The 50,317-nt window shown below is 73.5% G+C and carries 48 protein-coding genes; 37 read left to right on the top strand and 11 right to left on the bottom strand.

Annotated elements, in window-relative coordinates; genetic code table 11:
* The first annotated feature begins 104 nt into the window (after positions 1-104).
* Positions 105-2,234, top strand: a complete 2,130-nt coding sequence (locus LG632_RS11940) for a primosomal protein N' (protein ID WP_226726973.1) — start codon at positions 105-107, stop codon at positions 2,232-2,234.
* Between the two features lie 394 nt (positions 2,235-2,628).
* Here LG632_RS11940 and LG632_RS11935 read toward each other — a convergent pair whose 3' ends face one another.
* The gene (locus LG632_RS11935; RefSeq protein ID WP_226726972.1) at positions 2,629-3,129 is read right to left on the bottom strand and encodes a hypothetical protein; all 501 of its coding nucleotides are present in this window, start codon (positions 3,127-3,129) and stop codon (positions 2,629-2,631) included.
* Between the two features lie 231 nt (positions 3,130-3,360).
* Between LG632_RS11935 and fmt the strand changes: the two genes are divergently transcribed.
* The 6 genes from fmt to LG632_RS11905 all read left to right on the top strand — a co-directional run bounded on the left by fmt (position 3,361) and on the right by LG632_RS11905 (position 8,738).
* A complete protein-coding gene (gene fmt / locus LG632_RS11930) occupies positions 3,361-4,305 on the top strand; it encodes a methionyl-tRNA formyltransferase (protein ID WP_226726971.1) in 945 nt (314 codons plus the stop codon).
* 65 nt (positions 4,306-4,370) lie between these two features.
* Positions 4,371-5,807: an RsmB/NOP family class I SAM-dependent RNA methyltransferase gene (locus LG632_RS11925; RefSeq protein ID WP_226726970.1), complete on the top strand. Its 1,437-nt coding sequence runs from the start codon at positions 4,371-4,373 to the stop codon at positions 5,805-5,807.
* A gap of 210 nt (positions 5,808-6,017) precedes the next feature.
* Positions 6,018-6,704 carry a ribulose-phosphate 3-epimerase gene (gene rpe, locus LG632_RS11920; protein WP_226726969.1) on the top strand — a complete coding sequence of 229 codons (687 nt, stop codon included), beginning with the start codon at positions 6,018-6,020 and terminating at the stop codon, positions 6,702-6,704.
* 143 nt (positions 6,705-6,847) lie between these two features.
* Positions 6,848-7,861 (top strand): sugar-binding transcriptional regulator, encoded by a 1,014-nt coding sequence (locus LG632_RS11915; protein ID WP_226726974.1) that lies wholly within the window; start codon positions 6,848-6,850, stop codon positions 7,859-7,861.
* A gap of 62 nt (positions 7,862-7,923) precedes the next feature.
* On the top strand, positions 7,924-8,364 hold the full coding sequence (locus LG632_RS11910) for a guanyl-specific ribonuclease (protein ID WP_226726968.1): 441 nt from the start codon (positions 7,924-7,926) through the stop codon (positions 8,362-8,364).
* The gene (locus tag LG632_RS11905; RefSeq protein WP_226726967.1) at positions 8,361-8,738 is read left to right on the top strand and encodes a barstar family protein; all 378 of its coding nucleotides are present in this window, start codon (positions 8,361-8,363) and stop codon (positions 8,736-8,738) included. Before LG632_RS11910 ends, LG632_RS11905 begins: the two co-directional genes overlap by 4 nt.
* A gap of 51 nt (positions 8,739-8,789) precedes the next feature.
* Here LG632_RS11905 and LG632_RS30530 read toward each other — a convergent pair whose 3' ends face one another.
* The 5 genes from LG632_RS30530 to LG632_RS11885 all read right to left on the bottom strand — a co-directional run bounded on the left by LG632_RS30530 (position 8,790) and on the right by LG632_RS11885 (position 12,333).
* Entirely contained in the window at positions 8,790-9,257 is a 468-nt protein-coding gene (locus LG632_RS30530) for a group II truncated hemoglobin (RefSeq protein ID WP_308108273.1), read from the bottom strand.
* A complete protein-coding gene (locus LG632_RS30525; protein WP_308108272.1) occupies positions 9,254-9,583 on the bottom strand; it encodes a putative quinol monooxygenase in 330 nt (109 codons plus the stop codon). Before LG632_RS30525 ends, LG632_RS30530 begins: the two co-directional genes overlap by 4 nt.
* A gap of 72 nt (positions 9,584-9,655) precedes the next feature.
* Positions 9,656-10,198: an ATP-binding transcription factor AbmR gene (gene abmR, locus LG632_RS11895; protein WP_226726966.1), complete on the bottom strand. Its 543-nt coding sequence runs from the start codon at positions 10,196-10,198 to the stop codon at positions 9,656-9,658.
* Between the two features lie 72 nt (positions 10,199-10,270).
* A complete protein-coding gene (locus LG632_RS11890; RefSeq protein ID WP_226726965.1) occupies positions 10,271-12,028 on the bottom strand; it encodes an FAD-dependent oxidoreductase in 1,758 nt (585 codons plus the stop codon).
* The gene (locus tag LG632_RS11885) at positions 12,025-12,333 is read right to left on the bottom strand and encodes a UBP-type zinc finger domain-containing protein (RefSeq protein ID WP_226726963.1); all 309 of its coding nucleotides are present in this window, start codon (positions 12,331-12,333) and stop codon (positions 12,025-12,027) included. The genes LG632_RS11890 and LG632_RS11885 overlap by 4 nt, the downstream gene beginning before the upstream one ends.
* 207 nt (positions 12,334-12,540) lie before the next feature.
* Here LG632_RS11885 and LG632_RS11880 point away from each other — a divergent pair, with 207 nt between their 5' ends.
* The 28 genes from LG632_RS11880 (at position 12,541) to LG632_RS11745 (ending at position 40,840) form a co-directional block, all read left to right on the top strand.
* Positions 12,541-13,365, top strand: a complete 825-nt coding sequence (locus LG632_RS11880; protein ID WP_226726962.1) for a type 1 glutamine amidotransferase domain-containing protein — start codon at positions 12,541-12,543, stop codon at positions 13,363-13,365.
* Positions 13,366-13,411: 46 nt separating this feature from the next.
* Entirely contained in the window at positions 13,412-15,058 is a 1,647-nt protein-coding gene (locus LG632_RS11875; RefSeq protein WP_226726960.1) for a thiamine pyrophosphate-binding protein, read from the top strand.
* A 28-nt stretch (positions 15,059-15,086) separates the two neighbouring features.
* Positions 15,087-15,518 carry a nuclear transport factor 2 family protein gene (locus tag LG632_RS11870; RefSeq protein WP_226726958.1) on the top strand — a complete coding sequence of 144 codons (432 nt, stop codon included), beginning with the start codon at positions 15,087-15,089 and terminating at the stop codon, positions 15,516-15,518.
* Between the two features lie 17 nt (positions 15,519-15,535).
* Positions 15,536-15,991 carry a nuclear transport factor 2 family protein gene (locus LG632_RS11865; protein ID WP_226726957.1) on the top strand — a complete coding sequence of 152 codons (456 nt, stop codon included), beginning with the start codon at positions 15,536-15,538 and terminating at the stop codon, positions 15,989-15,991.
* Between the two features lie 55 nt (positions 15,992-16,046).
* Positions 16,047-16,418, top strand: a complete 372-nt coding sequence (locus tag LG632_RS11860) for a nuclear transport factor 2 family protein (RefSeq protein WP_226726955.1) — start codon at positions 16,047-16,049, stop codon at positions 16,416-16,418.
* Positions 16,419-16,431: 13 nt separating this feature from the next.
* On the top strand, positions 16,432-18,045 hold the full coding sequence (locus LG632_RS30520) for a GMC family oxidoreductase (protein WP_226726953.1): 1,614 nt from the start codon (positions 16,432-16,434) through the stop codon (positions 18,043-18,045).
* Positions 18,038-18,649 carry a DJ-1/PfpI family protein gene (locus tag LG632_RS11850; protein ID WP_226726952.1) on the top strand — a complete coding sequence of 204 codons (612 nt, stop codon included), beginning with the start codon at positions 18,038-18,040 and terminating at the stop codon, positions 18,647-18,649. Before LG632_RS30520 ends, LG632_RS11850 begins: the two co-directional genes overlap by 8 nt.
* Positions 18,649-19,098: a VOC family protein gene (locus LG632_RS11845; RefSeq protein WP_226726951.1), complete on the top strand. Its 450-nt coding sequence runs from the start codon at positions 18,649-18,651 to the stop codon at positions 19,096-19,098. The genes LG632_RS11850 and LG632_RS11845 overlap by 1 nt, the downstream gene beginning before the upstream one ends.
* Positions 19,099-19,101: 3 nt before the next feature.
* The gene (locus LG632_RS11840) at positions 19,102-20,922 is read left to right on the top strand and encodes an AGE family epimerase/isomerase (protein ID WP_226726950.1); all 1,821 of its coding nucleotides are present in this window, start codon (positions 19,102-19,104) and stop codon (positions 20,920-20,922) included.
* 40 nt (positions 20,923-20,962) lie between these two features.
* Complete coding sequence (locus LG632_RS11835) at positions 20,963-21,322, top strand: STAS domain-containing protein (protein WP_226726949.1); 360 nt, start codon at positions 20,963-20,965, stop codon at positions 21,320-21,322.
* Complete coding sequence (gene glgX, locus LG632_RS11830; RefSeq protein WP_226726948.1) at positions 21,319-23,454, top strand: glycogen debranching protein GlgX; 2,136 nt, start codon at positions 21,319-21,321, stop codon at positions 23,452-23,454. Before LG632_RS11835 ends, glgX begins: the two co-directional genes overlap by 4 nt.
* A 1-nt stretch (position 23,455) precedes the next feature.
* On the top strand, positions 23,456-23,764 hold the full coding sequence (locus LG632_RS11825) for an STAS domain-containing protein (protein WP_226726947.1): 309 nt from the start codon (positions 23,456-23,458) through the stop codon (positions 23,762-23,764).
* Complete coding sequence (locus tag LG632_RS11820; RefSeq protein ID WP_226726946.1) at positions 23,757-24,239, top strand: ATP-binding protein; 483 nt, start codon at positions 23,757-23,759, stop codon at positions 24,237-24,239. Before LG632_RS11825 ends, LG632_RS11820 begins: the two co-directional genes overlap by 8 nt.
* Entirely contained in the window at positions 24,221-25,483 is a 1,263-nt protein-coding gene (locus tag LG632_RS11815) for a PP2C family protein-serine/threonine phosphatase (RefSeq protein ID WP_226726945.1), read from the top strand. Before LG632_RS11820 ends, LG632_RS11815 begins: the two co-directional genes overlap by 19 nt.
* Positions 25,483-26,226: a MinD/ParA family ATP-binding protein gene (locus tag LG632_RS11810; protein ID WP_226726944.1), complete on the top strand. Its 744-nt coding sequence runs from the start codon at positions 25,483-25,485 to the stop codon at positions 26,224-26,226. Before LG632_RS11815 ends, LG632_RS11810 begins: the two co-directional genes overlap by 1 nt.
* Before the next feature lie 70 nt (positions 26,227-26,296).
* Entirely contained in the window at positions 26,297-27,037 is a 741-nt protein-coding gene (locus tag LG632_RS11805) for a type 1 glutamine amidotransferase domain-containing protein (protein WP_226726942.1), read from the top strand.
* A gap of 32 nt (positions 27,038-27,069) precedes the next feature.
* Complete coding sequence (locus LG632_RS11800; RefSeq protein ID WP_226726940.1) at positions 27,070-28,554, top strand: aldehyde dehydrogenase family protein; 1,485 nt, start codon at positions 27,070-27,072, stop codon at positions 28,552-28,554.
* Between the two features lie 40 nt (positions 28,555-28,594).
* On the top strand, positions 28,595-29,209 hold the full coding sequence (locus LG632_RS11795; protein ID WP_226726939.1) for an NADPH-dependent F420 reductase: 615 nt from the start codon (positions 28,595-28,597) through the stop codon (positions 29,207-29,209).
* A complete protein-coding gene (locus tag LG632_RS11790) occupies positions 29,194-29,688 on the top strand; it encodes a (2Fe-2S)-binding protein (protein ID WP_226726938.1) in 495 nt (164 codons plus the stop codon). Before LG632_RS11795 ends, LG632_RS11790 begins: the two co-directional genes overlap by 16 nt.
* 5 nt (positions 29,689-29,693) lie before the next feature.
* Positions 29,694-32,087: a xanthine dehydrogenase family protein molybdopterin-binding subunit gene (locus LG632_RS11785; protein ID WP_226726937.1), complete on the top strand. Its 2,394-nt coding sequence runs from the start codon at positions 29,694-29,696 to the stop codon at positions 32,085-32,087.
* The gene (locus LG632_RS11780) at positions 32,084-32,911 is read left to right on the top strand and encodes an FAD binding domain-containing protein (protein ID WP_226726936.1); all 828 of its coding nucleotides are present in this window, start codon (positions 32,084-32,086) and stop codon (positions 32,909-32,911) included. Before LG632_RS11785 ends, LG632_RS11780 begins: the two co-directional genes overlap by 4 nt.
* Before the next feature lie 23 nt (positions 32,912-32,934).
* Entirely contained in the window at positions 32,935-34,185 is a 1,251-nt protein-coding gene (locus tag LG632_RS11775) for an MFS transporter (RefSeq protein ID WP_226726935.1), read from the top strand.
* The gene (locus tag LG632_RS11770; RefSeq protein ID WP_226726933.1) at positions 34,182-35,669 is read left to right on the top strand and encodes an ATP-binding protein; all 1,488 of its coding nucleotides are present in this window, start codon (positions 34,182-34,184) and stop codon (positions 35,667-35,669) included. The genes LG632_RS11775 and LG632_RS11770 overlap by 4 nt, the downstream gene beginning before the upstream one ends.
* A gap of 30 nt (positions 35,670-35,699) precedes the next feature.
* Positions 35,700-36,041, top strand: coding sequence for a nuclear transport factor 2 family protein (locus LG632_RS11765; RefSeq protein WP_226726931.1), 342 nt, complete (start codon positions 35,700-35,702; stop codon positions 36,039-36,041).
* 79 nt (positions 36,042-36,120) lie between these two features.
* Positions 36,121-36,765, top strand: coding sequence for a TMEM175 family protein (locus LG632_RS11760; RefSeq protein ID WP_226726930.1), 645 nt, complete (start codon positions 36,121-36,123; stop codon positions 36,763-36,765).
* Between the two features lie 73 nt (positions 36,766-36,838).
* The gene (locus LG632_RS11755; protein WP_308108266.1) at positions 36,839-38,101 is read left to right on the top strand and encodes an IS701 family transposase; all 1,263 of its coding nucleotides are present in this window, start codon (positions 36,839-36,841) and stop codon (positions 38,099-38,101) included.
* Positions 38,101-39,255, top strand: a complete 1,155-nt coding sequence (locus LG632_RS11750; protein ID WP_226726927.1) for an XdhC family protein — start codon at positions 38,101-38,103, stop codon at positions 39,253-39,255. The genes LG632_RS11755 and LG632_RS11750 overlap by 1 nt, the downstream gene beginning before the upstream one ends.
* A gap of 136 nt (positions 39,256-39,391) precedes the next feature.
* Positions 39,392-40,840: a GuaB1 family IMP dehydrogenase-related protein gene (locus LG632_RS11745; RefSeq protein WP_264201696.1), complete on the top strand. Its 1,449-nt coding sequence runs from the start codon at positions 39,392-39,394 to the stop codon at positions 40,838-40,840.
* Between the two features lie 85 nt (positions 40,841-40,925).
* Here the strand turns inward: LG632_RS11745 and LG632_RS11740 are convergent, their stop codons facing one another.
* The 5 genes from LG632_RS11740 to LG632_RS11720 form a co-directional block, all read right to left on the bottom strand.
* Positions 40,926-42,155 carry a sensor histidine kinase gene (locus LG632_RS11740; protein ID WP_226726924.1) on the bottom strand — a complete coding sequence of 410 codons (1,230 nt, stop codon included), beginning with the start codon at positions 42,153-42,155 and terminating at the stop codon, positions 40,926-40,928.
* Positions 42,152-43,891, bottom strand: coding sequence for a sodium/solute symporter (locus tag LG632_RS11735; protein WP_226726923.1), 1,740 nt, complete (start codon positions 43,889-43,891; stop codon positions 42,152-42,154). Before LG632_RS11735 ends, LG632_RS11740 begins: the two co-directional genes overlap by 4 nt.
* A gap of 110 nt (positions 43,892-44,001) precedes the next feature.
* On the bottom strand, positions 44,002-44,820 hold the full coding sequence (locus tag LG632_RS11730; protein WP_226726922.1) for a LytR/AlgR family response regulator transcription factor: 819 nt from the start codon (positions 44,818-44,820) through the stop codon (positions 44,002-44,004).
* A 76-nt stretch (positions 44,821-44,896) separates the two neighbouring features.
* Complete coding sequence (locus tag LG632_RS11725; protein ID WP_226726921.1) at positions 44,897-45,886, bottom strand: SCO0930 family lipoprotein; 990 nt, start codon at positions 45,884-45,886, stop codon at positions 44,897-44,899.
* Positions 45,887-46,001: 115 nt separating this feature from the next.
* The gene (locus LG632_RS11720; RefSeq protein WP_374203460.1) at positions 46,002-46,988 is read right to left on the bottom strand and encodes a GDSL-type esterase/lipase family protein; all 987 of its coding nucleotides are present in this window, start codon (positions 46,986-46,988) and stop codon (positions 46,002-46,004) included.
* A 626-nt stretch (positions 46,989-47,614) separates the two neighbouring features.
* Here LG632_RS11720 and LG632_RS11715 point away from each other — a divergent pair.
* Entirely contained in the window at positions 47,615-49,078 is a 1,464-nt protein-coding gene (locus LG632_RS11715) for an amino acid permease (RefSeq protein WP_226726918.1), read from the top strand.
* Between the two features lie 10 nt (positions 49,079-49,088).
* Entirely contained in the window at positions 49,089-49,544 is a 456-nt protein-coding gene (locus LG632_RS11710) for an Lrp/AsnC family transcriptional regulator (RefSeq protein ID WP_226726916.1), read from the top strand.
* Positions 49,545-50,317 lie beyond the last annotated feature (773 nt).

Raw genomic sequence — 50,317 nt, 5'->3', positions numbered from 1 at the left:
AGCACCGGCTTTCGCCCCGAGGGCCCGGACCGTTCGTCGGTCCGGGCCCTCGGGCCGTCCCGGGCCGGCTCGTGATGTCGGTGCCGTTTGGTATGAATGCTGCTGTGAGCAGCGACGACGAACCGGCGGAGCGGGACGGGGGCGGCCCGCCGGAGCAGCTCGCGCTCATCCGGGACTCGGTGGCCGAGGCCCGCGCGAAGGCCGCGGCCGAGGAGAAGGCCCGGCCCCGCACCTGGCGAGGCGTCCCGCAGGCCGCGCACCTGCCGGTCGCCCGCGTCGTGGTCAACAAGGGCGTCCTCCACCTGGACCGGCCCTTCGACTACGCCGTCCCCGAGCACCTCGACCAGGAGGCCCGCCCCGGTGTCCGCGTCCGGGTCCGCTTCGGCGCCGGCAAGGGACGCGTCCGCGAGGGCCGCCGCGAGGGCGGCGGCCTCGTCGACGGCTACATCGTCGACCGGGTCGCCGAGAGCGACTACTCCGGTCCGCTGGCCGCGCTCGCCCAGGTGGTCTCCCCGGAGCAGGTGCTCACCCCGCAGGTGTTCGCCCTGACCCGGGCCGTCGCCCGCCGCTACGCCGGCAGCCTCGCCGACGTCCTCCAGCTGGCCATCCCGCCCCGGCACGCACGCGCCGAGGGCCGGCCGTCGCCCGACCCGCTGCCCCCGCCGCCGGCCCCCGAGCCCGGCGGATGGTCCCGCTACCCGGCCGGTCCCGGCTTCCTGCGCGAGCTGGCCGCCGGCTCCGCCCCCCGCGCCGTGTGGACGGCGCTGCCCGGCCCGACCTGGCCCGAGGAACTGGCCCGCGCCCTCGCGGCGGCCCTGGCGTCCGGCCGGGGCGCCCTGGCCGTGCTCCCCGACGGCCGGGCCGCGGCCCGGGTGGACGAGGCGCTCACCGCCCTGCTCGGCCCCGGCCGGCACGTCCTGCTGACCGCCGAGTCCGGCCCCGAGAAGCGGTACGCGCAGTGGCTGGCGGTGCTGCGCTGCTCCGTGCGGCTCGTCGTCGGCACCCGCGCCGCCATGTTCGCCCCCGTCAAGGACCTCGGCCTGGTGGCCCTCTGGGACGACGGGGACTCCGCCCACAGCGACGACCACGCGCCGTTCCCGCACGTCCGCGAGGTGCTGGAGCTGCGTGCCGTGACCGAGGGCTGCGGCTTCCTGCTGGGCTCCGTCAGCTGCACCGTCGAGGCCGCCCAGCTGGTGGAGACCGGCTGGGCGCGCCCGCTGGTGGCCGCCCGCGAGACGGTCCGCGAGGCCGCGCCCCGGATCCGTACCGTCGGCGACGAACTGCTGGCCCGCGACGGCGCGGCCCGGGCCGCCCGGTTGCCGAGCCTGGCCTGGGAGACCGCCCGGGACGGGCTGGCCCGCGGCCCGGTGCTGGTGCAGGTCCCGCGCCGCGGCTACGCCCCCCGGTTGGCCTGCCAGGACTGCCGCACCCCGGCCCGCTGCACGGCCTGCGCCGGCCCCCTGGAGGCGCCGGACGAGCGGGAGCTGCGCTGCACCTGGTGCGGCCGGCCGGAGACCGCCTGGCACTGCGAGGCGTGCGGCTCCTTCCGGCTGCGTGCCCAGGTGGTGGGCGCCCGGCGCACCGCCGAGGAGCTGGGCCGGGCCTTCCCCCAGGTCCCGGTGCGCACCTCCGGCCGCGACCACGTGCTGGAGCGGGTGCCGGACGCCCCCGCGCTGGTGGTCTCCACCCCCGGCGCCGAGCCCGTGGCCGAGGGCCCGGGATACGCGGCGGCCCTGCTGCTGGACGGCTGGGCCATGCTCGGCCTGCCGGACCTGCGGGCGGGGGAGGAGGCGCTGCGGCGCTGGACGGCGGCCGCCGCGCTGGTGCGCGGGGACGGCCAGGTGGTGGTGGTCGCCGAGCCGACCCTGCCGCCGGTGCAGGCCCTGGTCCGCTGGGACCCGGTCGGTCACGCCCTGCGGGAGCTGGCGGAGCGGGCCGCACTGCGGTTCCCGCCGGTCTCCCGGATGGCCTCGGTGACCGGCCGCGCGGAGGCGGTGCTCGCCTTCCTGGCGGCCGCCGAGCTGCCGCCCGACGCGGAGGTCCTGGGCCCGGTCCCGCTGCCCGGCCGGCGCGGCGAGCCCTCCCCGGGCGACCGGGCCCTGGTCCGGGTCCCGCCGGGCAGCGGCGCGGCCCTGGCCTCGGCCCTGAAGTCGGCCCAGGCGGCGCGCCTGGCGCGCGGGGTGCCCGCGGCCGAGGCGGTACGGGTCCGGATCGACCCGGTGGACATCGGCTGACCGGCTGCGCCGCGGGTGACTCTCGTGCCTCGGCCGGGCCGAACCGCGCCCCTGCCGGCGCGGCCCCGGCCGCCCCCGCTCCGCCGCGGGGGCGGCCGCCGTCACCGACCGCGGGCCCGGGGTGTGCCGGCCGCGCAGTTCCCCGCGCCCCTGGGGGCACCGGCTCTGCCGGGGTGGGCCCCCGCCGCGGGGGCTGCCGTTCTCGCTGACCGCGGGTGCGGGGTGGCTGGTCGCGCCGTTCCCCGCGCCCCGGAGGGGTGGCTCCGGTCCGGCCGGAGCCCGACGTCCAGGGGCGCGGGGAACTGCGCGACCGGCCCACCCGGGCCCGCCGTCCGCGGACGGTCGGTGTCCCGCGGCGGAGCCGCACGGGGCAGGGCCCCGCAGGGAGGCCTGGTCAGCCGTTGCGCGGGCCGGGGAAGGCGGCCGTGCGGGCGGCCTCCTCGCGCACCGGCTGCGGCGGCACCGCGCGGGCGGCCGGGACCGTGGGCATGCCCAGGGTGCGGGTCGTCGTGCCCTCGGCCAGCGGTTCGGCCGCCTCGGCGGCCTGGGCCCGGCGGGCGCCGTAACGCCGGTGCACGGCCTGCTTGGTGACCCCGAGCGCGGATCCGACCGCGTCCCACGAGAAGCCGAGCGAGCGGTCGAAGTCGACCGCGGCGGTCACCAACGTCTCGACGCTGTCGCGCAGTTCCTGCGCGAGGCGTACGGTGGGGGCGGGCGCGCGGCCGTAGACGACGAACCCCGTGGAGGGACCGGAGCGGCGCGGGCGGTACACGTTGCCGAGCTGGGCGGTGAGCGTACGCAGGGCATCCACCTGTCGGCGGACCCGCTCGATGTCCCGCACCAGCAGGTGCAGGCTGGCCCGCGCTTGGGCGTCGTGGGTGGCGTGGTCGGCCATGAACAAGCCTCTCGAACCGGTGCTGAGGAGCGGACCGGGCCGCATGTGACGGTCGATCGCGGCCCGTTTCGGGTCAATCTCTCTTGACCCAACGCGCCATGGGGCGAGGAGTCACGCTCCAGGGGCGTGTCGGCATATGCGGAAGGCGCGCTGGTCCGCGTACGCCCCCTGGGCGGCCGCCTCATAGACTGGTGCGCTGCTGACCGCCGAGAGAGCGAGGTAGGACCCCCAGTGAAGCTGGTCTTCGCAGGCACCCCCGAGGTCGCCGTCCCCGCCCTGGACGCCCTCATCGCCTCCGGGCGGCACGAGGTCGCCGCCGTCGTGACCCGGCCCGACGCCCCCGCCGGGCGCGGCCGGCGCCTGGTCGCGAGCCCGGTCGCCGAGCGGGCGCTGGAGGCCGGGATCGAGGTGCTCAAGCCGGTCCGGCCGCGCGACGAGGACTTCCAGGCGCGGCTGCGCGAGATCGCCCCGGACTGCTGCCCGGTCGTCGCCTACGGGGCCCTGATCCCGAAGAACGCGCTCGACATCCCCCGGCACGGCTGGGTCAACCTGCACTTCTCGCTGCTGCCGGCCTGGCGCGGCGCCGCGCCCGTGCAGCACGCGATCATGGCCGGCGACACCGTCACCGGCGCCTCGACCTTCCGCATCGACGAAGGCCTCGACTCCGGTCCCGTCTACGGCGTGCTGACCGAGGAGGTGCGCCCCACCGACACCAGCGGGGACCTGCTCACCCGTCTCGCCTTCGCGGGCGCGGGCCTGCTCGCGGCCACCATGGACGGCATCGAGGACGGCAGCCTGCGCGCCGTCGAGCAGCCGGCGGAGGGCGTCTCCCTGGCCCCGAAGATCACCGTCGAGGACGCCCGGGTGGACTGGACGGCGCCCGCGCTGCGCGCCGACCGCGTGGTGCGCGGCTGCACCCCGGCACCGGGCGCCTGGACCGTCTTCCGCGGCGAACGCCTGAAGCTGATCTCGGTGGGCCTGGTGGGCGACCGCACCGACCTCGCGCCCGGCGAGCTGGCCCCCGCCAAGAACCACGTCCACGTCGGCACCGGCTCGCACGCCGTGGAGCTGCTGTGGGTGCAGCCGCAGGGCAAGAAGCCGATGCGGGGCGCGGACTGGGCCCGCGGGGTGCGGATCGCTCCCGGTGAGCGGCTCGGCGGCACCGACGTAGGCTGAGGGGGACGGCGCACGCGCCGTCCGGCCCACCCCGTTCCATCCGATACTCCCGGAGCACCTTTCACGTGAGCGAACAGCCCCGTCGCCGTCCCGCCAAGCCCTACCGGCGTCCGCAGAAGGACCCCGTGCGGATCCTCGCCTTCGAGGTGCTGCGGGCCGTGGACGAGCGCGACGCCTACGCCAACCTCGTCCTGCCCCCGCTGCTGCGCAAGGCGCGGCAGGACGAGAAGTTCCAGGCGCGGGACGCGGCGCTGGCGACCGAGCTGGTGTACGGGACCCTGCGCCGGCAGGGCACGTACGACGCGGTGATCGCGGCTTGCATCGACCGGCCGCTGCGCGAGGTGGACCCGCCGGTGCTGGACGTGCTGTCGCTGGGCGCGCACCAGCTGCTGGGGACCCGGATCCCGAGCCACGCGGCGGTGTCGGCGAGCGTGGAGCTGGCCCGGGTGGTGCTGGGCGACGGCCGGGCCAAGTTCGTCAACGCCGTGCTGCGCAAGGTCGCCGCGCACGACCTGGACGGCTGGCTGGAGCGGGTCGCACCGCCCTACGAGGAGGACGCCGAGGACCACCTCGCCGTGGTCCACTCGCACCCCCGCTGGGTGGTCTCCGCGCTGTGGGACGCCCTCGGTGGTGGCCGCGCCGGCATCGAGGACCTGCTGGAGGCCGACAACGAGCGGCCCGAGGTGACCCTCGTGGCCCGCCCCGGCCGCTCCACCCCGCAGGAACTGCTGGACGCCGTCGGTGAGGACTCGGCCCTGCCCGGGCGCTGGTCGCCGTACGCGGTGCGGCTCGCCGAGGGCGGCGAGCCCGGCGCCCTGGAGGCCGTCCGCGAGGGCCGGGCGGGCGTGCAGGACGAGGGCAGCCAGCTGGTGGCCGTCGCGCTGGCCAACGCTCCGCTGGAGGGCCGCGACGAGCGCTGGCTGGACGGGTGCGCGGGCCCCGGCGGCAAGGCCGCGCTGCTGGGCGCGCTGGCCGCCCAGCGCGGGGCGTTCCTGCTGGCCTCCGAGAAGCAGCCGCACCGGGCCCGGCTGGTGGAGCGGGCGCTGGCCGGCAACCCCGGCCCGTACCAGGTGATCACCGCCGACGGCACCCGGCCGGCCTGGCGGCCCGGCTCCTTCGACCGGATCCTGATGGACGTGCCCTGCTCGGGGCTGGGCGCCCTGCGCCGGCGCCCGGAGGCCCGCTGGCGGCGCCGCCCGGAGGACCTGGACGGCTTCGCCCCGCTCCAGCGCGGCCTGCTGCGCGAGGCCCTGGCGGCCGTCCGGGTCGGCGGCGTGGTCGGCTACGCGACCTGCTCCCCGCACCTGGCCGAGACCCGGGTCGTGGTGGACGACGTCCTGCGCGGCCGGGGCGGCGCGGCCCCGGCGCGGGCCGAGCTGATCGACGCCCGGCCGCTGCTGCCGGGGGTCACGGCCCTCGGCGACGGCCCGGACATCCAGCTCTGGCCCCATCTGCACGGCACGGACGCGATGTACCTGGCCCTGCTCCGCCGCACCGCCTGACGCCCGCCCGGCGGCGGCGCCCGACCCCCACCGGCCCGGCCCGGCGGCGGCGCACGACCCCCACCGGCCCGGCCCGGGGCCGCCGGGCGGCCGGTGCGGTGGGGACGCCGGTGGCGGCAGTGGCGCATGTCACGGTCGAGGGGCCGGTTCCGGCCCGTTCCGCCTTCGGCCGGGGGCGGAAACCGGCCCCCGGCATGGCAGGCTTGGGGCATGGCCGTTCAGATCAATCCCAGCATCCTGTCCGCGGACTTCGCCCGGCTCGCCGACGAGGCGAAGGCCGTCGGGGGCGCCGACTGGCTGCACGTCGACGTCATGGACAACCACTTCGTCCCGAACCTGACCCTCGGGCTGCCCGTCGTGGAGTCGCTCGGCCGGGCCACGGACATCCCGCTGGACCTGCATCTGATGATCGAGGACCCGGACCGCTGGGCCCCGCAGTACGTCGAGGCGGGGGCCGGTTCGGTCACCTTCCACGCCGAGGCCGCGGGGGCGCCCGTACGGCTGGCGCGCGAGATCCGCGCCAAGGGGGCCCGTGCCTCCATGGCGCTCAAGCCCGCGACGCCGATCGAGCAGTACGAGGACATCCTCCCCGAGCTCGACATGGTGCTGATCATGACGGTCGAGCCGGGCTTCGGCGGGCAGCCGTTCCTGGACGTGATGCTGCCCAAGATCCGCCGCACCCGCGAGCTGATCGCCAAGCACGGACTGGAGGTCTGGCTCCAGGTCGACGGTGGGGTCTCGGCCTCCACCATCGAACGCTGTGCCGAGGCCGGCGCCGACGTGTTCGTCGCCGGCAGCGCCGTCTACGGGGCCGTCGATCCGGCCGCGGCGGTGCGCACGCTGCGTGAGCAGGCGGGTGCGGCGATCGCCGCGGCACCCTGGGCCTGCGACCACTGAGGCGCACGGGACGCGCAACGCGAAGCCTCGGTGAACAGCTCGCCAGAAGGCGGCTGTCCGGGCTGATCAACGGCCGCCGGATCTGACAGGATGAACGGCGAGTCGAGAGTGTGAACAGCAGTGAGGAGAGCGCGGTGTCTGCAATGTCGGCGGGACGGTCAGCCCTGCGGATGGGACCCGCGGAGCTGGTGCAGGCGGCGGCCATGGCCCGCCGCTTCTACCTCGAAGGCAAGTCCAAGATCCAGATCGCCGAGGAGTTCGGCGTGAGCCGCTTCAAGGTGGCGCGGGTCCTGGAGACCGCTCTGGAACGCGATCTGGTCCGCATCGAGATCAGGGTGCCGGCCGAGCTGGACGCGGAGCGCTCCGACGCCCTGCGTGCCCGCTACGGACTGCGGCACGCGGTGGTCGTGGAGTCCCCGGCCGACGCGGCGGAGGACGCCCCCGACCCGGAGAACCTCGGCGCGGTCGCCGCCGACCTGCTGGGCGAGCTCGTCAACGAGGGCGACGTCCTGGGCCTGGCCTGGGGGCGCTCGACCATCCACATGGCCGCCGCGCTGCACCGGCTGCCGCCGTGCACCGTCGTCCAGCTGACCGGGGTGTACGACGCGGGGACCGCCGAGCGCGGGTCCGTGGAGGCCGTCCGCCGGGCGGCCCAGGTCTCGGGCGGGGACGCGCACCCGATCTACGCGCCGATGCTGCTGCCCGACCCGGCCACGGCGGCGGCGCTGCGCAGCCAGACCGGCATCGCGCGGGCGTTCGAGTACTTCGACAAGGTCACGGTCGCGGCCGTGTCGATCGGCTCGTGGGAGCCGGGCATCTCCACGGTGCACGACATGCTCAGCGACGAGGAGCGGGCGCACTACGCCTCGCTGGGCGTCGCCGCGGAGATGTCGGCGCACCTGTTCGACGCGGAGGGCCGCCGGGTGGGCCGGGACCTCGGCGAGCGCTGCATCACGGTCGAGGCCGACCGGCTGCGGCGGATCCCGGAGGTCGTGGCGATCGCGGGCGGCCTGCGCAAGGCCGCGGCGATCGGCGCGGTGCTGCGGTCGGGCCTGGTGACCAGCCTGGTCACCGACACGGCGGCGGCGGACTACCTGCTGACCGAGTCGGCGCCCCCGCTGCGGCCGGCGCTGGAGCGGGCCGACCCCGACGACTGAGACCGGCGACCGGGGCCGGGCGCCGGTTCGCCCCGCAACGGTTGGTTTGGCACTATCGGCGCATGATCTACCGGAGTGTGCCGCGCGCTCTGCTGCGGGCGCTGGGGGCCGTGTTCCTCTGCGCCGTGTTCCTGGCCACGGCGGCGTGCGGGAGCGGAGCCGGCGGCGGGCGCCAGGCCGTGGTGCCCTCGGCGCCGGCCGGTACCGCGCCCGACTGGGCCAGGGGGATGGTGACGGTCCGGGCCGCGGACCTGCCGCCGCAGGCGCGGGACACCCTCGCGCTCATCGACCGGGGCGGGCCCTATCCCTACCGGCAGGACGGCACGGTCTTCGGGAACTTCGAGAAGGCGCTGCCCCGTCAGAAACGCGGCTACTACCGCGAGTTCACGGTGCCCACCCCCGGGTCGCGCGACCGCGGGGCGCGCCGGATCGTCACGGGTGAGGGCGGGGAGTCCTACTACACCGACGACCACTACAAGAGCTTCAAGGCGGTGGTGAGATGACCCTGGACCCGCAGCCGATCGCCCCGGCGCTGGCCGCCGCCGAGGAGGCCGGGTGGACCACCGTACGGCTGGACCTGGACGGCGTACGGAGCAAGGCCGAGCTGATGGACCGGTGCGCCCGGGCCCTGCGGCTGCCGCAGTGGTTCGGGCGGAACTGGGACGCGCTGGCGGACTGCCTGGTCGACCTGTCCTGGCTGGGCCCCGCGCCCGGCCGGCTGCTCGCGGTGACCTCGTGGCGCGGCTACGCGCGGGCGCGGCCGGCCGACTGGGAGACCTTCGAGGACATCCTCGGGGAGGCCGAGGAGTTCTGGCGGGAGCAGGGGACCGGGCCGGAACTCCAGGTGCTCCTGGCGGACCGGCCCGGCCGTGGATAGGACGCCGGCGCCGCCCGGCGGCTCCGGCGCCCGGCCCTCGGCTCCTGGGCGTCAGCTCCCGGGGATCCACGGCGGGGTCCGGCCCCAGGACCAGACCGGCACCTCGGCGGCGTCCACCGGCGGAGGGTCCTCCCCCGAGTAGATCAACGCCATCCTGGTGCCCCATTCGATGTAGTACACGAACACGGCACGGAACTCCGGGTCCGTGGGCAGGCCCACCTCGTCGGCCGTGTCGAGCAGCAGGTCCACCCAGCGGCGGCGCTGCTGCTCGGTGATGCCGCGGCCCAGGTGCTGGGTGGCCATGTGCTGGTGGCCGCCGTGGTGGGCCGAGTAGTCGGCGGGGCCGCCGAACACCTCGGACAGCCAGACGGCCACGTGCTGGGGGTGCTCGGCGTCCATGCCCCGGAAGACCGGTTCGAGGACCGGGTCCTGCAGGGCGTGGGCGTAGAAGGCGGCGGTGAGGCGCTTCATCGCCTCTGCGCCACCCATCCACTCGTAGATCGTGGGCGTGGTGCTCATTGCTCCGCTGCGGCCTTTCCCGTGCCGACGACGTCCGTGGGGAGGTAGTGCTGCATCTCTTCGATGGCCGAGACGTACGGCCGGATCGCCTGGAAGAACGCCGGGAAGTGCTCGCCCTTGCGGAACCCCTGGAGGTGGTCCTCGATCGAGGTCCAGCGGATGCGCAGGATGTAGCGCTCGCGCTCCTCCTGGCAGCGGGTCAGCTCGTAGTCGACGCATTGGGGCGAGGCGGCCAGTGACTCCGCGGCGCGACGGTAGGCGTCCTCGAAGGCCTGTTGGTCGTCCAGTGCGATCCGGTAGCGGATGTACTCGACGGTCTGGGTCATGGTCTGTCTCCCTCGGTCAGGTGCTCCGGAGTCACCTTCGCGGCCCGGGAGGCCGCCCGTCAGCCGAATGCGTCATTCGTCCCCGGACTCCTGGGAGTCGGCGGGTTCCGCGTCCGCCCGGGCGGCCGCCGGGCCCTGCGCGGTGACGTCCGGGCCCTGGGCGCGGACCCGCTGGACCTGGTCGAGGGAGTCGCGCAGGTCGGCCAGCCAGGTGTCGGTGTGCTGCGACACCAGGCGGACGCACCAGGCGAGGGCGTCGGCCCGGCTGCGGGCCACCCCGCCGGCGACCAGGGTGTCGAGGACCTGGCGCTCGGACTGGCGCAGCCGGGTCATGACGGGGACGGCCAGATGGGTGAACAGGACCCGGCCCTGGTCGGTCTCGACGCCCCAGGCGACCTTGCGGCGGTAGAGGCCCTCGGCCTCGCGCGCCACCTCCATGCGCTGCTCCCGGGTGCGCTCCCGGAACTCCTTCACCGACTCGGCCGCGGGGACGCGGCCGACGACGGTGATCTCCTCGCGGTCGACCACGACGTCCACGAGGCTCTCGTAGACGTCCACCGGCAGGCGCTCGGCGAACCAGGCCCGCAGCTGCTCACGCTGTTCGGCTGTAATCATGTAATCAACGTTGCATCCGTTCTGCCGGTGATCGCAAGGTCCCGCGGCCGGTTACGCCGACGGGGGAACGCCTCAGCCCATCGACCGGTAGCGGTGGATCAGCGAGACGGCCATCGCGCCCTCGCCCACGCCCGACGCCACCCGCTTGACCGAGTGCGCCCGGACGTCACCGGCCGCGAACACGCCCGGCACGCTGGTCTCCAGCGGGTACGGGGCCCGCTCCAGGCTCCACTCCGAGGGCAGCTCGCCCCCGTTGGAGATCAGGTCCGAGCCGGTCAGCACGAACCCGTACTCGTCCCGCTCCACCACGCCCTGGAGCCACCCCGTGTGCGGCCGGGCGCCGATGAAGGTGAACATGAAGCGGGCCGGGACCTCGGTGTCCTCGCCGGTGTCGGCGTCGTGCAGGGTGATCCGCTCCAGGTGGTCGCCGCCGTCCAGGCGCACCACCGTGGTGCGCACCCTGACCTCGATGTTCGGGGTGCGGTCGATCTCGTCGATCAGGTAGCGGGACATGCTCTCGTCCAGCGACGCCGCCCTGACCAGCACCGTCACCCGGGCGGCGTACTTGGCGAAGTGCACCGCGGCCTGCCCGGCCGAGTTCGCCCCGCCCACGATGAACACGTGCTGCGAGATGCAGGCCGAGCTCTCGGTGGTGGCCGCGCCGTAGTACAGCCCGGCGCCCTCGAACCGCTCCGCGCCCTCGGCGGGCAGCTTGTTGTACGCCACCCCGGTGGCCAGCAGGACGGTCTCGGCGGAGATCTCCGTGCCGTCCGACAGGGTGAGGATCTTCGCCGGGTCGTCCCGGGTGAGCGAGACCACCTCCACCGGGTGCAGGATCTCCGCGCCGAACCGGGACGCCTGGATGGTGGCGCGCCGGGTCAGGTCGCCGCCGGACAGGCCCGACGGGAAGCCCAGGTAGTTCTCGATCAGGCTCGACGTGCCCGCCTGGCCACCGGGCGCCCGGGAGTCCAGCATCAGGGTGGACAGGCCCTCGGAGGCGGCGTACACGCCCGCGGCGAGCCCCGCCGGGCCGGCCCCGACGATCACGCACTCGTAGTGCGGCCGGGAGGCGGTGGTGGCCAGGCCCAGGGCCGCGGCGAGCTCGGCGTCGGTGGGCGCGGCCAGCAGCCGGCCGTCGGGGAACCGGACCAGCGGCAAGGTGGCGTCGGGCCGGTCGGCGAGCAGGGTCAGGGCCTCGGGGTCGCGCTCGACGTTGAGGAAGCGGAACGGCTGGCCGTTGCGGGTGAAGAAGTCCCGTACGGCGTGGGTGCCGGGGGAGACCAGGTGCCCGGCCACGATGATGCCGTCGTACGCCGGCCGGTAGGTGGCCAGCCAGTCCGACAGCAGGTCGTCCAGGACCGGGAAGAGCCGCTCGTGCGGCGGGTCCCACGGCTTGAGCAGGTAGTAGTCCAGCCGCACCCGGTTGATCGCGGTGATCGCCGCGTCCGTCTCGGCGTAGGCCGTCAGCAGCACCCGGCGGGCGTCGGGGAACCTGCTGACGGCCTCCAGCAGGAACTCCACGCCCGTCACGTCCGGCATCCGCTGGTCCACCAGGAACAGCGCCGGGTCGTGGCCGCGCTCGTCGAGGGAGTCCAGGATCTTCAGCGCGTCGGCGGCCGACGAGGCGCCCAGCACGCGGTAGCGGTCGCCGTAGGCGCTGCGCAGGTCGCGGCGGACGGCCCGGAGCACCTGCGGGTCGTCGTCCACGGCCAGGATGACGGGCTTGCGGTTCTCCGCGTGGGCGGTCGCGGTGGCGGGGGCCTGCGCGGGGGCGTTCTGCGGCGCCGGGGAGGGGGTCTCCACCCGGCCGGTGTCCGGTGCCGCGCTCATGCGACGTCCAGCATGATCTTGTCGGCGTAGCACCAGGCCCACGTCTCGCCCGGCTCGTGGGAGGCGGCGACCGGGTGCTCGGTGTGGTGGAAGTGCCCGGTGGCGTGCCGGTTCTTCGAGGAGTCGCAGCAGCCGACGTGCCCGCAGCTCAGGCACATCCGCAGGTGCACCCAGCTGTCGCCGAGGGCGAGGCACTCCTCGCAGCCCTCGGTGCCCGGCTCCACCGGGCGCACCTCATCGAGGTGTGTGCAGATCCTGTCCACCCGCGCGTCCCTTCCCGTGTGTCCGAGATTCCGCCCGACCATAGGGCGGGCACCCCCGGGACGGTTCACCGATTCGGCCGACGTCAGGAAGTCCGGCGGCTACTTCCTGAACTCGGCGGCGACTTCGTCAGGTGCCCCGACGACCTGGCCGACTACCTCACGAAGTCGCACACGGGCGCTTTGACGCGGGCTCCCGGCGGCACCACTGTGGACCACGCCAACGACAACAGGCGGCGCCTGGAGGAATCCGTGAGCAGAAAGATTCTGGTCATTGTCTCCGAACACGGTTACTGGTCCGAGGAACTGATAGGACCTGTCTCGAAGTTCGACGAGCGGGGATACGAAGTCGTCTTCGCGACCCCGACCGGAAAGCGCGCGCACGCACTGCCGCCGAGCCTCGACGCGAACTACGTCGACCCTCCCCTGGGGCGTTCGGTCACCACCGAGGAGAACGCCCGGCTGGGGCGGGAGTTCGAGCGGTCGAGCCGGCTGGACTCGCCCCTCGACATCGAGGCCTGGGTGCCCGAGCGCCCGTACACGAGCGACGAGGGCTACCTGCGCAAGCTGGAGCAGTACCACCGCGACCTGGACCGGCTCGACCAGGACATCGCCGGCTACGACGCGATCCTGATCGTCGGCGGCAGCGGCCCCATCGCCGACCTCGCCAACAACGAGCGGGTGCACGCGCTGATCCTGGCCTTCAAGAAGGCCGGCAAGGTCGTGGCCGCCGAGTGCTACGGCGTCGCCTGCCTGGCCTTCGCCCGGGACTGGGACGACCGCCGCAGCATCATCTGGGGCAAGCACGTCACCGGTCACTGCAAGGAGTACGACTACAAGGACGGCACCGGATTCCTCGGCACCGACTTCAACATGGGCCCGCCGCCGTACCCGCTGGAGTACATCCTGCGCGACGCGACCGGTCCGCGCGGGCAGTACCACGGCAATTTCGGAAAGCCGCTGTCGGTGATCGTCGACTTCCCGTTCGTCACCGGCCGTTCGACCCCCGACTCGTATCTGACGGGGCAGAAGATCGTGGAAGTGCTGGAGGACGGGCTCACCCGGTACGGATGGTGAGCGGGGGAATTCTCGGGGGAATGGAGGGGGAATGGAGGGGGAATTCATGGAAGCCACTCCCGGCCGGGAAAGGCTGATCGAGCAGTTCAAGGCCGACGGCCTGACGGTGATGTTCGGAAATCCGGGCACGGTGGAACAGGGATTCCTCGACGCCGCCGACGCGGCGGAGGACTTCACCTACGTCCTCGCCCTCCAGGAGACGGTGGCCGCGGGCATCGCCGACGGCTATGCCCGGGCCACCGGCGGCGCGGCCCTGCTCCAGCTGCACTCCGGCGTGGGTCTGGGCAACGGCATCGGCATGCTCTACCAGTCGCTGCGCGGCCACACGCCGCTCGTCGTGGTCGCCGGTGACGCCGGGGTCCGCTACGACGCCATGGACGCGCAGATGGCCGCCGACCTGGTGGCCATGGCCCGGCCGGTCACCAAGTACGCGACCCGGGTCACCGACCCGAACTCGCTGCTGCGCACGATCCGGCGCGCCGTGAAGATCGCCCTGACCCCGCCGCGCGGCCCGGTCTTCGTCGCCCTGCCCATGGACGTGCTCGACGAGCTCAACTCCGAGCCGGTGCTGCCCACCACGGTCCCCCTGACCGACGTGGCGCCGTCGCCGGCCTCGGTGGGCCGGGCCGCCGCGTTGCTGGCCGGCGCCGAGCGGCCGGTGATCCTGGTCGGCGACGGGGTGTCGCTGGCCGGGGCCCAGAACGAGCTCGCCGCGGTCGCCGAACTGCTCGGCGCCGACGTGTACGAGGTCGACTCCAGCGAGGTCAACATCGCCGCCTCGCACCCGCTGCGGCGCGGCCAGACCGGGCACATGTTCGGCCCGCACAGCAAGGAACTGGTCCAGGACGCGGACGGGGTGCTGATCGTGGGCACCTACGTCTTCCCCGAGGTCTTCCCGGAGCTGGCCAGCCCCTTCCGGGCGGACGCGAAGGTCGTGCACATCGACCTGAACGCCTACGAGATCGCCAAGAACCACCCGGTCGACCTGGGCCTGGCCGCCGACCCCCGGCAGGCGCTGCGCGCCCTGGCCGGCGTACTGGACCGGGAGCTGAGCCCGCAGCGGCGGGCCGCCGCGGCGGCCCGGCTGGACCGGCGCGCCCGGGAGCGGGCGCTCGCCGGGCGGCCGGCCGGGGCCGGGGCGCAGGACGAGTCGCCGATGGCGGTGTTCCTGCGGACGCTGGCGGAGCGGACCGGGGGTGACCTGATCGTCTTCGACGAGGCGCTGACCACCTCCCCGCTGGTCACCCGGTACCTGCCGGCCGAGCGGCCGGGCGACTACCACCTCACCCGGGGCGGCTCGCTCGGCGTGGGCTTCCCCGGCGCGGTCGGGGCCAAGCTCGCCCACCCCGGCCGGCTCGTCGTCGGCTTCTCCGGCGACGGCGGCTCGATGTACACCTACCAGGCGCTGTGGACGGCGGCCCGGCACGGCGTCCACGCCAAGTTCGTGGTCTGCAACAACCGCAAGTACCGGCTGCTGGACGACAACATCGCCGAGTACTGGCGGGAGCGCTCCATCCCCGAGCACGACTTCCCGGGGTCCTTCGACCTCTCCCGCCCCGAGATCGACTTCGCCGGGCTGGCGCGGTCGCTGGGGGTGGCCGGGACGCGGGTGGAGAAGCCCGAGGAGGCGGTGGCCGCCGTCGGCCGGATGCTCTCGCACGCCGGGCCGTTCCTCGTCGACATCCAGATCTGAAGTCCGAAGACCGAGCAAGGGAGGACGCATGGCCGCCCAGGGGTTGACCGAGGACGCGATCCGCGGCTTCGCCGAGAAGTGGTACGTGGCCCTGGACCAGCACGTGCGGCTGGCGCAGGTGCTGGAGTTCGTCACCGAGGACCTGGAGTTCGAGGTCCCCGAGGACACCTTCGTCGGCCACGAGGGCTTCAGCCGCTGGTACGAGGCGGTCACGCACCGCTTCTTCGACGAGGTGCACACCGTCACCAAGGTGGAACCGGTGATCGAGGGCGACCGGGCCGTGGTCCGGGTCCTCGTCAACTGGCAGGCCAGGATCTGGGACGCGCCGGCCGCCCGCAGCGTCTGGCTCGGCTTCGACGCCGACCAGACCTGGGTCGTCGTCCCCGGCCCGAAGGGGCCGCGGATCAGCCGGTACACGGTGAACGAGCTGGCGCCGATGCCCGGTTCGGCGTCGCTGTGAGCGGCGGGGAGCGGACGATGACCGAGGTGACGCCCGAGCGGGTGCGGGCCGCGTACGCGGCCCTGGGCTCCGGGGACCGGGAACGGATCCTGGAGTACTACGCCGAGGACCTGCGCTGGCTGGTCCCCGGAAACCACCCGCTGGCCGGCTGGTACGAGAGCCTGGACGCCTTCCTGGAGCTGATGGGGCAGACCCACAAGCTGACCGGGGGCACCTTCCGGATGGACCTGGAGGCGGTCCTCGTCGGCGAGGACTGCTCCGCGGACGTGTGCCGCAACACCGCCGCGCGGGCGGGAGCGCCCGAGGGCAGCGACTCCCCGTACGAGCGGATGGACTACCAGGTCTTCCACTTCATGCGCTGGCAGGACGGCCGGATCGTCGAGGGCCGCGACGGCCTGTTCGGCGACACGGCCACCGCCTTCAGCCAGTTCTGGGCGCACGTCGGCCCGGACGGAATCCGCAGGGACCGATGAGTCCCCAGGGACCGATGAGACCGCAGGGACCGATGAGGGGGAGGAAGCAGCGGAGATGGATGCGCGGCAGATCCTGACCAAGTACTACGAGTACGCCAACGCCGGCGACTGGGACCGCTGGTGCGACCTGTTCGCCGAGGACCAGGTCATGGACGAACAGCTCGCCGGCCACATCGAGGGCCTGGAGACCCTGCGCTCGATGATGAAGGGCATGGGGACCATGTACCGGGTCTTCCGCAACGAGCCCGTGCACTTCCTGGTCGACGGGGAGAAGGCCGCGGCCGTCTCGCACCTGAGCGCCGTCAGCGCCTCGGGCGAGAGCGTCGAGGCCGAGGTGATGAACTTCTTCCGGATCGTGGACGGGAAGATCGCCTACATGGCGAACTACCACGACACCGTCCCGTTCCAGGTCCTGAGCCAGGACTGAGGGGCGGCCACCCGTGACCGATCGCGAGAACGCCACCTACGACTACGTCGTCATCGGCTCCGGCACCGCCGGCAGCGTCCTGGCCCACCGGCTCAGCGAGGACCCCGACGTCTCGGTCCTGGTCCTGGAGGCCGGCGGCTCCCGGATCCCGCCCGAGGTCGACGACCCGTCCTCCTGGTACAAGCTGCTCGGCGGGCCCGTCGACTGGGGCTACACCAGCGTCCCGCAGCCCGGCCTCGACGGACGCCGGACGTACGAGCCGCGCGGCAAGGCACCCGGCGGCAGCAGCAACCTGTACATCATGATGCACGTCCGGGGCCACGCCTCGGACTTCGACAACTGGGCCTACCAGGGCGCCGCGGGCTGGTCGTACCAGGACGTGCTGCCGTACTTCGCCCTGCTGGAGGCCCAGGAGGACGCCACCGCGCCGACCACCGGCACCCGGGGACCGCAGCGGGTCACCCACGCCGGTCGGCACCGCCCCAACCCGGTCTCCCGGGCCTTCATCGACGCCGCCGTCGAGCTCGGCCACCAGGAGATCGCCGACTTCAACACCGACGGCCCCCGGGGCGGCCTGTTCGGCACCGGCTGGCACCACATCGACGTGGCCGACGGCCGCCGCCAGGGCGCCCTGGCCGCGTACCTGGAGCCGGCCCTCACCCGCCCGAACCTCACCCTGCGCACCGGCGCCCGCACCACCCGGCTGCTGTTCGACGGGGACACCTGCACCGGCGCCGAGTACGTCCAGCTCAGCCCGCCCGCCGACTTCCCGGGCCGGGACGTGCGCGACGCGCACGGCACCGCCGGGGAACCCGGCCTGCACACCGTGCGGGCCCGCCGCGAGGTGATCGTGGCGGCCGGCGCCATCGAGTCGCCCAAGCTGCTGCTGCTCTCCGGCATCGGCCACCCGCAGCAGCTCGCCGAGCACGGCATCGCGGTCACAGCCGCCGTGCCGGGCGTCGGCGAGAACTTCCACAACCACGTCCTGACCGGGCTGATGGCCGAGGTCACCCAGGAACTGCCCGCACCGGCGCAGAACCTCTCCGAGAGCGCGCTGTTCCTGTCCTCGCGGCCGGGTCTGCCCGCCCCCGACCTCCAGATCGCCTTCGTGCACGTCCCGTTCGACGTGATCGTCGGCCGGTCCCACCCGAACACCGTGAGCATCCTGCCCGGTGTGGTCCGCCCGGTCTCTCGCGGCTGGATCCGGCTCGCCGGCGCCGACCCGCTGGCCGACCCGCTGATCCACCCCAACTACCTGGGCGACCGCTGGGACCTGGAGCGGATGGTGCAGGGCGTCAAGCTGGCCCGGGAGCTCTTCGCGACCTCGGCCTTCTCGCCCTGGTACAAGCAGGAGCTCCAGCCCGGTCCGGGCGTCGTCTCCGACGACGAGCTGCGCGCCTTCGTCAGGCAGAAGTCGGAGAGCTACCACCACCAGTCCGGCTCCTGCCGGATGGGCGTCGACGACCTGTCGGTGGTCGACCCAGAGCTGCGGGTGCACGGGGTGCGCAACCTGCGCGTCGTGGACGCCAGCGTGATGCCCGCCGTGCCGTCCGGCAACTGCCACACCGCCATCGCGATGATCGCCGAGCGCGCGGCGGACTTCCTGAAGGGGGTGTCCCGTGTCTGAGGTGGTCCTGCGCGAGGGCGCGCTGACCGGGACGCGGATCGCGGTCCTGGTCGAGAGCGACTTCTACGAGCCGGAGATCTTCTACTACCAGCGCCGGTTCGCCGAGGAGGGCGCCGAGGTCGACTTCCTGACCCGGCTGTGGGGCAACGCATCCCTCACCTTCAGCGGCCACGAGTACCGGGCGCCCTTCACGGCGAACCGGTCCCTGGAGGGGCTGAGCGACGAGGAGCTGCGCCGCTACGCCGCGCTGATCGTGCCCTCGGGCATGGTCGCCGACCGGCTGCGCTACACCGAGGACGTGGACGCGCCGGCGCCCGCGACCGAGCTGCTGCGGCGGGCCTTCGAGGAGCCGACGGTCCTCAAGGGGATCATCTGCCACGGCATGTGGTTGGCCTCCTCGATCCCCGGCACGGTGCGCGGGCGCAAGGTGGTCTGCCACAACAACCTCGTCGGCGACGTGCGCAACATGGGCGCGCAGTACGTGGACGAGGACGTGGTGGTCGACGGCGACCTGGTCACCGGCCGCACCGGCGCCCACCACCACCTGTTCGCCCGCCGGATCATCGACCTGATCGCCGCCCGGCGGGGCCAGGGGGCCGGCTGATGCGCTGGTCGCACGTCGGCCTCAACTGCGCCGACCAGAAGACCACCGAGGACTTCTACACCCGGTACTTCGGCTTCGCCCGGGCCCGGGTGGTGGACCTCGGTGACACGCAGATCGTCTTCCTGCGCAGGGGGGACGCGTACCTGGAGCTCTTCCCGGCCGGTGCCGAGCCGGCCCGGCGGGCGGACGTGGGGGTCCCCCCGGCGGTGGCCGGGGGAGACGGACCCCAGGCCCCCGGCCGGATCCGGCACCTCGCCTTCCAGACCGACAGCGTCGACGCCTTCCTCGCGCGCATGGGGGACGCCGCCGACGTGACGCTCGGCCCGCTCGACTTCGACGACTTCATCTGCGGCTGGCGGACCGTCTGGCTGCGCGACCCCGACGGAGTGATCGTCGAGGTCAGCCAGGGCTACCAGGACGACGCCGACACGACAAAGGACGGTGCGTGACCCATGGCAGACGCCGTGAGCTTCTCCTTCTCCGACACCATCGCCGGCTACATCGACCACTTCGACTCGGAGACCCGGCAGCTGAAGCTGCACACCGCCGACGGCCGTCCGTTCGACGTCTCGCTCGCCTCCGGCCCCAGCGCCGAACTGGTCCGCAACCTCGACGAGCCCTACATCGACGCCTCCGGCCACCTCGACGAGATGCTCTCGCCCGGCCGCTTCGTCTTCGCCTACGGGATCCACTACCCCGAGCACGGCGGCCGGTTCGACGCCAAGCGCCTGGTCTTCCTCGGGCGCGGCGCGGAGGACTACCGGTTCGAGGAGGCCGGCTGGTGGGTCAAGCAGATCGAGTCGCTGGCCTCCTTCTACCGGCGCGCCCAGTTCGGCGACGGCCCGGTCGACTTCGCCGAGTACCGCACCGAGATCCGGCTCGGCGGCGACAAGACCGCCAGCCACGTCCAGGAGACCGACACCATCTCCCGGCTGGTCTACGGGATGGCCTCGGCCTACCTGCTGACCGGCAAGGACGAGTACCTGGAGGTCGCCGAGCGCGGCACCGAGTACCTGCGCAAGCACATGCGGGTCGTGGACACCGAGGAGGACGTGACCTTCTGGTACCACGGCATCAGCGTCGACGGGGACAGCGAGCGCAAGCTCTTCACCTCGGAGTTCTCCGACGACTACGACGCGATCCCGATGTACGAGCAGATCTACGCGCTCGCCGGCCCCGTCCAGACCTACCGCGTCACCGGTGACACCCGGATCAAGGAGGACGCGGACGCCACCATCCGGCTCTTCGACAAGTTCTTCAAGGACGAGGAGCAGGGCGGCTACTACTCGCACATCGACCCGATCCTCTTCAGCCCCGACCACGAGTCCCTCGGCGAGAACGCCGAGCGCAAGAACTGGAACTCCGTCGGCGACCACGCGCCCGCGTACCTGATCAACCTGTACCTGGCGACGGGCGACCGGAAGTACGCCGACTTCCTGGAGTACACCTTCGACACCATCGCCGAGCGCTTCCCGGACTACGCGCACAGCCCGTTCGTCCAGGAACGCTTCTTCCGCGACTGGTCGCACGACACCGCGCACAGCTGGCAGCAGAACCGCGCGGTCGTCGGCCACAACCTCAAGATCGCCTGGAACCTGATGCGCATGAACTCCCTGAAGGCCAAGCCGGCCTACCAGGAACTCGCGCGGAAGATCGGCGAGATCATGCCGGCGGTCGGCAGCGACCTCCAGCGCGGCGGCTGGTACGACGTGGTGGAGCGGATCAAGGAGGGCGACCAGGAGGCGTACCGCTTCGCCTGGCACGACCGCAAGGCGTGGTGGCAGCAGGAGCAGGCGATCCTCGCCTACCTCATCCTGCACGGCACCCTCGGCGGGGAGGACTTCCGCAAGGAGGCCCGCCAGGCGCAGGCGTTCTACAACACCTTCTTCCTCGACCACGACGAGGGAGCCGTCTACTTCAACGTGCTCGCCAGCGGCACGCCGTACCTGCTCGGCACCGAGCGGCTCAAGGGCAGCCACTCGATGTCCATGTACCACTCGGCGGAGCTGTGCTATCTCGCCGCCGTCTACAACAACCTGCTCGTCAACGGCCGGGAGATGGACTTCCACTTCAAACCGGCCCCGACCGACCTGCCCGGCCGCGTGCTGCGCGTCGCGCCCGACCTGCTGCCCGCGGGTTCGGTGCGGATCGCCTCCGTGGAGATCGACGAGAAGCCGTACGAGGAGTTCGACGCGGACGAGCTGACCGTCCACCTCCCGGACGTCCAGGGGCGGGTCAAGGTCAAGGTCCGGCTGCGGCCGGTGACCAAGTAGCGCCAACGGGGGCGCCCCGAAACGAGGGGAACGAACAACCATGACTCTGAACGTCAAGGAACGCCGGACCAAGGCGGGCACCGTGCTCGTCGCCACCGGCGAGATCAACAGCGAGACCTCGGGCCGACTGCTCCAGGCCCTGCTGCCGCTGGTCCGCGAGGGCAAGCCGCTGCGCATCGACCTCACGGCCGTCACCTACGTCTCCAGCGCGGGCCTGCGCACCCTGCTCGTGGTCTACCGCGAGGCCCAGCACGCGGACGTGGCGGTCACCCTCTACGGGGTGAGCGAGGAAGTCCGGTTCGTCATGTCGGCCACCGGCTTCCTGGACTTCTTCGAGACCGGCGAGGCCACCGCCGCGCAGGCCAAGGCCAGGGCGAAGGCGAAGGCGGCCGCGCGATGACCGAGACCGCCGGGTCCGAGCAGGTCCTGCGCATCGACGCGTACCCGACCCACGAAGTGGGCGGGTACCGCGTCCGCGCCGGCAAGCCGTACCCCTTCGGGGCCAACGTGGTCCCCGGCGGGGTCAGTTTCTCCGTCTTCTCCGACCAGGCCACCTCCATGACCCTGGTCCTGTACAAGCGCGGGGAGCCCGAGCCCATGGCCGAGCTGGAGTTCCCCGAGGAATTCCGCACGGGCTCCGTCTTCGCCATGACGGTCTTCGGCCTCGACCACGAGAACATCGAGTACGGCTACCGGGCCGACGGACCCTTCGACCCGGTCGGCGGTCACCGCTTCGACGCCCGCCAGGTCCTCTCCGACCCCTACGCCCGGCTGATCTCCGGCCGCGACGTCTGGGGTGTGGAACCCGACCGCTCGCGCGGCTACCAGTACCGCTCCCGGGTGTGCCTGCAGGACTTCGACTGGGGCGACGACACGCCCCTGCGGATCCCGGCCGAGGACCTCGTCATCTACGAGGCCCACGTCCGCGGCTTCACCCGGCACCCCTCCTCGGGGGTCACCGCCCCCGGCACCTTCGCGGGGCTGCGGGAGAAGATCCCGTACCTCAAGGAGCTGGGCGTCAACTGCATCGAACTGCTGCCCGTGTTCGAGTTCGACGAGAGCGACAACCCGCGCAGCAACCCCGAGACCGGTGAGAAGCTCTACGACTACTGGGGCTACAACACCGTCGCGTTCTTCGCGCCCAAGGCCGGCTACGCGGCCACCGGACGCTACGGCATGCAAGGGGACGAGTTCCGCACCCTGATCAAGGACCTGCACGCCGCCGGCATCGAGGTCATCCTCGACGTCGTCTTCAACCACACCGCCGAGGGCAACGAGCAGGGCCCCACCATCTCGTTCAAGGGCCTGGACAACTCCACGTACTACATGCTCACGCCCGAGGGGTACTACTTCAACTTCAGCGGCACCGGCAACACGGTCAACTGCAACCACCCCGTGGTCCGCAACTACGTCCTGGACTGCCTGCGCCACTGGGTCGCCGACTACCACGTCGACGGCTTCCGCTTCGACCTCGCCGCCATCCTCGGCCGGGCCCTGGACGGCACCCCGCTGCCCAACCCGCCGCTGCTGGAACTGCTCGCCTTCGACCCCGTCCTGCGGCACACCAAGCTGATCGCCGAGGCCTGGGACGCGGCCGGGCTCTACGAGGTCGGCAACTTCCCGGCGTACGGGCGCTGGGCCGAGTGGAACGGCAAGTACCGCGACACGGTACGCCGCTTCGTCAAGGGCGACACGGGGGTGGTCGGCGAGCTCGCCACCCGCATCGCCGGCTCGCCCGACCTGTACGCCGGCCGCGGACCCGCCGCCTCGGTCAACTTCCTGACGGCGCACGACGGGTTCACCCTCGCCGACCTGGTGTCGTACAACGACAAGCACAACGAGGCCAACGGCGAGGACAACCAGGACGGCGCCAACGACAACAACAGCTGGAACTGCGGCGTCGAAGGCCCCACCGACGACCCCGGGATCCGCGCCCTGCGGATGCGCCAGATGAAGAACGCCCTGGCCATCCTCCTCACCAGCCAGGGCATCCCGATGCTGCTGTCCGGCGACGAGGTGGGCCGCACCCAGCAGGGCAACAACAACACCTACTGCCAGGACAACGAACTCTCCTGGTTCGACTGGCAGCAGGTGCAGGACAACGCCGAACTGCTGCGCTTCACCCAGCAGATGATCGCCTTCCGCGGGCGCCACCGCGAACTGCGCTCCACGGTCCACCCCACCGGGCAGATGCGCGAGCAGCTCGGCCTGCCGGACATCAGCTGGCACGGCGAACGGGCCTGGCAGCCCGACTGGTCCCCGGAGTCCCGGCTGCTGGCCGTGGCCCGCTGCGGACACGGCGACGACGACGTCGTGTACGTCGCGATGAACTCCCACTGGGAGTCGCACGACCTGGAACTGCCCGCGCTGCCCGGGGGCCGGACCTGGCACCTGTTCGCCGACACCGGCGCCGAGTCGCCGTACGACATCCGCACGCCCGGCACGGAGCAGGAGCTGGACAACGCCGGCAAGTACCTCATCGGCCCGCGCTCGGTCGTGATCCTGGTGGGCCGTACACCTCAAGGAGACTGACATGCCGCTTTCCGTGTCCCTGAGCATCGAGGGCGACACCACCGTCATCGAGCTGGCGGGCGAGCTGGACGCCGACACGGCGCCCGACTTCCACCAGACCATCGAGAAGGCCGCCGGGCACGGCACCCGCACGATCGAGATCAGGATGGCCGGGGTCGCCTACATGGCCAGCGCCGGGCTGCGGTCCCTGGTCTTCGCCCAGCAGAAGGTGGCCGACCACGTCACCATCAAGGTCGTCGGGGCGATCGAGCCGGTCTCCCGGACCATCCGCACGGCCGGCCTGGACCGCAGCATCGTCCTCGATGGGTGACGTACGCCGCCGCCGCGGGACCGGGACCACGGAGCCCGCCGCGGGCGAACTCCAGGTCCCGGCCTCGCTCGGTTCGCTCGCCGCCATCGCCTCCTTCGTACAGGCGGTGGCGGGGCGCGCCGGGCTGGACCGGCACGCCACGTACCGGCTGCGGCTGGCCGTGGACGAGCTGGCGACGAACATCGTGACGCACGGCTACCGGGGCGGCACCGGACGGATCACCGTCCGGGGCCGTGCCGGGGCCGGGCGGGCGAGGATCGTCGTCGAGGACAGCGCGCCCGCGTTCGACCCGGTGGCCGGGTGCCTGCGGCCGCCCGCCGACGTGCCGCCCGAACGGCGGCGCATCGGCGGCCTCGGGATCCACCTGGCCCTGACGAGCGTGGACGAGTTCAGCTACGTACGCCGCGACGGCCTGAACATCAGCACGCTGACCGTGAAGGCTGAGGGGACGGACCCATGCCCTCCACGACCGTGATGGTCCTCGGCGACCACCCGCCGCCCCCCGGGGCCCTGCTGGACGCCCTGCGTTCCATGGACGCGGAAGTGGTCGGCGCCACCCTCGCCGAACTGCTCTCCTGCCCCGTCGAGCTGCTGCCGGCGGCGGACGTGCTGCTCGCACCGGCCGAGGTGCCGGGCGCGTCGGTACGGGAGGCGGTACGCCGGCTGCGCCGCTGGGCCGGGGCACCCATCGTGGTGGTGTGGACCGTGGCCGACTTCGCCGCCCTGGAGGACCACGTCCGGCTCGGCCACGACTACCTCGTCCCGCCGTTCCTGCCCGCGCTGGTCTCGGCCCGGCTGCTCAGCTGCTCCGAGCGCGCGGAACTCGGCCGCACCCTGCGCGAGGCCGACGCGCGGGCCGCGCTCATGAGCTACGAGAAGGAGCTGGAGATCGGCCGGGAGATCCAGGCCGGGTTCCTGCCCGAGGCCCTGCCGGTGCCCGACGGCTGGGAGATCGACGTCCTGTTCCGGCCCGCCCGGCAGGTCGCCGGCGACTTCTACGACGTCTTCGAACTGGTCCACCGGCGCCGGCTGGCCCTGGTCGTCGCCGACGTCTGCGACAAGGGGGTGGGGTCGGCCCTGTTCATGGCGCTGATCCGGTCCCTGCTGCGGCACACGGCCGAACAGAGCGGCCTGCAGCACCTGGTGGCGGCCGGCCGGGCCGGCAGCAGCCGGCGCATCCCGGTCGTCGGCGCCACCCCGCTGCTCAACGCGGTCACCGCCACCAACGGCTACCTCACCCGCAACCACCTGCGGCAGGGCTACTTCGCCACCTTGTTCTTCGGGGTGCTCGACCCGGCCACCGGAAGCCTCGTCTACATCAACGGCGGCCACAACCCGCCGCTGCTGCTGGACGCCGACGGCGGACTGCCGGTGGCCCTGGACGTCACCGGGCCGGCCGTGGGGGTGCTGCCGGACTGCGTCTACACCCTCGGCTACGCCCAGCTGAACCCGGGCGACACCCTGTTCGTGTTCACCGACGGAGTGCCCGAGGCCCGCTGCCCCGACGGCAGCTTCCTCGGTGACGCCCGCATGCTCGACCTGCTCGCCCTGCCGCCGTCCGCACCCCCGCGGACCGGCAGGGACGTGCTCGACGTGGTGGACACGGCGGTGCGCCGGCACACCGGCAAGGCCGAACAGCACGACGACGTCACCATGCTGGCCCTGCACCGGCCACGTGCGGCGCGGGGGCCGCACGCCGGCCGGCGGGCGGTGGCCTGATGGCCCGGACCGTCGTGGTGCACTCGCACCGGGGCGGCACCGGCAAGTCGACGGTGCTGGCGAACCTGGCGCTGCTGCTCGCGGCCCAGGGGCGCCGGGTGGGCGTCGTCGACACCGACATCCAGTCGCCCACCCAGGACCTGCTGTTCCGGCTCCCGCCCGGGGACGGGTCGCTCACCGACTACCTGCTCGGCCGCTGCGAGATCGAGGCGGCCGCCCAGCGGGCCGCGCCGGGGCTGTACGTGGTCCCGGCCCGGACCGGCACCAAGGCGCTGCGGGAGATCATGGCGGTCGGGTACGACGTGGGGCTGCTGCCGGAGGGCTTCGACCGGCTGGCGCGGACCCACGCCCTGGACGACCTGCTGCTCGACACCCACGCGGGGCTCAACAACGAGACCGTGGCCGCCATGGCGAGCGCCGACACCCTGGTGATCATGGCCCGCGCCGACCGGATCGACCTGTCGGGTGTGGAGGAGAGCATCGCGCTGGCCGGGCGGCTGCCCTGCCGCCGGACCCTGGTGATGTGCATGGCACCGGTCGGGATCGACCGCGAACGGGCCCGCCGGATCGCCGACGAGGTCTACGGCACACCCCTGGCCGGAATCCTTCCCTACGCCCCTGAAATGGCCGCCCTGTACGGCGAACGCATATTCGCGGAAGCCCATCCCGAACACCCCCTGATCGATGAATTCCGCCACATCATCACGGCACTGGACGCACGTGACGAAGTATCGCGTGCCTGATGTCACCCCCCTTACACGCCCCGCGTCGGGCGTGTTGAATCGGCAGCGAATCCACGCAAGGAGAACGGTCATGAAGATTCTCGTCGTCATGACGGCGAAGGCCACCCTCCACCTCCTGGACGGCGAACTGCACCCCTCGGGTTTCTGGGCCGAGGAATTCGTCGTCCCCTACACCCTCTTCAAGGCCGCCGGCCACGCGGTGGACGTGGCGACGATCGGGGGCCAGGTCCCCACCGTCGACCGTACGAGCGTCGACCCCCAGTTCCTGCGGTACGTCCGCCCCGACGGCTCCGAGGACACCGACGCCGTCAGCGCGGCCGACTACGTCCGCGTCATCGAGGAGACGCCCCAGCTCCAGCGCCCCCTCGCCGTGGAGTCCCTGGGCGAGAAGGACGTCGCCGGCTACGACGGCATCTACATCAGCGGCGGTCACGGCGCGATCGGTGACCTGCCCAAGTCCGACGAGCTCGCCCAGGTCCTGCGCTGGGCCCTCGCCCAGGACAAGCCGCTGGCCACCGTCTGCCACGGCCACACCGCGCTGCTGGGCCTGCGCGACGGCGAGGGCAGATGGCCCTTCGAGGGCTACCGGATGACGGCGTTCTCGCACGCCGAGGAACTGGTCACCGACATGGCCGGCCGGCTCCCGTTCGTCCTGGAGGTCGAACTGACCCGCCTCGGCGCCCGCTACGAGAAGGCCGAGGCCATCTGGGACTCGCACGTGGTCGTGGACCGCAAGCTGACCACCGGCCAGAACCCCTATTCCTCCAAGGCCCTCGCCGAGACCTTCTTACGGCAGCTCGCGACGGGCTGAAACCCCCCGCACCCCCGACTCGGAAGGCAGCCATGACCAAGCTCGCGCTCCAGGGCTCGCCCCTGGCCAACCCCGGGAAGCTGTTCATCGACGGTGCGTGGGTCGACGCCCGCGACGGCCGGACCGACCCCGACATCAGCCCGGTGGACGGACAGGAGATCGTCCCCGTGGCCCAGGCCGCCGCGGCCGACGCCGACGCCGCGGTCGCCGCGGCCCGGCGGGCGTACGAGGAAGGCCCCTGGAGCAGACTGTCGGCGCAGGAGCGGGCCCTGCGGCTGAACCGGGTCGGGGAGCTGATCGAGCGCGACCTGGAGGAGATCGCCCTGCTGGAAACGGTGGACATGGGCAAGCCGTTCGCCTTCTCCAGCACGGTCGACGCTCCCATGGCCGCCCAGCTCATGCACTACTACGCCGGCGCGGTGACCCGGGTCGACGGCTCCTCGCGGGCGCCGGCCGGCGGACAGCTGGCGTACACGCTGCGCGAACCCCTGGGCGTGGTGTGCGCGATCACCCCGTTCAACTTCCCGCTGCTGCTGTCGATGACCAAGATCGCGCCGGCGCTGGCCGCGGGCAACACCGTCGTCCACAAGCCCTCCCCGGCCACCCCGCTCACCGCCCTGAAGATCGCCGAGCTGTTCCAGGAGGCGGAGATCCCGGACGGCGTGCTGAACGTGCTGACCGGGCCGGGCGTGGAACTGGGCGAGACCCTCACCGGCCACCCCGGCATCGACAAGATCGCCTTCACCGGCTCCACGGCCGTCGGCCAGTCCATCATCCGCCGGACCGCCGACACCCTGAAGAAGGTCACGATGGAACTCGGCGGCAAGTCCGCCAACATCGTCTTCGCCGACGCCGACCTCGACGCGGCCGAGGAACTGGCCTTCTTCGGCATCTACTACAACAAGGGCGAGATCTGCACGGCCGGCTCCCGGCTGCTGCTGCAGCGGCCGGTCCACGACGAGATGGTCGAACGCCTGGTGGCCCGGGCCGCCGCCCTCAGGCCCGGCGACCCGCGCGACCCGCAGACCCTGTTCGGGCCGCTCGCCCACCGCGGGCAGTTCGAGAAGGTCAGCTCCTACATCGAGATCGGCCAGAAGGAGGGCGCCACCCTCCGGGTCGGCGGCAGCGGCTGGACCCCGGAGGGGGCCTCCGCGGAGGGCCTGTACTTCCTGCCGACGATCTTCACCGGGGTCGACAACGGCATGCGGATCGCCCAGGAGGAGATCTTCGGGCCGGTCCTGTCGATCATCCCCTTCGACACCGAGGAGGACGCCGTACGCATCGCCAACGACAGCGCGTACGGCCTCGCCGCGGGCGTGCACACCAAGGACCTGCGCCGCGCCCACCGGGTCGCGTCGCAGATCAAGGCCGGCACGGTCTGGGTCAACTGCTACAACCAGTACGACCCGGCCGTGCCCTACGGCGGCTACAAGGCCTCCGGCTTCGGCCGCGAGTGCGGTCCCGAATCCCTGGAGAGCTACACCCAGACCAAGTCGGTCTGGATCGGCATGGACTAGGCGCGCCGCCCGCGCGCCGCACCGTCTTCCAAGGAGAGCCATGACGTGGGGCATCATCGGCACCGGACGCATCGGATCGACCCTGGCCAGGATCCTGGTGGCCGCGGGCCGTCCGGTGGTCCTGGCCAACGCGCGCGGCCCGCACACCCTCGGGCCCCTGGTGGCCGAGTTGGGGCCGGCAGCCCGGGCGGTGACGGTCGACGAGGCCGCGCACCGGGCGGACGCCCTGGTGCTGATGGTGCCCTTCGACAGCGCCGAGGGGCTGCTGCCGCGGGACGCCGTGCGCGACAAGGTCGTGGTGGACGCCATGAACGCCTTCGGCGCCGCCGGGGTGCCCCGTGACTTCGGCGGCCGGGCCTCCAGCGAGATCGTCGCCGGATGGTACCCGCAGGCCCGGCTGGTGAAATCCCTGAACACCATGCATTTCCACACGCTCGCCGTCGCCGGAACGGCACCCGGGGACCGGCTCGCCCATTACGTGGCCGGTGACGACACCAAGGCGAAGGAAATCGTCGTGGAAATCCTCACCGCCTTGGGATTCGCCGCGGTGGACACCGGATCCCTTCATTCCGGAGGAATTCTCCAGCAGCCCGGCGGGCCGCTCTTCAACCGTCCGCTCACGGAAGCGCAGGCACTGGCATGGATATCTCGCTGAACGTCAACGGTTCCGATCGGCAGTTCTCCGCCGAGCCGGGCGAACTCCTGGTCGAGCGGCTGCGCGACGGACTGGGACTGACCGGCACCAAGGTCGGCTGCGACACCGGCCAGTGCGGCACCTGCGTGGTCCGCCTCGACGGCCGGTCGGTCAAGAGCTGCCTGGTCCTGACCGCCTCGGCGGCCGGCTCCGAGGTCACCACCGTCGAGGGGCTCACCCCGCCCGGCGGCGAGCTGACCGGCCTGCAGGAGGCCCTGCGCCAGGAGCACGGCACCCAGTGCGGCTTCTGCACCCCCGGCATGGTGATGGCGCTCGGCGAACTCGTCGACAAGGCCGCCCAGGAGGGCACCGCCCCCACCGAGCCCGAGATCCGCGAGTGGCTCACGGGCAACCTGTGCCGCTGCACCGGCTACCACAGCGTCGTCCGCGGGGTGCAGCGCGCCTGCGCCGCGTCCGCCGCCGGCAGACAGGACGGGTGAGCGCCATGACCGCACCGACGGGGGAGCACCGCGTCCTCGGGCAGCCGCTGGACAGCCGTGAGGACCCGCAGCTGCTGCGCGGCGAGGCGACGTACGTGGCGGACATCGACCTGCCCGGCACCGCCCACATGGCCATCCTCGGCAGCACCCACGCCCACGCCCGCATCCTGGACATCGGGACCAAGGCCGCCGAGGCGATGCCCGGCGTCCTGAAGGTGGCCACCGCCCAGGACTTCGCCGACGTGATGCCGCTGCCGTGCATCTGGATCCCCGGCGGCGTCGAGAGCCACTTCCCGCCCCACCCCTACGGACTGCCCGGGGCCCGCCCCGTGCTCACCGGCGACACCGTCCGCCATGTCGGCGACCCCATCGCCGTGGTCGTCGCCGAGACCCCGCGCGAGGCGGCGGCCGCCCTCGCCGCCCTGCACGTGGAGTACGAGCCGCTGCCCGTGGTCACCCGCGCCGACGAGGCCCTCGCCCCCGGCGCGCCCCAGCTGCACGAGGCCGTGCCCGGCAACCTCAACGCGTACTGGACCTGCGGCGACAAGGACCGCACGGACGCGGCGATCGCCGCCGCCGAGGTCACCGTCGAGCTGGACCTCGTCAACCAGCGGACCGTCAACAGCCCCATCGAGCCGCGCGGCGCCGTCGGCCACTACGACCCGGCCACCGGCGACTACACCCTCTACGCCTCCACCCAGGGGCCCCACAACCACCGCTTCCTGCTCTCCGCGCTGGTCCTCGGCATCCCCTTCAACAAGCTCCGGGTGATCGCCCCGACCGTCGGCGGCAGCTTCGGGACCAAGGGCTACCTGTACCCCGACATGGCGCTGGTCCTGCTGCTGTCCAAGGAGCTGGGCCGGCCGGTGAAGTGGGTCGACACCCGCACCGGCCTGATGAACTCCACCGTCCAGGGCCGCGACCACCGCCAGCACGTCACCCTGGCCGGCACCCGCGACGGCCGGATCACCGCCGTCCGCTGCACCAGCTGGGCCAACCTCGGCGCCTACCCCTCCACCATCGGCCCCGGTGTCGCCACCGCCCTCATGGGCCGCTCCATCACCGGCATGTACCAGATCGACGCCGCCTTCTGCGAGGTCCACGCGGCCTTCACCAACACCGTCCCGCTCGGCGCCCAGCGCGGCAGCGGCCGGGCCGAGGCCGCGTTCCTCATGGAACGGCTGGTCGACCGGTACGCCGCCGAGATCGGGATGGACCCGGCCGAGGTCCGCCGGCGCAACCTGGTGCCCGCCGAGAAGTTCCCGTACGCCAACGGACTCGGCTGGACCTACGACTCCGGCAACTACCGGGAGAACTTCGACAAGGCCCTGGAGCTCGCCGGCTACGCCGACATGCCCGCCCGCAAGGCCGAGGCCCGCACCCGCGGCAAACGGCTCGGCGTGGGCCTGGCCACCTACGTCGCCGTCTGCGGGGTCGGGCCCTCCACCCGGATGTCGCAGGAGGGCATGCTCGGCGGCACCTGGGAGAGCGCCAACATCCGCGTCCACCCCACCGGCGAGGTCGCCGTCACCGTCGGCTCCGCCTCCACCGGTCAGAGCCACCACACCGTCTTCGCCCAGGTCGCCGCCGACGAGTTCGGCATCGACCCGGCCCAGGTCCGGGTGTACCAGGGCGACACCCTCAAGGCCCCGTACGGGCAGGGCACCTACGGCTCCCGCTCGTACAGCATGGCCGCCCCCGCCGTGGCGCTGACCGCCCGCAAGATCAAGGCCAAGATGGTACGGGCCGGCGCGGTGTTCCTCGGCGTCCCCGAGGACCGGGTCGTCTACGCCGACGGCCGGATCCACGAGGCGGGCAACCCCGCCAACGCCAAGACCTTCGCCGAACTGGCCATGGCGATGTGGTACGGCTGGGGCCTGCCCCCGCAGATCGAGCCGGCCCTGGACGAGACCACCCACTTCGACCCGCCGGACTTCAACTACCCCTTCGGTACACATGTCGCCGTGGTCGAGGTCGACGAACTCACCGGCGAGACCGAGGTGGTGGCGTACACGGCGGTGGACGACGCGGGGAACATCGGCAACCCCGCCATCGTGCGGGGCCAGATCGAGGGCAGCATCCTGCACGGCCTGGGCCAGGCCCTGATGGAGGCCGCCGTCTACGACGCCGAGGGACGCCTGCTGACCTCGGACCTCACCCGCTACGCCCTGCCGCGCGCCACCGACGCCCCCTTCTTCCTCCTCGACAAGACCGTCACGCCCAGCCCGCACAACCCGCTGGGTGCCAAGGGCGCCGGCGAGATCGCCACCGTGCCGCCCGCCGCCGCCGTGACCAACGCGGTCGTGGACGCCCTGTCCGACCTCGGCGTCCAGCACATCGACATGCCCCTGACCCCGGAGAAGGTCTGGCGCCGCCTGCGAGGAGAAGACGACCAGTGATCCTCACCGAACTCGACTACGTCCGGCCCGCCGGCCTCGACGAGGCCCTCGCCCTCCTCGCCGGCACCCGCGGCGCCCGGGTGCTGGCCGGCGGCCAGAGCCTGCTGCCGGACCTGCGCTCGGGGGCCGACACAGCCCGGCTGCTGATCGACGTACGCCGGCTGGCGGAGCTGCGCGGCATCACCCGCACCGGCACCGGCGAGCTGCGGATCGGCGCGGCCACCCCGCTCGCCGACCTCGCCGCCGACCCGGAGGTCCTGGCGCGCGCACCCGAACTCGCCGCCGCCGCCCGGGCCAACGGCGACCCGCAGGTGCGCAACCTGGGCACCGCGGGCGGCAACCTGCTCGCCGCCGGCCGGCCCACCGACCTGCCCGTCGCCGCGATCGCCGCCGGCGCCCGGGTGGAACTGGCCGGCCCCGGCGGACGGCGTACCGCCACCGCCGAGGAGCTGGCGGCGGCCGGAGCGCCGCCCGGCAGCATCCTCACCGCGCTGCTGGTGCCGGCCACCGGCCCGGCCGCGGCCTTCGAGAAGACCGCCGACCGCGCCACCCGGTACCCGGTCTGCGCCGCCGCCGTGCGGATCACCGCCGACGGCGTCCGCGTCGCCGTCACCGGCGCCACCGCCCGCGCCCTGCGCCTGCGGGACGTCGAGCGGCGGCTCGCCGCCGGCGGGGACCACAGCACCGAGGCCGTGCTCGCGGCCTTCCGCGCCGAGCCCCGGTCGCTGTTCGTCCCGGGCCCCGGCACCTCGGCCGAATACCTGGGGCATCTGGCGGGCGTGCTGACGGCCCGCGCGCTGGCCCGGGCGGCGGCCTCCGCCTGACACCTTCCACGGGAGTGAACGCAGTGGCATCCAGGACGACCGCTCCAGTCACGGCGCACCCGGCCGGCACCCGCGCGGGCGCGACCAGAGGCTCCGGCTTCCGGGTGGTCGCCGCCGTCCTGGTGCTGCTGATGCTCTCCTCCTCCGTACCGTCCGCCCTCTACGTGCTCTACCAGCAGCGCTGGGACCTGTCCTCCGGTCTGGTCACGGTGGTGTTCGCCGTCTACGCGGTGACCGTGCTGGCCGGGCTGCTGCTGTTCGGCTCGCTGTCCGACACCCTCGGCCGGCGGCCGGTGCTCGGCGCGTCCCTGGTCCTCGCGATCGTCTCCATGGCCCTGTTCGCCGGGGCCCAGGGACCGGCGCTGCTGCTGACCGCGCGCGTCGTGCAGGGACTCGCGGTGGGGCTGGCCACCGGCGCGATGGGCGCCGCCCTGCTGGAGCTCGCCCCACCGTCCCGGCCCGCGCTGGGCGCCCAGGTCAACAGCGCGGGCCCGACGGTGGGCATCGGGCTCGGCGGGCTCGGCGCCGGACTGCTGGTGCAGTACGCGCCCGCCCCGACCGCGCTGAGCTATCTGCTGCTGGTGGGGGCGTTCGCCCTCGCCCTGGTCGGGGTGGCGCGGATGCCCGAGAGCGCCCCCGGCGCCGGCGGCCGCCCGAAGGTGGTCCCGCACCGGATCCGGGTCCCCGCCCCGGTGCGCCGCCGGTTCGCCGTGCTGGTCCTGACCGTCGTCGCCGTCTGGTCGGTCGGAGGCTTCTACCTCTCGCTGGGCCCCCACCTGGCCCTCTCGCTGCTCGACAGCACCAACTACCTGGTGGGCGGCGCCACCGTCGCCCTGCTCGCCGGCGCCGCCACCACCGCCCAGCTGCTGCTGGGCCGCACCCCGGCGCTGCGGACGGCGCTGCTGGGGCTGGGCGGGCTGATCGCCGGGCTGGGCCTGGTGCTCGTCTCCCTCGGGATCGGCTCGGCCTGGGTGTTCCTCGCGGCCACCGCCGTGCTCGGGGCCGGCTGGGGCGCGGCGTTCCTCGGGGCCTTCCGGGCCCTGAGCGCGCTCGCCGAACCGGCGCACCGCGGTGAACTGACCGCCGCCGTCTACGTGTTCGCCTACCTCGCGATGAGTGTGCCCGCCGTGCTCGCCGGGGTGCTCACCAACGTCCACGGACTGCACCGGACCTCGGTCGGCTTCATGGCCGCCGTCGCCGCGGTGTGCGTCGTGGCCCTGCTGGTGACCCTCCGGCTGGCCCGGCGGACCCCGGCCGAAGGGAGCCCGGCATGACCGCGTCCGACACCACCGGGGCCGCGACCGGCGGCCCCGGGCTGCGCGAGGCCCTGCACGGGCTGGAGATCTTCGCCGGGCTCACCGAGGACCAGCTCGACTGGCTGGTCTCGGTCTCGCGGCCGCGGGTGCTGTCCGACGGCGACGTGCTGTTCCGGGACGGCGAGGAGGCGACCGGCTTCCACGTGCTCCTCGACGGCGGGCTCGTGGTCACCAAGGTGGTCGACGGCCGCGAGGAGGTGCTCACCCGGCACGCCACCGGCAGCGGCGCCGACGAGGACCACGACGGCAAGCCGTCGGCCGCCCACCGGTTCACCGGGGAACTGCCCCTGCTCACCGACGGCGCCTACGTCGCCACGGCCGCGGCCAGCGGACCGGCGACCACGGTGGTCACCTATCCCCGCCCGGTCTTCTTCGAGATGCTCACCCGCTGCCACGGGGTGGCGGCCGTGCTGCTGCCCGTACTGGCCTGGCGGATCAAGTCCTCCGAGGTGCAGGCCCGCAAGCGGGCCACCGTCGAGGCGCTCGGCACCCTGGCCGCGGGGCTCGCCCACGAGCTGAACAACCCGGCGGCGGCGGTCGCCCGGGCCGCCCAGGAGCTCGGGCCCGCCCTGGACGCCCTGACCCGCGGCGCGCAGTCCTGGGGCGCGGCCGCCGGTGCCGCGCAGCGCGCCGTACTGGACCGGATCGCCGAGGAGCTCCACAAGGTGCCGCCGCCGGCCACCACCGACCCGCTGGCCCAGGCCGACGCCGAGGAGGAGATCACCGACTGGGCCGAGGAGGCGGGCGCCGAGCGGCCCGGCCGGCTCGGCGCCGCCCTCGCCGACCTCGGGCTGGACCTGGGCTGGCTGCGGGAGCGGCTCGAAGGCGTCACCGAGCCGGTCCTGCCGGCCGCCCTGGACCATCTGGCCGCCCTGCTGGAGGCCCGGTCGCTGGCGGCCGAGCTCCGGGCGGCCGGCCCGCGGATCTCCCAACTCGTCGCCGCCACACGCGATTACGCCAATCTCGACCGGGCCCCCGAGCAGCGCTTCGCAGTCACCGACGGCCTGGAGAACACCCTGGTCGTGCTCCGCGCCAAGCTGACGGGAATCGGCGTCGTCCGCGACTACGCCCCTGACCTGCCCGAACTGACAGGCTACCCCAGCGAGTTGAACCAGGTGTGGACCAACCTGGTCGACAACGCCGCCGAGGCGATGGAAGGTTCGGGCACCCTCACCCTGCGCGTCCACGTCGAGGGCACCTGCATGGTCGTGGAGATCGCCGACACCGGCCGGGGCATCCCCGAGGACGTGCTGCCGCGCATCTTCGAGCCCTTCTACACGACCAAGGACGTCGGCAAGGGCACCGGCCTCGGACTGCACCTCAGCTACCGGATCGTGACCCAGCGGCACCGGGGCTCGATCACCGCCCGGTCCGCGCCCGGCGCCACCCGGATGACCGTCCGCCTGCCCCTGACCTCCCGCCCGTCCGCGACCACCAGCTGATCGTCCACCCATCGAGGAGAAGGAGCCGTCATGGCCACGTACGACATCGCGAAACTGCACCCCGTGTTCGTCCGCCAGATGGAGGCCCTCGCGGCCCTCGACATCGACGCGGTGATGAAGAACTACACCGACGACGCGGTACTGCTGCGGTACGAGGGCGTCTCCGTCGGGATCGACGCCGTCCGTGAGACGTTCACCGGATATCTCACCCTGAAGCCCGAGCTCGTCGAACTCCAGCAGTACGTCGAGACGGAGGACACGATCTTCTACCGGGCGATCATGAACCTGGGCGGCGAGCCGGAGCACGCATTCGGGACACTCGTCGTCCGCGATGGCCGGATCTGGCGGCAGACGGCCGGCTTCGGCAGCTGACGGCCGATATCCGGGTAGCGTTGGCGGGGAGGGTGGGGAAGCGCCCTCCCCGCTGGCGTCCGAGACGAAGGGGGAGGTCATGGAATCGGAGACCGGCCGGATCGAGGCCTTCAGTGATGGCGTATTCGCCATCGTCATCACGATTCTGGTGCTGGAGATCAAGGTGCCGCACGAGAAGGGCACCGAACTCTGGCACGGATTGTGGGAACAATGGCCGCACTACGCGGCGTACGTGGTGAGTTTCCTCATCATCGGTGTGATGTGGGTCAACCACCACACCATCTTCGTCCATCTGTCCCGGGTGGACCGGCCGCTGCTGTTCCTGAATCTGCTGGTCCTCATGGTGGTGTCGGTGATTCCGTGGACCACTTCCGTACTCGCGGAGAATCTCACGGACCCGGATTCGGCCAACATCGCGGCCATTCTCTACAGCTCCTGGACCGTGGTCTACGCGCTGGCCTTCCTCAGCCTGTGGTGGCACGTGACAAGGGTCGGGCACCTGTTCCACGACAAGGTCGACAAGGACGGCGCACGCGCCACACGGCTGCGATTCGGTCTCGGCGCCATCGCGTATCCCTGTACCGTCGTCCTGTCTCTTTTCTCCGCGCCCCTCACGCTCGTGGCGCACTTCCTGATCGCCATCTACTACGCGGCGAACCAGATCCCGATCCCTCTCGTGATAGAGGAAGAGCGGCTCGCATCCGAAAGCGACCTCAGGAAGTAGCCGCCAGGCCCTACGGCCGTTCCTGCCGGTCAAGTAGGGTGTCGGATCCAGCTGGTCGCGGGGGAGGCAGCAGATGGTTCGCGCAGCCATGCCGGAGGAATCCAGCAAGGAAATCTCCGCATCGATCGACGCACTGATTTCTCTGTTCTTCGAATCATTACCCCGGCGGGACCAGCGAAACTGGGCCCGCGTATATCTCAACGGCCTCGTGCACACCTCGGGGAAGAAGACGATCCGCAACATCGCCGGCACCGGCGCCAGTTCCGTCGAGCAGAGTCTGCAGCAGTTCATCAGCAAGTCCCCCTGGGACTGGACCCCGGTCCGCCGCTCCCTCGCCCAGCACATCGAACGCACCGCCCAGCGCCCGCTGGCCTGGGTGGTGCAGCCGATGGTCATCGAGAAGGCCGGCGACCGCTCGGTCGGCGTCGGCCGCCAGTTCGTCCCCCAGCTCGGCCGCACCGCCAACTGCCAGCAGGCCAGCGGCATCTGGCTCGCCTCCAGCGAGGCGAGCTTTCCCGTCGAGTGGACGCTCACCCTCCCCGCCCCCTGGACCGGGGAGCTCCTGCGCCGCCGCCGCGCCGGCATCCCCGACACCGCCCGCTCCCAGACGCCCGCCCAGGACGCGGTGCACGCCGTCCAGCGGATGGCCGCGACCTGGCAGCTGCAGCGCCGGCCCGTGGTGATGGAGGCGGGCAACGCCGACATCCCGCAGTGCGTGGAGTCCCTCGCCCTGCACGACGTCCCGTTCGTCCTGCGGGTCGACGGCTCGCTGCCGGTCTCCTTCGGCGGCGGCCGGCACAAGCCCGGCCCGCACACCGCCCCCGCCCGCGAACTGATCGACTCCCTGCGCTCCCAGCGCCGGGTGGTGGAGTGGACCCGGCACGGCCGCTCCGAGGGCGCCGTCACCCTGCTCACCGCCGCACCCGTGCTGACCACGGGCGGCGAGGACCGGCCCGCGTCGGCGCCGCCCGGCCCGCTGCTGCTGGTCGGCGCCTGGACCGAGACCGCCCTGATGCCGTCCGAGTTCTGGCTCACCAACATCACCGACCGGCCGCTCGCCCAGCTCTTCCTGCTCGCCAAGCTCACCGACCGGGTGGCCCTGGACTTCACCGAGGTCTGCGAACCCGCCGGCATCCGCGACTTCGAGGGCCGCTCCTTCCGCGGCTGGCACCACCACGTCACCCTCGCCAGCGTCGCCCACGCCGCGACCCTGCTGGGCTCGCGCGGCCGGGCCACCCCCGCCGCCGCGCCGTACACCGCCCCGCGTCCCGCCCCCGTCCTGCCGCCGCGGCCGCTCATCCCCGGCCAGAGCGCCCGCCGGGCGTACATCCGCTGATGTTCGACATCGCCGAGGAGCTACGCGCGTGGTGCGCCGACGGGCGCGCGTTCGCGCTGGCCACCGTGGCGGCCGTGAGCGGCAGCGCGCCCCGCCGGCCCGGCGCCTCGCTCGCCGTGGACGAGCACGGCACCGCCGTGGGCTCCGTCTCCGGCGGCTGCGTGGAGTCCGCCGTGCACGCGCTGTGCCTGGAGGCCCTGGCCTGCGGCGAGGGCGGTCTGCACCGCTTCGGCCACAGCGACGACGACGCCTTCGCCATCGGCCTGACCTGCGGGGGAGTGGTCGACGTCCTGGTCACCCCGGTCCGCCCCCACGACCCGGTCCGGCCCGTGCTCGCCGCGGCCTTGGCCCACGCCGCCGGCGGCCGCCGGGCGGCCCTGGCCCGGGTGGTGACCGGCCCGCCGCAGCAGCTCGGCCGGGCCCTCGCCGTCCGGCCCGACGGCTCGTACGACGGCGGGCTCGGCGGCGGCCCCGCCCTGGACCGGGCCGCCGCCGAACGGGTGCGGGCCCTGCTGCTGGCCGGGCGCACCGGCACCGCCGGGCTCGGCACGGCCGGCGGGCTGTGCGGGCAGCCGCTGACCCTGCTGGTGGAGTCGGCGGCCGAACCGCCCCGGCTGCTGGTCTACGGGGCCGTCGACTTCGCCGCCGCCCTCGCCCGGATCGGGGCCTTCCTCGGTCACCGGGTCACCGTGTGCGACGCCCGGCCCGCCTTCACCACCCGCGCCCGCTTCCCGGACGCGCACGAGGTCGTCGTCGACTGGCCGCACCGCCACCTGGCCGCCGAGCACGACGCCGGCCGGCTGGACGCCCGTACGGCCGTGTGCGTGCTGACCCACGACGCCAAGTTCGACGTCCCGCTGCTGGCCCTGGCCCTGCGGCTGCCCGTCGGCTACGTCGGCGCCATGGGATCGCGGCGCACGCACGCGCAGCGGCTCGACCGGCTGCGCGCCGAGGGGGTGCCCCCGGACCGGCTCGCCCGGCTGCGTTCGCCCATCGGGCTGGATCTCGGCGGGGCCACCCCGGAGGAGACGGCCCTGTCCATCGCCGCCGAACTCACCGCCGTCCGGCACGCCCGCCCCGCGACACCGCTGACCGGCGGCACCGCACCCCTGCACGGGCCCCCCGCCCCGGCACCCGGGACCTGGGTCCCGTAGGAAAAAACCAGGTGGTCCTTTATGTCTTGGAGGAAAGTCCTGGGATTGCCGAACCCCCGGACATGGGAGAATGAAGTACGTGCTTTTTCCTCGGCTGCCGGCCGGGGATGTTCACCATCGACTCGACTGGGATGTTCTGCACGTGCGTTTCCTCAATGACCAGAAGCCGCCGTACGACCTGACGTACGACGATGTGTTCATGGTGCCGAGCCGCTCCGCGGTGGGTTCCCGTCAGGGTGTCGACCTCTCCTCGCCCGACGGCACCGGCACCACCATCCCGCTGGTCGTCGCGAACATGACCGCGATCGCCGGACGCCGGATGGCCGAGACCGTGGCCCGCCGCGGCGGGCTCGTCGTCATCCCCCAGGACATTCCGATCGAGGTCGTCACCGACGTCATCTCCTGGGTCAAGACCCGCCACCACGTGCTCGACACCCCGATCACGCTGGCGCCGACCCAGACCGTCGCCGACGCGCTGGCCCTGCTGCCCAAGCGCGCCCACGGCGCCGGGGTCGTCGTCGACGCGGACAACCGCCCCGTCGGCGTCGTCACCGAGCACGACCTGTCCGGCGTGGACCGCTTCACCCAGCTCTCCGAGGTCATGTCGAAGGAGCTGCTGCTCATCGACGCCGACATCGACCCCCGTGAGGCCTTCAACAAGCTCGACGCCGGGCACCGCAAGGTGGCCCCCGCCGTCGACCGGGACGGCAAGCTCGTCGGCATCCTCACCCGCAAGGGCGCGCTGCGCGCGACCCTGTACACCCCGGCCGTCGACGCCCGGGGCGGGCTGCGGATCGCCGCCGCCGTCGGCATCAACGGCGACTACGTGGGCAAGGCCAAGCAGCTGCTCGACGCGGGCGTGGACACGCTCGTGATCGACACCGCGCACGGCCACCAGGAGTCGATGATCAGCGCGATCAAGGCCGTCCGGGCGCTCGACCCGCAGGTCCCGATCGTCGCGGGCAACATCGTCGCCGCCGAGGGCGTCAAGGACCTCGTCGACGCCGGCGCGGACATCATCAAGGTCGGTGTGGGCCCCGGCGCCATGTGCACCACCCGGATGATGACCGGCGTGGGCCGGCCGCAGTTCTCCGCGGTGCTGGAGTGCGCGGCCGAGGCCAAGAAGTACGGCAAGCACGTCTGGGCCGACGGAGGCGTCCGGCACCCGCGCGACGTGGCGATGGCGCTGGCCGCCGGCGCCTCGAACGTGATGATCGGCTCCTGGTTCGCGGGCACGTACGAGTCCCCGGGCGACCTCCAGCAGAGCGCCGACGGCCGGCTCTACAAGGAGTCCTTCGGCATGGCCTCCGCGCGCGCCGTGCGCAACCGCACCGCGGAGGAGTCGGCGTACGACCGGGCCCGCAAGGCGCTGTTCGAGGAGGGCATCTCCACCTCGCGCATGTTCCTCGACCCGGCCCGCCCGGGCGTGGAGGACCTGATCGACTCGATCATCGCGGGCGTCCGCTCCTCCTGCACCTACGCCGGCGCCGGCTCCCTGGAGGAGTTCGCCGAGCGCGCCGTCGTGGGCGTCCAGTCCGCGGCCGGCTACGCCGAGGGCAAGCCGCTGCACGCCAGCTGGAGCTGATCCGCCCCGCTCGACGCCCAGGCCCCGGCCGCGACCGTCCCCACGGTCCGGCCGGGGCCTTCGGCGTACCGCCCGCCACCCCGTATCACGGTCCGACCGGCGCCGTCGCGGGGTGCACGCCCGGCCGGTACTTGGGGACCCGCACGGTGACCTTCATGCCGGCCCCGACGCCCGTCTCGACCACCAGCCCGTACGCGTCGCCGTAGACCTGGCGCAGCCGCTCGTCCACGTTCGGCAGCCCGATCCCGGACGAGCCGCCCACCCGTTCGCCGGCCAGGATCCGGCGCAGCAGCGCCGGGTCCATCCCGACCCCGTTGTCCTCGATGGTCAGCAGCGCCTCGGAGCCCGCGTCCCGGGCCGCGATCGTGATCCGGCACTCCTTGGTGGAGTCCTCCAGCCCGTGCTTGACCGCGTTCTCCACCAGCGGCTGCAGGCACAGGAACGGAAGCGCCACGGGCAGCACCTCGGGAGCCACCTGCAAGGTGACCTTCAGCCGGTCCCCGAACCGGGCCCCGGCCAGCGCCAGGTACTGCTCGATCGACCGCAGTTCCTCGGCCAGCGTGGTGAAGTCCCCGTGCCGGCGGAAGGAGTAGCGGGTGAAGTCGGCGAACTCCAGCAGCAGGTCCCGGGCCCGCTCCGGATCCGTCCGGACGAACGAGGCGATGGCGGCGAGGGAGTTGAAGATGAAGTGCGGGGAGATCTGCGCCCGCAGCGCCTTGATCTCCGCCTCCATCAACCGGGTCCGCGACCGGTCCAGCTCGGCCAGCTCCAGCTGGACCGACACCCAGCGGGCCACCTCGGTCGCCGCCCGCACCAGCACCGCCGACTCCCGCGACCCGTACGCCACCAGCGCCCCGAGCATGCCGTCCTCGCCGGTCAGCGGAGCGAACACGGCCCACTTCAACGGGCAGTCCGGGCGCTGGCACTCCGTGCGCACGCTCATGCTGCGGCCCGAGCGCAGCACCTCGGCCACCCGCGCGACCGCCCGCCGCTCGTGGTGGTCGGCGCCGGGCCCGTCCCAGGCCAGCACCGCCTCCCGGTCGGTCAGGCACAGGGCCTCCGTGCCCAGCAGCGAACGCAGCCGCTTGGCCGCCTTGCGGGCGGCGTCCTCGGTCAGCCCGGCGCGCAGCGGGGGAGCGGCCAGCGAGGCGGTGTGCAGCGTGTGGAACGTCGCCCGCTCGACGGGGGTGCCCAGGTCCAGGTGCCGGCCGGCCCGCGCGCCGCGCGGCAGCGGCCGGCGGCCCAGCGCGTACCCGGCCGCCAGCGCCAGCACCGCGACGGCCGCCACCAGCAGCGCCGTCCCCGCGCCGGTCACCGGTGCCCCCCGGCCGGGGGGTGGGCCGCGACGTCCTCGGGCAGGTGCAGCCGGGTCAAGGTGGCCGCCGTACCGGGCGGGATCCGCGACCGGGTGGCCAGGGACACCCCCGCCATCGTCAGGAAGCCCAGGGGCACCGACCAGACGGCCGGCCAGGCCAGCAGGGTGTGGACCCAGCCGGCCGGAGCCAGCCCGGCCCGCGTCGCCAGGACCGCGCTCAGCGCCGCCCCGCCCCCGGTCAGCAGCCCCGCGACCGCGCCGGGCGGGGTCAGCCCGCGCCACCAGATGCCCAGCACGAGCAGCGGGCAGAACGACGAGGCCGACACCGCGAAGGCCAGCCCCACCGCGTCCGCGACCGGCACGTCGGTGGCCGCCACGCTCCCCGCCAGCGGCACCGCCATGGCCGCCGGCGCCGCGTACCGGAAGGCGCTCACCGTGCGGGCCCGGCCCGGCAGCACGTCCTGGTGCAGCACCCCGGCCACCGCCACCGTCAGCCCCGAGGCCGTCGACAGGAACGCGGCGAACGCCCCGCCCGCGAGCAGCGCCCCCAGCAGATCGCCCAGGGTCCCGCCCACCATCCGCTCGGGCAGCACCAGCACGGCCGCGTCCGCGTCCCCGGTCAGCGCCAGTTCCGGCGCGTAGAGCCGGCCCAGCGCCCCGTACACCGCGGGCAGCAGGTAGAACGCGCCGACGAGTCCCAGCACCACCAGCGTGGTGCGCCGGGCCGCCCGCCCGTCGGGGCTCGTGTAGAAGCGCACGGCCACGTGCGGCAGGCCCATGGTGCCCAGGAACGTGGCCAGGATCAGGCCGTACGTCGCGTAGAGCCGGTGGCCGTCCTGGGGCCCGGACAGCGGCTGCGACCAGCTGGAGACCCCCATGCCGGCCGCGGGGCGGGTGCGCGGCACCGCACTGCCGGGCAGGAACTCCAGGCGGGTCGCCGCCCGCACCTCGTGCCGGCCGGCGGACAGCGTCACCACCTGCCCGTCGTGCGCCCGGCCGTCGACCGTGCCGGTCACCGTCAGCGTGAGCGGCGCCGCGACGGACAGCCTGACGTCCTCGGCGAGCGTCACCACCGTGTGCTCGCGGAAGGTCGCCGGGGCGTCCAGGGTGGCGCGCGGCGCGCCGTCCCCGGCCCAGGCCGCCAGCAGGAAGAAGGCCGGCACCAGCAGCGCCGTCAGCTTCAGCCAGTACTGGAAGGCCTGCACGAACGTGATGCTGCGCATCCCGCCGGCCGCCACGGCGGCCGTCACCACGCAGGCCACCACCAGCCCGCCCACCCAGTGCGGAGCCCCGGTGAGGATCTCCAGCGTCAGCCCCGCGCCCTGCAGTTGGGGCAGCAGGTACAGCCAGCCCACCCCGACCACGAACAGCACCGAGATCCGGCGCACCGCCCGCGACTGGAGCCGGGCCTCGGCGAAGTCGGGCAGCGTGTACGCGCCGGAGCGCCGCAGCGGGGCCGCCACCAGCACCAGCAGCACCAGGTACCCGGCGGTGTACCCGACCGGGTACCAGAGCATCGCCGGCCCCTGCAGCAGCACCAGCCCCGCGATGCCCAGGAAGGACGCGGCGGAGAGGTACTCGCCGCTGATGGCCGCCGCGTTCAGCCGGGGGCCGACCGTGCGCGAGGCGACGTAGAAGTCGGAGGTCGTCCGGGACATCCGCAGGCCCAGCGCGCCCACCAGCACGGTGGCCAGGACGACGGCGGTGACCGCGGTCAGCGCGTACGTCTGGTTCACCGGGCGAGTCCTTCGGCAGGCGGCGGGGTGACGGGAGTGTACGCAGACGGGGGCGCGGTGCGACAGGCACGTTCGCGGCGGAGCGGGCCGGGCCCGCCCAGGTCACCGGCTCAGCCCGTGGCCCGGCGCATCAGCAGGTCGCGCAGGGCGCGCGCGTGGCGGCGGCTGACCTGGAGTTCGGCCGGGCCGACGCGGACGCTGGTGGTACCCGCCTCCAGCCGGAGCTCGTCGATCCGGCTCAGCGCCACCAGGTGGCGGCGGTGGATCCGGACGAACCCGCGCGCGGCCCAGCGCTCCTCCAGCGTGGACAGCGGGATGCGCACGAGGTGGCTGCCCTCGTCGGTGTGCAGCCGGGCGTAGTCGCCCTGCGCCTCGACGTACGCGATGTCGGCGATGGCCACGAACCGGGTGACCCCGCCCAGCTCGACCGCGATCTGGTCGGCCGCCCGGTCCGCGCCGACCGGCTCCGGCCGGGCCCGGCGCCGCGCCGGCGGCACGGGCGACGGGGGCGCCGCCTCCTCCTCGGCCGGGGCGGCCCGGCCCAGCTGCGCACAGGCCCGCCGCACCGCCTCGGCCAGCCGCTCCGGGCGGACCGGCTTGAGGACGTAGTCCACCGCCTTGAGGTCGAAGGCCTGGACGGCGAACCCCTCGTGGGCGGTGACGAACACGATCAGCGGCGGCCGGGCGAACCCGGCGAGCAGCCGGGCGATGTCGAGCCCGGTCAGCCCCGCCATGTGGATGTCCAGGAAGACCACGTCGATGCCGTCCGGGCCGTCGGGACCGGACTCCAGCGCACGGCTCACCCGGCGCAGCGCCTGCGTGGCGTCCGAGGCGCCCTCGGCGCTCGCCACGCGGGGATCCGAGCGCAGCAGGTAGAGCAACTCCTCCAGGAGGGGCTTCTCGTCGTCCACGGCCAGCACGCGCAGCATGGGCCCAAGCTACACGCGGCGTACGGCGAGCGCGGCCCCCCGGGGGACGGGAGGGGGCCGCGCGGTCCTAGGGCCGTCACTGGGTGGTGATCAGCTTCCCGTCGGGGGCGACGGCGTACCAAGTGCCGCCGACACCCTGGCCGTTGATGTCGCCGGGCTTCTTGTCGCCGGTGAAGGTGTAGACCGGCCAGCAGTCGATGGTCTGCTGCTTCTTGCCGTCGGGGCGGTCCAGGACGAGGTAGTTCCGCTCCGTGACGCCCTTGGTGTCCGCCTTGTCCACCGGTGCGACGACCGGCCACTTGGCCAGGCAGTCGCCGGTGCACTTGGAGACCATCGGCCAGGCGGTGTCGGGCTTGAACCGGTAGACCGTCATGCCGTTCCTGTCCACCACGTGGTCGCCGAGCTTGGGGTCCTTGGCCACGGAGAGGCCGGGCAGGGCGGCCGGGGCAGCGCCGCCGGCGCCGCCGCCGTTGCCGTACCCGTCTCCGTAGGAGCCGGCGCCGTTGCCGCCGCCCCCGTTCCCGGCGCCGTCGCCCGCCGCCTTCGCGGCCTTCTTGCCGTCCGGGGCGAGCGCGAACCAGGTGCCGCCGACGCCCTGCCCCTTGGTCTCGCCGGGGGCGGTGTCCTTGGCGAAGCGGTACGCGGGCCAGCCAGCCACCGTCAGCTGCTTGGAGCCGTCGGGGCGGACCACCTCGCCCAGCAGCGACGGGTCCGTGCCGGCCGCGGCCTTGGCGTCGGCGGCCGGCACCGGCGGCCAGGCCTTGGCGCAGTCCCCGTCGCAGGTGGACGTGGGCGGCTTCGCGGTGTCCTTGTCGAACCGGTAGAGGGTGAAGCCGGCCCCGTCGACCAGTACGGGTCCCAGGGCGGCGTCCTGCCGGACCGCGAGCTGGCCGCCCGGCCCGACCGCGGCGCCGGCCGGCGCCTGGGCGGGCGCGGCGGCGCCGGCTCCGGCGCCCTTCGCCGCGTCCCCGGCCTTGTCCTCGGTCCCGCCGCACGCGGTCGCCGTCAGAGCGACGGCGACGGCGACGGCGACGGCCGCGAGGGACGTTCCGCGCACTGCACCCATGGTGATATCTCCCAGCGTGTGAGCCGTGTCGCCCGCCGCGGTGGGCGGGCACTGTGCCGGAGACACGCGGCCCTGCGGGAGATCCGTTCAACCGATCCGCTGTGGGGTGGTTCACTCACCCCCCGGTGAACCCGGCCCGCCGCAGGGCCGTGGCCACAGACAGGCCGAGGAGCGCGTGCCCGGCGTCGTTGGGGTGCAGGCCGTCCTCCAGGTGCTCGGGGCCGAGCAGGTCGCGGCCCGGCAGCAGGGCCAGCCGGTCGTCCCCGGCGGCGATCCGGTCGCCGACGGCCCGTTCCATCGCGTCGCGCAGCGCGCCGAGGGTGGCACCGAGCCGGTTCGGGGTGCGTTCGGCGTCGGGTCGCAGGACGGGGGAGACCAGCAGCAGCGGGGTGCGCGGGTGGCCCTGGCGGACCAGTTCCAGGAAGGCGCGCGTGGTCTCGTACAGCAGGGGCGCCGAGTGCGGCACCCGGGTCCAGCAGTTGGTGCCGAAGGCGAGGGTGAGCACGTCGGCGGGCAGGCTCGCGAGCTGCTCGGCCACGGCCAGCTCGCCGCGGGCCGCGCCCGCGTAGCCGAGGTTGACGGTGTCCCAGCCCAGCGTGCGGCCGGCGACGGCGGTCCAGCCGTGCGCGGGCCGGGTCGACCACCAGCCCTCGGTGATGGAGTCGCCGTGCACCACCCAGCGCGGCGCCGGCGGCGCCGGGACGAGCGGGCCGCCGATCCCGCGCAGGCCCAGGACCAGCGGGGACTGGGCCTCGGGCGGGTGCACCGTGTACGGGCCGAGGCCGGGCGGGAGCGGGATCCGTACGACCGCCTCGGTGGCGGGTTCGGTGAACACCTCGGTCAGCAGCCCGGCGCGGTTCCACAACGCGAAGCCGTGGGCGAGGTCGCGCAGGGCGTCGGTCGGTCCGGGCACGGTCGCCCGGTAGCCGATCTCCACCGCGGTGACCTGCGGATCCGCGGCGAACTCCAGCCGGACCCCGATGGGCAGCGTGGCCCGCTCCCCGGTGTCCCAGGGCAGCCGCAGCGTGTCCGCCGGGTCGGCACGGACCACCCGGCCCCGGTCCAGCCAGGCGACGCCGCGCAGGAAGGGGCCGGGGTCCAGCCAGGCGCCGTCGGCGGCGGGGCCGGGGCCGGGGTCGGGCCGGGTGCCGTCGGGGTCGGGGTCGGGGTCGGGTCGTGCGCCGTCGGGGTCGGGGTCGGGCCGGGCGCCGTAGGCCGCGGGGCCGCCGGGCGGCGGCTGCGGGTCCGGGGTGTCCCAGGTCCGGTGGTCAGGGCTCACGCGTCGCCTCCGCTCCTCGGGTCCGCACCGCTGCCGGCGGGCCCGCGTCAGTGCCGGGACCGGCGCGTTCACCGATACCCCGGGCGAAGGCCCGTGCCACGCCCGGCGCCGGAGGAACGCTGCGGGAAATCTGACGAAGTGTCAAGAATGGTGGCCCAGGGTGACCGCGCATTGATCGATCATCCCTGCGCAACAAAGGCCCATCCCGGACAGATCCGCGCAACGATCGTTCGCGAATATGCAAGGATGGTGCATTACGGGCGGGAACCCCCAGCCCCTAGGCTCACTCGCTGTACGTGGAGTGGCGCGACCGCCTGCTCGGCGGTCCCCCTGCACAGGCCTGCCCAGGCCCGCTCCTGCCAGGACCGCTGCGGTCGAAGCCGTCCACCCCCCGGACGTCCACCCACCCCAGGACGTCCACGATCCGCAGTGTCAAAGGAGTCCCCCTCGTGCTGGACCACGGCCAGGCGCCGCCGCTCACGCAGCGGCCCGCCAACCCGCTGCTTCGCCGCAAGCCCGTCGACCGACTCGTGAGCGAGGCCGGCCAGGGCGAGGGCGGTGCGCTCAAGCGCTCGCTCACCATGTGGCAGCTGACCATGATCAGCATCGGCGCGACCCTCGGCACCGGCATCTTCGTCGTCCTCGGCGAGGCGGCCCCCCAGGCGGGCCCGGCCGTGACGATCTCCTTCGTCATCGCCGGCCTCACGGCCCTCTTCTCGGCCCTGTCCTACGCCGAGCTGGCGGGCTCCGTGCCGGTCTCCGGCTCCTCGTACTCGTACGCCTACGCCACCATGGGCGAGCTCATCGCCTGGATCTGCGGCTGGTGCCTGGTCCTGGAGTACGCCGTCTCCGTCGCGGCCGTGGCCGTCGGCTGGGGGCAGTACCTCAACGAACTCCTCGAAGGGACCGTCGGGTTCACCATCCCCGAGACCCTCTCGGCGCCGCTCGGCGAGGGCGGCTGGATCAACCTGCCGTCGCTGGTCGTCGTCCTGCTCTCCATGGTCTTCCTGATGCGCGGCGCCAAGGAGAGCGCCACGATCAACTCGATCATGGTCGCGGTGAAGATCGTCACGCTGCTGCTCTTCATCGGCATCGGCGTCATGGGCATCAAGGCCGGCAACTACACCCCGCTCGCCCCGCTCGGCGTCACCGGCATCAGCGCCGCCGCCTCCAGCCTGTTCTTCTCGTACATCGGTTTCGACGCCGCCTCCACCGCCGGTGAGGAGGCCAGGGACCCGAAGAAGGACCTGCCGCGCGCGATCATGCTCTCGCTCGCCATCGTGACCGTCCTGTACGTGCTGGTCGCCTTCGTCGCCGTCGGCGCCATGCCGTGGCAGGACTTCGAGGGCACCGAGGCCGCGCTGGCGCAGGTCATGACCAACGTGACCGGTCACAGCTTCTGGGGCGTCGTGCTCGCGGCCGGCGCCGTGGTCGCCATCGCGTCCGTCGTCTTCGCCGTCCTCTACGGCCAGACCCGCATCCTCTTCGCGATGTCCCGCGACGGCCTCGTGCCCAAGGCCTTCGCCAAGGTCGACGAGAAGACCGGCACCCCGCGCGTCAACGTCCTGATCGTCTCCCTCTTCTGCGGCGCGCTCGCGGCCTTCATCCCGCTCGGCGAGCTGGCCAACGCCACCAGCATCGGCACGCTGTTCGCCTTCGCGCTGGTCAACATCGCGGTCGTGATCCTGCGCTACACCAAGCGGGACCTGCCGCGCACCTTCAAGGTGGCGCTGTTCCCGGTGACGCCGATCCTCGGCTTCCTCGCCTGCGGCTGGCTGATGGTGAGCCTGCCCGGCGCGACCTGGCTCGCGTTCGGTGTCTGGATGGTCGTCGGCCTCGTGATCTACTTCTGCTACGGAATGCGCCGCTCCAGCCTTGCGCCGGAGGCGGCCGAGGTACCGACAGAGAAGTGATCCTGCCCCCGTGCGACTGAACGATCTCGACGAACGCATCGTGCACGCCCTCGCCGAGGACGCCCGCCGCTCCTACGCGGACATCGGCTCCGAGGTCGGCCTGTCGGCCCCGGCGGTCAAGCGCCGGGTCGACCGGCTCCGCGCCGAAGGCGCCATCACCGGCTTCACGGTCCGGGTCGACCCGGCCGCCATGGGCTGGGAGACCGAGGGCTTCATCGAGATCTTCTGCCGCCACAACACCTCGCCGGACGACATCCGGCGAGGTCTGGAGCGGTACCCGGAGGTGGTGTCCGCGTCGACCGTCACGGGCGACGCGGACGCCCTCGTCCAGGTCTTCGCCTCCGACATGCGGCACTTCGAGCGGGTGCTGGAGCGGATCGCGGGCGAGCCGTTCGTGGAACGCACCAAGTCCGTCCTGGTCCTCTCCCCCCTCCTCCGCCGCTTCACCTCAGGCGCCCCGGCCTGACGAACCCCTCCCGCCACCTTCCCGGGGCCTGCCCCGGCCCCCGGGCCCCAGCTCGGCGGCGACGGCGCGGGGCCTTGCCCCGGCCCGCGGCTCGGCCCGGAGGGGCCCTGCCCCGGACCCCGGCTCGGCGGCGACGGGTGCGGGGCCTTGCCCCGGGCCCCGGCTGGGCCCAGGCGGGGCCGTACCCCCCGGCGCTCGGGGTCAGCGGGGCGTACCGCCCGCCCGGCGCTCGGGCTGGCGGGGCCGGCCCGCCCGCTCCGCGCTTGTGCGCCGACGGCGCCGGGCCGCCTGGCCCCGCTTCAGCGCCGACGGCGCCGGCCGCTCGTCCCACGCTTCAGCGCCGACGGCGCTTCCGCCCCCGTGCCCCTGAGCCGGGGGCGCGGGTTCTTCCGGCCCGCACCTCGCGGTCGGCTGGGCCGGAACCGTCCAGCGCCGTCGGCGCTTGAGGTGCGGGGTCCGGGGGGCGGGGCCCCGGTCCGGGAAGGGGCGGGGTGGGGAGAGCCTCCGCGCAGCGGGCCGCGCGCGGGCGGGCCTGCGGCCCCTGGGCCCGGACCGCCCGCCGTGCGCTTGAGCGCCGACGGCGCCGGGCCCTCCGCCCGCGAGCCCCTGGGCCGGGGCGCGGGTTCTTCCGCCCCGCACCTCGCGGTCGGCGGGGCTGGAACCGTCCAGCGCCGTCGGCGCTTGAGGTGCGGGGTCCGGGGGGCGGGGCCCCGGTCCGGGAAGGGGCGGGGCGGGGAGAAGCTCCGCGCAGCGGGCCACGCGCGGGCGGGCCT

This window comes from Streptomyces antimicrobicus (assembly GCF_020532625.1).
Taxonomy (GTDB): Bacteria; Actinomycetota; Actinomycetes; order Streptomycetales; family Streptomycetaceae; genus Streptomyces; species Streptomyces antimicrobicus.
The sequence above is the reverse complement of the archived record's forward strand: the minus strand, read 5'-3'. Positions and strand labels throughout refer to the sequence as shown.

Excerpts from the sequence above, each read along its gene's own strand:
- LG632_RS11870 (WP_226726958.1), top strand. The coding sequence starts at position 15,087 with ATGGCCGCCCAGGGGTTGACCGAGGACGCGATCCGCGGCTTCGCCGAG.
- rpe (WP_226726969.1), top strand. The coding sequence starts at position 6,018 with ATGGCCGTTCAGATCAATCCCAGCATCCTGTCCGCGGACTTCGCCCGG.
- LG632_RS11875 (WP_226726960.1), top strand. The coding sequence starts at position 13,412 with ATGGAAGCCACTCCCGGCCGGGAAAGGCTGATCGAGCAGTTCAAGGCC.
- LG632_RS30530 (WP_308108273.1), bottom strand. The coding sequence starts at position 9,257 with ATGAGCACCACGCCCACGATCTACGAGTGGATGGGTGGCGCAGAGGCG.
- LG632_RS11865 (WP_226726957.1), top strand. The coding sequence starts at position 15,536 with ATGACCGAGGTGACGCCCGAGCGGGTGCGGGCCGCGTACGCGGCCCTG.
- LG632_RS11815 (WP_226726945.1), top strand. The coding sequence starts at position 24,221 with ATGCCCTCCACGACCGTGATGGTCCTCGGCGACCACCCGCCGCCCCCC.
- LG632_RS11935 (WP_226726972.1), bottom strand. The coding sequence starts at position 3,129 with ATGGCCGACCACGCCACCCACGACGCCCAAGCGCGGGCCAGCCTGCAC.
- LG632_RS11800 (WP_226726940.1), top strand. The coding sequence starts at position 27,070 with ATGACCAAGCTCGCGCTCCAGGGCTCGCCCCTGGCCAACCCCGGGAAG.
- LG632_RS11890 (WP_226726965.1), bottom strand. The coding sequence starts at position 12,028 with ATGAGCGCGGCACCGGACACCGGCCGGGTGGAGACCCCCTCCCCGGCG.
- LG632_RS11905 (WP_226726967.1), top strand. The coding sequence starts at position 8,361 with ATGACCCTGGACCCGCAGCCGATCGCCCCGGCGCTGGCCGCCGCCGAG.
- LG632_RS11825 (WP_226726947.1), top strand. The coding sequence starts at position 23,456 with ATGCCGCTTTCCGTGTCCCTGAGCATCGAGGGCGACACCACCGTCATC.
- LG632_RS11810 (WP_226726944.1), top strand. The coding sequence starts at position 25,483 with ATGGCCCGGACCGTCGTGGTGCACTCGCACCGGGGCGGCACCGGCAAG.
- LG632_RS11730 (WP_226726922.1), bottom strand. The coding sequence starts at position 44,820 with ATGCTGCGCGTGCTGGCCGTGGACGACGAGAAGCCCCTCCTGGAGGAG.
- LG632_RS11760 (WP_226726930.1), top strand. The coding sequence starts at position 36,121 with ATGGAATCGGAGACCGGCCGGATCGAGGCCTTCAGTGATGGCGTATTC.
- LG632_RS11860 (WP_226726955.1), top strand. The coding sequence starts at position 16,047 with ATGGATGCGCGGCAGATCCTGACCAAGTACTACGAGTACGCCAACGCC.
- LG632_RS11785 (WP_226726937.1), top strand. The coding sequence starts at position 29,694 with ATGACCGCACCGACGGGGGAGCACCGCGTCCTCGGGCAGCCGCTGGAC.
- LG632_RS11820 (WP_226726946.1), top strand. The coding sequence starts at position 23,757 with ATGGGTGACGTACGCCGCCGCCGCGGGACCGGGACCACGGAGCCCGCC.
- LG632_RS11805 (WP_226726942.1), top strand. The coding sequence starts at position 26,297 with ATGAAGATTCTCGTCGTCATGACGGCGAAGGCCACCCTCCACCTCCTG.
- LG632_RS11915 (WP_226726974.1), top strand. The coding sequence starts at position 6,848 with ATGTCGGCGGGACGGTCAGCCCTGCGGATGGGACCCGCGGAGCTGGTG.
- LG632_RS11755 (WP_308108266.1), top strand. The coding sequence starts at position 36,839 with ATGGTTCGCGCAGCCATGCCGGAGGAATCCAGCAAGGAAATCTCCGCA.
- LG632_RS11765 (WP_226726931.1), top strand. The coding sequence starts at position 35,700 with ATGGCCACGTACGACATCGCGAAACTGCACCCCGTGTTCGTCCGCCAG.
- LG632_RS11750 (WP_226726927.1), top strand. The coding sequence starts at position 38,101 with ATGTTCGACATCGCCGAGGAGCTACGCGCGTGGTGCGCCGACGGGCGC.
- glgX (WP_226726948.1), top strand. The coding sequence starts at position 21,319 with ATGACCGAGACCGCCGGGTCCGAGCAGGTCCTGCGCATCGACGCGTAC.
- LG632_RS11840 (WP_226726950.1), top strand. The coding sequence starts at position 19,102 with ATGGCAGACGCCGTGAGCTTCTCCTTCTCCGACACCATCGCCGGCTAC.
- LG632_RS11885 (WP_226726963.1), bottom strand. The coding sequence starts at position 12,333 with ATGGTCGGGCGGAATCTCGGACACACGGGAAGGGACGCGCGGGTGGAC.
- LG632_RS11795 (WP_226726939.1), top strand. The coding sequence starts at position 28,595 with ATGACGTGGGGCATCATCGGCACCGGACGCATCGGATCGACCCTGGCC.
- LG632_RS11725 (WP_226726921.1), bottom strand. The coding sequence starts at position 45,886 with ATGGGTGCAGTGCGCGGAACGTCCCTCGCGGCCGTCGCCGTCGCCGTC.
- LG632_RS11770 (WP_226726933.1), top strand. The coding sequence starts at position 34,182 with ATGACCGCGTCCGACACCACCGGGGCCGCGACCGGCGGCCCCGGGCTG.
- LG632_RS11845 (WP_226726951.1), top strand. The coding sequence starts at position 18,649 with ATGCGCTGGTCGCACGTCGGCCTCAACTGCGCCGACCAGAAGACCACC.
- LG632_RS30525 (WP_308108272.1), bottom strand. The coding sequence starts at position 9,583 with ATGACCCAGACCGTCGAGTACATCCGCTACCGGATCGCACTGGACGAC.
- abmR (WP_226726966.1), bottom strand. The coding sequence starts at position 10,198 with ATGATTACAGCCGAACAGCGTGAGCAGCTGCGGGCCTGGTTCGCCGAG.
- LG632_RS11910 (WP_226726968.1), top strand. The coding sequence starts at position 7,924 with ATGATCTACCGGAGTGTGCCGCGCGCTCTGCTGCGGGCGCTGGGGGCC.
- LG632_RS11835 (WP_226726949.1), top strand. The coding sequence starts at position 20,963 with ATGACTCTGAACGTCAAGGAACGCCGGACCAAGGCGGGCACCGTGCTC.
- LG632_RS11790 (WP_226726938.1), top strand. The coding sequence starts at position 29,194 with ATGGATATCTCGCTGAACGTCAACGGTTCCGATCGGCAGTTCTCCGCC.